The sequence below is a fragment of the Streptomyces sp. NPDC048197 genome (assembly GCF_043202395.1).
Classification (GTDB): Bacteria; Actinomycetota; Actinomycetes; order Streptomycetales; family Streptomycetaceae; genus Streptomyces; species Streptomyces siderophoricus.
Map to the genome: position 1 here is coordinate 318,705 of NZ_JBIDAJ010000003.1, position 57,202 is coordinate 375,906.

Below are 57,202 nucleotides of genomic sequence, written 5' to 3' on the forward strand. Positions count from 1 at the left end.
CGCGTGCACGACCTGGCCGTTTCCGACGTACATCCCGACGTGGCTGGCGTCCGAGCGGTAGATGACCAGGTCCCCGGGCCGGATCCGGCCGAGCGGCACCGGGCGCCCGGCGCCGCGCTGGGCCTGTGATGTACGGGGCAGCGAGACGCCGGCCCGGCGGTAGGCCCATTGGGTGAGTCCGGAGCAGTCGAAGGCGCCGGGGCCGGCGCTGCCCCAGGCGTACGGGGAGCCGACCGCGGCACGTACCGCGGCGACGGCCGCGGCGGCCCGCCCGGAGGCCGGTCCCGCCCCGGCCGGGCCGGGCACCGCCTCGGCACGGCCTTCGCTGCGGGCGGCCCGCTTCCAGGCCTCCCGGTCCGCCCGCGGCAGCGCGTTCAGCAGCCGCTGGGCGGTGGCCAGCTTGCGCTGGACGTCCTTCTTGTGGCGGGCGACCTGCGTGCGGCTCGCCTCCAGCTCGGCGAGCTTGGCGGCGGTCTCCCGGCGCTGCTGTTCCAGCGAGCGCTGCGCGGCCCGCAGTTCGTGCAGCCGGTCGGCCTGGTGCCGGCCGAGCCGGTCCAGCGCGGAGGCCTTCTCCAGGTAGCTGTCGGGGCGCTCGGAGAGCATCAGCTTCAGGGCCGGGTCCATGCCGCCGGCGCGGTACTGGGCGGCGGCCAGCGCACCGAGCCGGCCGCGCATCCGGTTGACCCGCTCCTGGGCGCGGGCGGTGCGGTCCTGGAGGTCGGCCACCTCGGCGCGCAGCTTCCTGGTCCGGGCGGCCGCGCCGTCGTACTTCTCGGTGGCCCGCTCCGCCTGCTCGTAGAGGGCGTCGACCCGGGTGGTGGCCGCGCTTCGGCCGGCGGCCGGACGGGCGGCGGGATCGGCGGAGGCCGGCGGTGCCGACAGCGCGGCGGCCGCGGTCGCCAGAGCGGCCGACAGAACGGTGACCCCGGCGAGGGTGGCCTGGCCGTGCTGCGGGATACGGCGGTGGGACGCCACGGGAGCCGCACTCCTTCCCCTGTGCAGCCCCTGCCGCCCGGGAGGGCGGTCGGTGACCGGATGCTGCGAGGGCAGACAGTAACGGCGCCGGTCCACACCGGCCAAAGACCCCATTTCGTACGCAAAAAGCCGCCCCGCCGGTGACTGTGCAGGTCACCGGCGGGGCGCCGGGTCAGCCATGGAGGCTGCAATTCGCCCGTTCGGGCGGCAGGTTGAGAGGTTTGTGAGGCTTTTCAGACCCGTACACCGGCACATTGGTCACACCGGTGAACAGCAGCCCCGTGCATGCTCAGACCCGCACACCGAACGCGAACGGCATGTTGTTGATCGACTCGTAGCGCACCGAGGCACCGGGCTTCGGGGCGTGCAGCACCGTGCCGTTGCCGGCGTAGAGGCCGATGTGGTGCAGGTCGCTGTAGAAGAGCACCAGGTCGCCGGGCTTGAGGGCGCTCTCCGAGCCGATCCGGGTACCGGCGTTGGCCTGCTGCTGCGAGGTGCGCGGCAGCGACTGGCCGGCCTGGGCGTAGGCCCAGGAGGTCAGACCGGAGCAGTCGAAGGAGGACGGGCCGGTGGCGCCCCAGACGTAGGGCGAACCGATCTTGGACTGGGCGGCGGCGAGGGCGGCCGCACCGCGCTGCGAAGCCGGCACGTCGTCACCGAGGTTGACCCGCTCGTTGCTGCGGTTGGCGCGGTCCTCCTTGGCCTGCATGGCCGCCCGCTCCTTGGCGGTCATGGAGTTGAGCAGCGCCTGCGCCTTGGCGAGCTTGCCCTTGATCTCGTCCTTCTTGTCGCCGAGCGCCTTACGGGTGTCGGCGAGGTCCTTGATCTTGGCGGCGGCCTCGGCGCGCTCCTGGGCGAGCCGGCGCTGCTTCTCCGCGATGACCTTGAGCTGCTCGGCCTGCTTGCCGCTCAACTGGTCGAGGGTGGCGGCCTTTTCGAGGTAGCTGTCCGGGTCACCGGAGAGGAACAGCTGGACCGAGGGGTCGATGGAGCCGCTGCGGTACTGGCCGGAGGCGACCGCGCCCACGCTCTTGCGGAGCTGGTTCAGCTCACCCTGACCACGGGCGACCTTGTCCTGGAGGTCGTCGACCTCCTTCTGGAGCTTGTCCTGCTGCTCCTTGACGCCGTCGTACTTCTCGGTGGCCTGCTCCGCCTCGTTGTAGAGCTTGTCGACCTCGGACTTGACGTCCTTCTTCGACTGGTGGGGGTCGGCCTGGGCGACCTGGGACGACAGGGCGACGGCCGCCGCGGCGGTGGCGGTGAGCACGGTGACGCGAGTACGGCTCGGCTGCTTGGGTCGACGGTGGGACGCCACGGGGGCGAGCTCCTTCTTCCTCCAGCCGCCTACCGGGTGGGGGGGTGAACCCCGGCTCCGCGGGAACGCTGCGGACTCGGCGGTACCTTCACTGTTCATCCCGGTTGGATGATCACCTTAATGAAGGCTCGGGCCCTGACCTTAGTAACCGAGCTGTGATCGCTTCAAATCCTCACGGGAAAAAACTGCGCCACCAGCCCCACTCTTTACCAACATCACACAGGCAGTAAGCGCCAATTGACGCTCAGATACGGAGCGGCGGCACAGGTCAAGCGCATTACTTCCGGCCGGAAAGCGCTGCCGGCCCGGTGTCACGTACGGGCAAGTCGCTTGAGCAGCAGGGCCGATGCGACCGGACGGGCGCCGGCCTTGGCCACACCGTCCGCCACTTCGCGGTCCGTGGAGACCACCACGACCGGCCGGCCGGGCGGTTCGGCCCGTACCAGCTGACGAATCAACTCATCGGCCGTTACGCCCGGTTTGCTGAAAAGGACCCGTACGCCCCGCGGTGGGGCGAGCAGCACCGGCGCCGCCAGCTCCGCACCGTCGAAGACACAGGTCATCTCCGCACCGGTCTGCGCCGCCAGCACCGCGAGCCCGCCCAGCAGCCGCAGCCGCTGCTTGTCGAGCGGCATGGTGGGATAGCCGGTTTTGGTGACGTTGTACCCGTCCACCACCAAATGCGCCTGAGGCAGCGCCAGAAGCTGGTCCAGCAACGCGGGGTCCATCTCGGACAGCGCACGCGTCGCGATGTCCTTCGGCGTCATCCGGCCCGGCGCGACCGCCTCGACGGTGTCGGCCGGGTGGACGCTGGCGGGCGGCAGCGCCAGCTCGCGGCGCAGCCCCTGGGCAGCGTCCAGCACCGTGTCTAGCAGCAGCCGCAGCCGCATGTCCTCGACGCTGCGCCCCTCGCGGGCGGCCCGCCGGCTGGTCTCCAGCGCGGCCTCGGCCTCGGCGATCCGGGCCTTGAGCCGGCGCACCTCACTGTCCGCCGCGGTCTTCTCCGTCGACGCCCGGTCCCGCGCGTCGACCAGCGCGGCCTCGGCCTTGCGGACCGCCGCCTCCCCGCGCTTGACGTCACTGAGCGCACTGCGCAGCTTGCGGCGCAGCGACTCGTTCTCCCGGCGGGCGGCCTCCAGGTCGCCCCGGATCCGCTCGGTCTCCGTACGCGCCTCACCGCGCGCCTGCGCCAGCTCCTCGCGCAGCCGGGCCAGCTCCTGCTCGGCCTCCGCGCCGGCCCGCTCGTCGCGCGCCCGCTGCGCCTCCTCACCGGCCGCCGCGACCAGCTTCACCCAGCCGTCCGGGCGCAGCACATACGCGGCCGCGGCGACGTCGAGCGGATCGGCGGCGGCCGGCGGGGTACCACTCTCCAGCGCCTCGGCCAGCTCCGGCTGGGCCTCGCGCAGCTTCCCGGCGATCCGCTGCCGGAAGACCGCGTCGCTCTCCAGCGCCGCGGCCATCGCGTTCCCGGCGAACTTCGCCCGACGGGTCGGGGTGAACCGGGCGTACTGCCGCAGCGGCGGCGGGAGTTCGGCGACGGTCAGCGCGCCGAACGACTCCGCGGTGAGCGCCACGACCCGGCGCCGTACGCCCTCGGGCAGCGGTCGGTCGAGCACCTCGTCCGCCGCACCCTCGGGTACGTCATGACGCTCGGCCCCCGGCTCCCCTTCTGGACGGTCCACCACGGCTGCATCGCTCCGATCTCAGGCGCTCGCGCCCGGCCGGTCCACCAATTCGATCTGGTCGACCGCGTTGCACCAGCGGCAGCGCACGGACTCGATGCTCTCACTGAGGACCTCGCGCTCCTCCACCTTGGGCTCGCCGGCCAGATCCAGGTGGACGTACTCCACCACCTTGGCCTGGCGGGTCACATCGAAACGGGTGAGGTTGCCGCACAGCGTGCAGCGCCACCGGGTTTCGGCCGTCGGCAGGGGAACAGCCATCGTGTCGTCCTCTTTCGTGCTCGTCGGTCGTGTGCTGCTGCGCCGTTCACGCGGTGCGCCGTCGGACTGCGGAAGTACGCAAAGTACTGCCTGCAACCCTACGGCCTGATGGGGGGCGGGTGCGGCCCTGCCCGGGAGCCGGGACGCGGCGAGGCGCTCTGTCCCGATTGCCCCGCATTACGCCATGATCACGGCATGACGGCGCCGGCTCCCCCACCCCGTTCTCCCCGTTCTCCCCGCTCTTCTCGTCCTTCCTTTCCTTCCCTCGCCCGGCTCTTCCTCCGTACGCCGCGCTCCGCCGGCCCGCTCCCCCGCCCGCCGCAGCCGGCCCGGGCCCTGGCCGCGGTGTTCTCCCGGCTGACGAACGTGCTGATCGCCCTGTGCTGCGCGGTCTTCGTGATCGGCCCCGCCTCGGGCCTGAACCGGACGTACGGCACCGGCGACGCACTGCTGCGGGCCCAGACCGCGTACTTCGAGCGGTGGGGCGTGGTCCCCGTGGAGCTGTGGAGCGGTTCCCTGCGGGCGCTGATCACCCCGCTCTCCGCGCTGTTCGTGCACGGCAGCTGGCTGCATCTGCTCGGCAACATGCTGTTTCTCTACGTCTTCGGCGGGATGGCCGAGGCGCGGATGGGCCGGCTGCCGTTCGCCGCCTTCTACCTCATCATCGGCTACCTGGCGCTGCTCGGCTACGCGGCCGCGCACGCCGCCTCGGCCCAGACGCTGGTGGGCGCCTCCGGCTCGATCGCCGGCATTCTCGGCGCCTTCCTGTACCTCTTCCCCCGGGCCCGGGTCACCAGCGTCTTCCCCTTCCTCTTCTTCCTCCCGCTGCGCTTCCCCGCCTGGGTCGTCCTGCTGTTCTGGTTCTTCCTCCAATGGCAGGCCGCCCAGGACGACCCCAACGGCCCCGGCGTCGCCTACCTCGCCCACGTCATCGGCTTCACCCTCGGCTTCCTCTACGCATGGCTGCGCTACCGGAGGGATAGTGTGGGGTCCACCAGCGGGAACGTCCGGGCGAATGAGGGAGAGAGCCAGCCGTGATCACGTCGATCGTGCTCATCAAGACCAGCGTGGACCAGATCCCGGAGATCGCCGAGAAGATCGCCGCGCTGGAAGGGGTCAGCGAGGTCTACTCCGTCACCGGCGCGCACGACCTGATCGCGATGGTCCGCGTCGCCAAGCACGACGACCTCGCGGACGTCATCCCCGGCCGCATCAGCAAGATCCCCGGCGTCGCCTCCACGGAGACGCACATCGCCTTCCGCACGTACTCGCAACACGACCTCGAAGCGGCCTTCGCGATCGGCCTCGACGCGTAGCGCTGCGCTTGGCCTCGGCCCCACGTACTTGGCTTTCCCGCCGCGGGGCGCTGCGCTTGGCCTCGGCCCCACGTACTTGGCTTTCCCGCCGCGGGCCGCTGCGCTTTGCGGCGCCTCCCACGTAGCCGTCTGTCCCGCCGCGGGGCGCTGCGCTTGGCCTCGGCCCCACGTACTTGGCTTTCCCGCCGCGGGTCGCTGCGCTTTGCGGCGCCTCCCACGTAGCCGTCTGTCCCGCCGCGGGGCTTGCTCGCCGTTGCACGCTTTGCGGCGCCGCCCACGTACTCGGCTGCAGCGCCGTGCTCGTTGCTCGCCTTTGCCGCTTTGCGGCGCCGCGTACGTGGCTGGCTGTCCCGCCGCGGGGCGTCTCGCCGTTGCGCCTGGCGGCGGGCGTGTGTTTGTCGGGTGCGGTGCCAGCCCTACAGACTTCGTCCTCCGGTCTGTCCCCTCCCGTGAGTGGGGGTTGGAAGGCCGGTGGGGGCGAGCGTCGTCGTTCCGGGTGCATGCCCGGTGGACACTCGCGTCGTGGGATGGGGTGGGGTGGGGTGGGTGTCGGGAATACCCTCCCCGCCCGTTGAGTTGAGGCCTGCAAGGGGCTCGCGCGACCCTTACGGGTTCTGTTCGACTGTCCCCTACGGGTACCAAGGACCCCTTGCATTCCCAACGCTCGCCCCCACCCACCGCATTCCCATCCCCCAACGGGAGGGGACGGGCCGGAGGTGCCGGTGTTTGGGACGTAAAGCGACAGCAGTCCCAAACACCGGCCCCGGAGGCTCGTCACCGCACCCAACACAAACCCAGCCCGCCGCAGGCGCAACGGCGAGAAGCAACAACGGCGGGACAGACGGGTACGTGCGGGGCGCCGCAAAGCGCAACGGCGAGGCGCACCGCGGCGGGACAGACAGCTACGTGGGAGGCGCCGCAAAGCGCAGCGACCCGCGGCGGGACAGCCAAGTACGTGGGGATCAGGCGTCAGCCGGCACGCAACGGCCGTTTTCCGTGCGGTAGTTCCAGCGGGCGCCGTCGGAGACGAGTTCCTTGACCGCGTGCAGGAAGCGGTCGACGTGTTCGTCGGGGGTGCCGGCGCCGAAGGAGACCCGGATGGCGTTGAGGGACCGTTCGCCGGGGGCGGCCTCGGGGGCGCCGCACTCGCCGGGGTCCTGCGGGTCGGTGCCCAGCAGGGTGCGGACGAGGGGGTGCGCGCAGAAGAGGCCGTCGCGGACGCCGATGCCGTACTCGGCGGAGAGCGCGGCCGCGAAATGGGAGCTGTTCCAGCCGTCCACCACGAAGGAGAGCACGCCGACGCGCGGGGCGTCGTCGCCGAAGAGGGACAGCACGCGCACCTCGGGGACCTCGGCCAGCCCGGCGCGGACCCGCGCGATCAGTTCCTGTTCGCGGGCGACGAGCGTGTCGAAGCCCGCCTCGGTGAGCGCCTTGCAGGCGGAGGCGATGGCGTAGGCGCCGATGACGTTGGGCGAGCCGGCCTCGTGCCGGGCGGCCGTGGTGTGCCACTCGACGTCGACGCCGCCGTCCGTACGGCGCGAGACGGTGCGGCTGGCGCCGCCGCCCGCCAGGTACGGGTCGGCGGCCTGGAGCCAGTCGGCGCGGCCGGCCAGGACACCGGCGCCGAACGGCGCGTACAGCTTGTGGCCGGAGAAGGCGACCCAGTCGACGTCCAGTTCGGCGAGGTCGACGGGGTGGTGCGGGGCGAGCTGCGCGGCGTCGAGGACGATCCGGGCGCCGTGCGCATGCGCCGCGGCGGCCAGTTCGCGGACCGGCCACAGCTCGCCGGTGACGTTGGAGGCGCCGGTGACGCAGACCAGGGCCGGGCCGCTCTTTGCCGAGTCCCCGGAAGCGGAGCAGGGCTCGCGGTCGGCGAGCGCGCGCTCCAGGGTCGCGACGGCCTGCTCCGGGGTGCGCGGGGCGTTGAGGTAGGTGACCGTCAGGTCGGCGCGCTGTTCCCACGGCAGCAGCGAGGCGTGGTGCTCGGTCTCGAAGACGAACACGCTGGTGTGCTGCGGGAGTACGGCGGCGAGCAGGTTCAGCGAGTCGGTGGTGGAGCGGGTGAGGACGACCTGGTCGTCGGTGCGGCAGCCGAGGAATTCGCCGATCGTGCGGCGGCTGTTCTCGAAGAGGTCGGTGGAGAGCTGCGAGAGGTATCCGGCACCGCGGTGCACGCTGCCGTAGTAGGGGGCGTAGGCGGCCACGTCGTCCCAGACCCGCTGCAGTGCCGGGGCGCTGGCGGCGTAGTCCAGCGCGGCGTAGTCGACCTCGCCGCCGGTCACGAGCGGAACGAGGACGTCCCGGCCGAGGACCGGCAGCGGGGCACAGACGGAACGGTCGGCGGCAACGGCGGAAACGGACATGGCGAACTCCCGTGAGGCGTAAGCGAATTCGCTGCGAGGAAGGGGCGCGTGCGGCGCTTTCGGGTATGCGGAAGCGCGCGGCGTGGGGCGCAGCGTGAAAGGAAAAGGGGTGCGGAAAAGGGGCCGTTGAGCCCTATCGCATTCGCTGATTCACGGAAGTTCTCCCTCGGGGACCAGGATCCCTGGCGAGGGATCCGCGCTTGCCGCAGACCTCGCTGCCTGCGGCCTGGTCATCACCCGGGGCACCCCGCCACGGAAGGAGGGTTGCCGGACAGCGGGCCGGGGCCTGTGTCGCTGTCACTCGTGACCTGCGCAGCATCATGCCACAAGAGCATTTGGCCGCAAGGGCTCAGTCCATATGACGGACTGAGCCCTGTGTCACACCCTGCGTCACCGGCCGCTCAGGCGTTGCTGGCGGCCACCCAGCGCTCCAGCGCCCGCTTGGCCGCGCCCGAGTCGATCGCGGCGGCGGCCTGCTCGATGCCGAGGCGGATGCGGTCGGTCAGCGGGGCGTCCGACGGCTCCAGCGCGACGAGCGCGGCCGCGGAGTTCAGCAGCACCGCGTCGCGGACCGGGCCGGTCTCGCCGTCCAGCAGCCGGCGGGCGACGTCCGCGTTGTACGAGGCGTCCGCGCCGCGCAGCGCCTCGACGGGGACCAGCGGGATGCCGACGTCGCGGGGGTCGAAGGACTCCTCGCGGACCGTGCCGTCCCGCACGATCCAGACCCGGGAGGTGGCCGTCGTGGTCAGTTCGTCGAGGCCGTCGTCGCCGCGGAAGACCAGGGCGGACGAACCGCGTTCGGCGAGCACGCCGGCCAGGATGGGCGCCATGCGGGCGTCCGCGACGCCGGTCGCCTGGGCCTTGACCCGGGCGGGGTTGGTCAGCGGGCCGAGCACGTTGAACGTGGTGCGGATGCCGAGCTGGCCGCGGGCGTTGGCGACGTGCCGGAGGGAGGGGTGGAACTTCACCGCGAAGCAGAAGGTGATGCCGGCCTCCTGGGCCACCTCGGTGACCCGCTGCGGGGTGAGGTCGAGGTTGACGCCGAGCTTCTCCAGGACGTCGGAGGCGCCGCTGGCGGAGGACGCGGCGCGGTTGCCGTGCTTGACGACCTTGGCGCCGGTGCCGGCCACGACGATCGAGGACATCGTGGAGATGTTGACGGTCTTGGCGCCGTCGCCGCCGGTGCCGACGATGTCGACGCTGGGGCCCGGGACCTCGATCAGTCGGGCGTGTGCGTACATCGTCCGGACCAGGCCGGAGATCTCCGCGACGGTCTCGCCCTTGGCGCGCAGGGCCACCGCGAAGCCGGCGATCTGGGCGTCGCTGGCCTCGCCCCGCATGATCTTGTCCATCGCCCAGGCGGTGTCGTCGGCGGTGAGGTCGCGGCCGTCGAGCAGGGCGTTCAGGATGCCCGGCCAGGTGTGGGCCGCCACGCTGTCGCCGCCTACCGGGGTCACAACGTTCATGGTCCACGCTCCTGGTCTGTGTCCTGCTTATGTCGTCACCCTATCGAGAGGGGCGATATGCCGGAGGGCCCCGTCCGGTGCTCGGAACGGGGCCCTCTGGGTGGCGTACTACCTACGGTGCGCTACGAGGCGCCCAAGGGATCAGTGGTGGCCGTGGCCGCTGGTGATCTCCTGGTACTCCTCGACCGTGGGCTTGGGGATGACGTTGTCCTCGCCGTAGTAGCTCTTGGAGAGCTTGGCGCGGAGCTTCTGCGACCGCTTGATCTTGCGGCGGACGCCGTTCTCGTCGACCTCCGGGCCCAGCTCCAGCGGCTCGGGCTGCTCGTGCTGCGTCAGGAAGTGCAGCTGCTCCTGGTCGAGCGGCTCGTGGACCTCGATGAACTCGCCGTGCGGCAGGCGCTTGATGATGCCGGACTCGCGGCCGTGCAGCACCTTGTCCTTGTCGCGCCGCTGCAGACCCAGGCAGATCCGCTTGGTGGCGATGAAGCCCAGCACCGGCCCGACGAAGAACGCGATCCGGACGAACCAGGTGATCGAGTTGATCGACAGGTGGAAGTGGGTCGCCCACAGGTCGTTGCCGCCGCCGATCAGCATCACGAAGTACGCGATCAGCCAGGCCACACCGAAGCCGGTGCGGGTGGGCACGTTGCGCGGGCGGTCCAGGATGTGGTGCTCGCGCTTGTCACCGCGGACCCAGGACTCGACGAACGGGTAGACCGCGATGGCGACCAGGACGAGCGGGAAGAGGAGGATCGGGATCAGCACACCGAAGTTGATGGTGTGGCCCCAGAAGTTCCACTCCCAGCCCGGCATGACACGGACCAGGCCCTCGGCGAAGCCCATGTACCAGTCCGGCTGCGCACCAGTGGAGACCTGGTCCGGCCGGTACGGCCCTATGGCCCACACGGGGTTGATGCTGGCGACCGCGGCGATCACCGAGATCACGCCGAAGACCAGGAAGAAGAAGCCTCCGGCCTTGGCCATGTAGACCGGCAGCAGCGGCATGCCGACGACGTTGGTGTTGGTCTTGCCGGCACCCGGGAACTGCGTGTGCTTGTGGTAGAAGACCAGGATCAGGTGCGCCACCAGCAGGCCGAGCATGATGCCCGGAAGCAGCAGCACGTGCACCGTGAAGAACCGCGGGATGATGTCGTGCCCGGGGAACTCGCCGCCGAAGATGAACATCTGCAGGTACGAACCGACCAGCGGCATCGCCAGGATGACGCCCTCGATGAACCGCACGCCGGTGCCGGAGAGCAGGTCGTCGGGGAGCGAGTAGCCGGTGAAGCCGGTGAACATGCCGAGCACCAGCAGCAGGAAGCCGAACAGCCAGTTGACCTCGCGCGGCTTGCGGAAGGCGCCGGTGAAGAACACCCGCATCATGTGGACCATCATCGCGGCCAGGAAGACCAGCGCCGCCCAGTGGTGGATCTGGCGGATGAGCAGGCCACCCCGGACGTCGAAGCTGATGTCCAGCGTCGACTCGAAGGCCTGGGTCATCCGGATCCCCTGCATGGGCACGTAGGAACCGTGGTAGGTCACCTCGGCCATGCTCGGGTGGAAGAACAGCGTCAGGTAGACACCGGTCAGGATGATGATGATGAAGCTGTAGAGCGCGACCTCACCCAGCATGAAGGACCAGTGGTCCGGGAAGATCTTGCGCATGTTGGACTTGGCGAGGCTGTAGATGCCCAGCCGGCCGTCCGCCCAGTCGGCGATCCGCTCGCCCCGCGGCGCCTGGCCGCGGCGCGTGGTGGTCGCGCTTGTCTCGTTACTCATCCGCGCTCCCAGAAGCTCGGGCCGACGGGCTCCTCGAAACCGCTGGCGGCCTCCAGGAAGCCGTCCTTCACCGTGATGTGCAGCTGCGGCAGGGCGTGTCCGGCCGGACCGAAGATCACCCGACCGCCGTCGGAGAGGTCGAACGTCGACTGGTGGCAGGGGCAGAGCACGTGGTGCGTCTGCTGCTCGTACAGGCTGATCGGGCAACCCACGTGGGTGCAGATCTTCGAGTAGGCCACGATGCCCTCGTGGGACCACGCGAGTTCCTGCTTGTCCTTGATGTTCTGCGGCTGGATCCGCACGAGCATCAGGGCGTCCTTGGCGATCTTCTCGTTGAAGTCCTCCTGGTCCTCCTCCAGGCCCTCGGGCTTGGCGAAGGTCAGGGAGCCGACCGCGATGTCCTCGGGACGCAGCGGGAGGTTGGTGGACTGGTTGACCAGGCGGACGCCCTTCTTCCAGTTCGTCGTGCGCAGCTTCGTGCCGGGCAGCGGCCCGAGGTCACGCAGCAGGACGACACCGGAGAGCGGCACCAGGGCCAGCGCACCGAACATCGTGTTGCGGATCAGCTTGCGGCGGCCGAATCCCGACTCCTCGGCGCCCACCTTGAAGTCCGCCAGGACCTTGGCCTTGACCTCGGGGCTGGCCTCGATCGGGTGGCGGTCGTCGGCGACCTCCACGTCCGACATCAGCGTGCGGGCCCAGTGGACCGCGCCGGCGCCGATGCAGAACAGGGCGGCACCCAGCGTCAGGCCGAGCGCGAAGTTCAGCGCGCTGATGTGGCCGATCGGCCAGATGTAGACGATCTTGTCGATCGGGATGGCCACGTAGGCGGCGATGAAGGCCACCGTGGCAATCATGGACACCAGGAAGAGCAGGGCGACGGTGCGCTCGGAGCGCTTGGCGGCCCGCTCGTCGATGTCCTGCTTGCGGTGCTCGTGGGCCGGCAGGCCCGGGTCGGCGAACGGGTCGCTCGCCGGCGTCACCGCGCCTTCGTGAGCCTCCCGCTCACCGGGCAGGTTTTCTTCTGGCACGTCTTCGTGTCGTCCAGTCTCGCTCATGACTTCTTGGCCTTCGTAGTCCGGGCTGCGACCCAGATGGCGACCGCGACCAGCGCGCCCAGGCCGAAGATGTAGCCGAAGAGACCCTCACTGACCGGACCGAGACCGCCGAGGTCGAGGCCACCGGGGCTCTCGGATTCATCGCCGTTGACGGCGCCGAGGTACGCGATGATGTCCTTCTTGTTCTGCTTGCTCAGCGAGCCGTCACCGAAGGAGGGCATGTTCTGCGGGCCGGTTTCCATGGCCTCGTAGATGTGCTTGGGGTCCACGCCCTCGAGCGTCGGTGCGAACTTGCCGTCGGTGAGGGCGCCGCCCTTACCGGTGAAGTTGTGGCACTGCGCGCAGTTGGTGCGGAACAGCTCGCCGCCCTTGGCGATGTCGGCGCCCTCGGAGTTGTACTGCGACTTCTCCGGGATGGTGGGGCCGGCACCCAGCGATGCGACGTAGGCCGCCAGCTGCTCGCGCTGGGCGTTGTTGTAGATCGGCTTCTTCCGCGGCACCTGGGCGCCGGGCTGCTGGGCCGGCATGCGGCCGGTGCCGACCTGGAAGTCGACGGCTGCGGCGCCGACACCGACCAGGCTCGGGCCGTCGGAGGTGCCCTGACCGCCGGTGCCGTGGCAGCTGGCACAGCCCACGGCGTAGAGCTTCTTGCCCTCCTTGATGGCAAGGGACTGGGCGGTGTCATCGGCCTGAGCCTTGTCCGCCGGCGCGAACGCGGCGTACAGCCCCCCGGTGACCGCCAGCGCGAAGAGTAGGACGACGAGCGCCGCCAGCGGATGGCGCCGTCGTGCGGAGAGCTTTTTCACGGATTACCCCGGTGTCAGGATCTTCTGCGTCGATGCTTTGGCTATGTCTGTCTGATCTGCGGGTCCGGTCGGACCGGTCAGCGGATCAGGTAGATCGTGGCGAAGAGGCCGATCCAGACGACATCGACGAAGTGCCAGTAGTAGGACACGACGATGGCCGCGGTGGCCTGCGTGTGGGTGAACCTCTTGGCCGCGTACGTCCTGCCCAGGACCAGCAGGAAGGCGATCAGACCGCCCGTCACATGCAGTCCGTGGAAGCCGGTGGTCAGGTAGAACACCGAGCCGTACGGGCCGGACGAGAGCGACAGGCCCTCGTGCTTGACCAGCTCGGTGTACTCGAAGACCTGACCGCCGATGAAGATGGCACCCATGATGAAGGTGACCACGAACCAGGCCCGGAGCTTCTTGACGTCGCCGCGCTCGGCCGCGAAAACGCCGAGCTGGCAGGTCAGTGAGCTGAGCACCAGGATCGTGGTGTTGGTCGCGGAGAACGGAAGGTTCAGCGCGCTGGCCGATTCCTTCCAATAAGCCTCTCCGGTCACGGATCGAAGGGTGAAGTACATCGCGAAGAGGGCCGCGAAGAACATCAGCTCGGAACTCAGCCAGATGATGGTTCCGACGCTGGTGAGGTTCGGCCGATTGACCGACGGGTGCGCGTGCCCGGTTTCTACTGTCGTTGCTGTCGCCACGACCGACATTATGTCGGTCGCTTATCCCGCCCTCACTCCGGGGGGTGCCGTTCGGTGTGTCAAGGACGTATGGCCTGCTCGTACGGCCCATTTCCGGCGTCGCCCGAAGGGGGGAAGGCCGGCCGCCGGTACGGTACTCCGGCTCGTGCGGGCCCGGCCCTGACGGGCCGTCGGGCAGATCTTCGGCCCTTTCGCCCCCTGCTGCCGGGGCCTTCCGCGGGAGTAGCATCCGGCCCATCAGCCCCACCCGATGCTGTGCCGCTACGAAGAGCGTGGAGGAACGATGCAGGCGACTGCCACGGTGCTGGTCTACAGCGACAACGCGGGCACCCGCGAGCAGGTCCGGCTGGCGGCCGGCCGGCGCCCGGCCGCCGATGCCCCCGAGATCGAGATCCTGGAGTGCGCCACCGCACCGGCGGTCCTCGAAGCCCTGGAGCAGGGCGGCATCGACGTCTGCGTGCTGGACGGCGAGACCGCGCCGGCGGGCGGCATGGGCGTCTGCCGGCAGATCAAGGACGAGATCTTCCGGTGCCCGCCGGTGCTGCTGCTGATCGGCCGCCCGCAGGACGCCTGGCTGGCCACCTGGAGCCGCGCGGACGCCGCGGTGACCCATCCGATCGACCCGGTGGCCTTCGCCGACGCCCTGGCCGGCCTGCTGCGCCGCAGGAACCTCGTACAGGCCTGAGGACGCGGGCCCGGAGGGCCGCTGGGCGCGCCGCATGGAGGCCGTCAGATCTTCGGGCGCAGCCGGGCGTCGGAGCTGGGGTCCTGCTGGCGCTCGGCGGCTCCTGTGGTGCTGGAGGCCTTGTTCTTGAGGGCGCTGCCGGCGCGCCATTCCTTCCAGGGCATGTTCCAGTCGCCGAAGCCGTTGTCGAACGGCGTCATGGTGTCGCCGCCGCTGTTGATGACCTTGACGATGTCGCCGACCCGCACGGTGTTGAAGAACCACTGGGCGTTGCCGGTGGACATGCCGGTGCAGCCGTGGCTGACGTTCGCCGCGCCCTGTGATCCGACGGACCAGGGCGCGGCGTGCACGTACTCCCCGCTCCAGGTCACCCGGGTGGCCCAGTAGACCGGCAGGTCGTAGGAGTCCGAGCTGCCGGCGGCGATGCCGACGGTGGAGCTGCGCATCCGGACGAAGCTCTCCTTGCCAAGGATGACCTTGACGCCGTTGCGGGTGGAGAAGCCGGGCTTGCCGGTGGTGACCGGGATGGTGTTGATGGACGTGCCGTTGCGCAGCACGGTCATCTGGTGTGCCGCCGCGTCGGTGATGGCTTCCAGGCGGTCGCCGGTGGTGAGCCTGACGGGCTTGGAGGGGCCGCCGTAGAGGCCCTTGGCGATCTTCAGGCCGGCGAGGTTGCTGTGCACCGAGATGGTGGCGTGGGCCGGCCAGTAGACCTTCGGGCGGAAGTGCAGCTTCTTGTCGTCGACCCAGTGCCAGGCGCCCTCGACGCGCGGCATGGAGTCGACCTTCAGGGCGCTTTCGACGATGGCGCGGGCCTTGGGGTCCTTGATGGGCCGGCTCAGCTCGGCGGTGACCGGCTGGCCGACGCCGTATTCGCCGCTCTCGGGGCCGAAGGTGGCGGTCAGCTGGCCGTCCGCGTCGGTGGTGTGCACCACCAGTGTCTTGCGGCCGGGCGTGCCGTCGTCCTCCTCGGTGCTGACCCGCACCGTGTAGCGGGTGCCGGCGGCCAGCGGCACGGTGGTGCGCCAGTGCCTGCCGTCGGCGCTCAGTTCGCCGCGTACGAAGCGTCCGGTGGAATCGGTGGCGGTGACGTCCGTGATGCGCGCGTCGTCATCCTTGACGGAGACCTCGATCGGTTTGTCGGGGTCGGCTTTCTGCTTTCCGTCCGGGGTGTTGGCGGTGATCTGGTCGCCCGCGTCGTAGGGATTGGCGGAGAGCGGTTCCGACGCCGAGCCCCCGCACGCGGCGGTGCTCACCGCGAGGGGCACGAGCAGGAGGCCGCAGCTCAGCACCGTCCGGGTTCGAGGTCTGTGACTCATGCCCCAAAAATATGAAGAATCACCTGCTCCAGCGCGCTGGAGGACTGCAAACGGGTCGTCCCCACTGCCCCGAACGGGGCGGGCCCGGACACCTTTTGAGGTGTCCGGGCCCGCGGTACGGCGTGTTGCCGTGCTTTCGGCGCCGAAAGCGCCTACTGCGTGCGGTTCTCGCCGCGGTAGTACTCGAAGACCCAGCCGAAGAGGCCGACCAGGATCACCGGGAGCGAGAAGTACAGCAGCCACCAGCCGAAGACGACGCCCAGGAAGGCGAGCGCACCACCGACGGCCAGGGACAGCGGCTGCCAGCTGTGCGGGCTGAAGAAGCCCAGCTCACCGGCGTCGTCGGAGACCTCCGCGTTCTCGTTGTCCTGCGCACCCGCGTCGACCCGCCGGGCCGTGAAGGCCAGGTAGTAGCCGACCATGATGCACAGGCCGAAGGCGAGGAACAGTGCGGTGGTACCCGCGGGCTCCTTCGACCAGACGCCATAGACGATCGCCATGGCCAGGACGAAGACGGAGAGCCAGATGAACATCTTGCCCTGGATCTTCACTTGCCCGCCTCCTTGCCACCGGCGATGGCCTTGTCCTCGTCAGTGCCGTGGCCGTTGTGCAGCGCGTCGAGGGCCGCGATCTCCGGGTGGTGCAGGTCGAACGCCGGGGATTCGGAACGAATGCGCGGCAGGGTGAGGAAGTTGTGCCGCGGCGGCGGGCAGGACGTCGCCCATTCGAGCGAACGGCCGTAGCCCCACGGGTCGTCGACCTCGACCTTCTTGCCGAACTTCGCCGTCTTCCAGACGTTGTAGAGGAACGGCAGGATCGACAGGCCCAGCACGAACGAGCTGATCGTCGAGATGGTGTTCAGCGCCGTGAAGCCGTCGGCCGCGAGGTAGTCCGCGTAGCGCCGCGGCATGCCCTCGGCGCCGAGCCAGTGCTGGACGAGGAACGTGCCGTGGAAGCCGATGAACAGCGTCCAGAACGTGATCTTGCCGAGCCGCTCGTCGAGCATCTTGCCGGTGAACTTCGGCCACCAGAAGTGGAAGCCGGAGAACATCGCGAAGACGACCGTTCCGAAGACGACGTAGTGGAAGTGCGCCACGACGAAGTACGAGTCGGAGATGTGGAAGTCCATCGGCGGCGAGGCCAGGATGACACCGGTCAGACCACCGAAGGTGAAGGTGATCAGGAAGCCGACCGCCCAGAGCATCGGCGTCTCGAAGGACAGCGAGCCCTTCCACATCGTGCCGATCCAGTTGAAGAACTTCACACCGGTCGGAACGGCGATGAGGAACGTCATGAAGGAGAAGAACGGCAGCAGCACGCCGCCGGTGACGTACATGTGGTGCGCCCACACCGTGACCGAAAGGCCGGCAATCGAAATCGTCGCCGCGATCAGACCGATGTAACCGAACATCGGCTTCCGGGAGAACACCGGAATGACCTCGGAAATGATGCCGAAGAACGGCAGCGCGATGATGTACACCTCTGGATGGCCGAAGAACCAGAAGAGGTGCTGCCAGAGCAATGCCCCGCCATTTGCGGCGTCGAATACATGGGCACCGAATTTACGGTCCGCCTCCAGGGCGAACAGCGCGGCGGCCAGGACCGGGAAGGCCAGCAGGACCAGCACACCGGTCAGCAGCACGTTCCAGGTGAAGATCGGCATCCGGAACATCGTCATGCCAGGCGCCCGCATGCAGATGATCGTGGTGATGAAGTTGACCGAACCGAGGATGGTGCCGAAGCCGGAGAAGGCCAGACCCATGATCCACATGTCGGCGCCGACACCCGGCGAGCGGACCGCGTCCGACAGCGGGGAGTAGGCGAACCAGCCGAAGTCGGCGGCACCCTGCGGGGTGAGGAAGCCGGCCACCGCGATCAGCGAGCCGAAGAGGTACAGCCAGTACGCGAACATGTTCAGCCGCGGGAACGCCACGTCGGGCGCGCCGATCTGCAGCGGCATGATCCAGTTCGCGAATCCGGCGAACAGCGGCGTCGCGAACATCAGCAGCATGATCGTGCCGTGCATCGTGAACGCCTGGTTGAACTGCTCGTTCGACATGATCTGCGTACCCGGGCGGGCCAGTTCGGCGCGCATGAGGAGCGCCATCAGGCCGCCGATGCAGAAGAACGCGAACGACGTGACCAGGTACATCGTGCCGATGGTCTTGTGGTCAGTGGTCGTCAGCCACTTCACGGCAGCGATACCGGGTTGCTTCTTGCGGACGGGCGGTGCAGCCGGAGCCGTATCGGCGGCGGCACCCTGAGGTTCGTTGAGGATGCTCACTGGTTCTTCGTCTCCGCATTCCTGGCGTGATCCGTCTGCTTGATGCCCGACGGCAGGTATCCGGTCTGGCCCTTCTTCGCCAGGTCCTTCAGGTGCGCCCGGTACCGCTCGGGGGACACGACCTTGACGTTGAAGAGCATCCGGGAGTGGTCGACGCCGCAGAGCTCGGCGCACTTGCCCATGAAGGTGCCCTCCTTGTTGGGGGTCACCTCGAAGACGTTGGTGTGGCCCGGGATGACGTCCTGCTTCATCAGGAACGGCACCACCCAGAAGGAGTGGATGACGTCACGAGAGGTCAGCACGAACTGGACCGTCTCGCCCTTCGGCAGCCACAGGGTCGGGCCCGGGTTGCCGGTCTGCGGGTTGCGCTCGCCCGGGGTGCCGGTGTCGTAGACACCGTCGGCACCGGCCGGCGCGGTCTTCTTCCACTTGTCCGGGATCGCGGAGAGCGCGCTGGAGTTGATGTTGGTGGTCGACTTGTTGCCGTCCACGTTCTCCAGGTAGTTGAACGCCCAGCTCCACTGGAAGCCCACCACGTTGACGACGTGGTCCGGCTTCTTGGAAGTCTTCAGGAGCGCGCTCTCATCACGCGCGGTGAAGTAGAACAGCACCGCGATGATGATGAAGGGGACGATGGTGTACAACGCCTCGATCGGCATGTTGTACCGGGTCTGCGCGGGGACCTCCACCTTGGTCCTGCTGCGGCGGTGGAAGATCACGCTCCAAATGATCAGGCCCCACACCAGCACGCCCGTTGCGAGGGCGGCGGCCCAGGAGCCCTGCCAAAGAGAGAGGATCCGCGGCGCCTCGTCGGTGACGGGCGTTGGCATGCCGAGGCGGGGGAAGTCCTTGTATGTGCAACCTGTAGCGGTCGCCAGGACCAGGCCCGCAGCAAGCACCTGCGGCAGCTTCCGCCGCATCGGGCGCCGCGACGAGCGGTCGGAGCCGTTGGGACTCACGTAGCGCCTTCCCGAGAGTCTCGCCCGCGCGGTCGGCTGCGGCCTTACTCGCTGGTCGGTCGCCGCCCTGCGTCGGGCAGGGGTTTGGATGTTTATGCGGACCAAACCCTACTGGACGCTATTTGGGGTCGCGCGGGGAGGGTGCCCAACGCGCCGCGAGCCACCCCTAAGGGGTGGCCGGGCCCGTCGCGGGCCGCCTCCGGCAGACCCGATTACCCGCTCCCACCTGGCATCTGACGGCCTGCCCGGCCCCGGCCCGCGGGCGGGTGGAACGGGCCACTCCGGTGGGCCCGCCGCCGACCTCCGCCCGGGGGGCTAACGTCGGGTACGTGCCCTACTTCGACGCCGCGTCCGCCGCTCCCCTCCATCCCGTCGCCCGTGAGGCGCTGCTCGCCTCGCTCGACGAGGGCTGGGCCGACCCGGCGCGGCTCTACCGCGAGGGCCGGCGCGGCCGGCTGCTGCTGGACGCCGCGCGGGAGGCCGCGGCCGAGGCCGTCGGCTGCCGCCCGGACGAACTGGTTTTCACCCCTTCGGGTACCCAGGCGGTGCACGCCGGGGTGGCCGGTGCGCTGGCCGGGCGGCGCCGGGCCGGCCGCCGGCTGCTGCACTCCGCCGTCGAGCACTCCTCCGTCCTGCACGCCGCCGAGGTCCATGCCGCGGCCGGCGGCACCGTCGCGGAGCTGGCCGTGGACCGTACGGGCCGGGTGGCCGCCGGGGACGTCGCGGCCGCGCTCACCCCGGACACCGCGCTGGTCGCGTTGCAGTCCGCCAACCACGAGGTGGGCACCGAGCAGCCGGTCGAGGAGGTGGCCGAGCTGTGTCAGGAGGCCGGGGTGCCGCTGCTGGTGGACGCGGCGCAGTCGCTGGCGTGGGGGCCGGTGCCCGGCGCCTGGTCGCTGCTGGCGGCCAGTGCCCACAAGTGGGGCGGCCCGCCCGGCGTCGGGCTCCTCGCCGTCCGTAAGGGCACCCGGTTCGCGCCCCAGGGGCCGCGGGACGAGCGGGAGGCCGGCCGGAGCGCCGGTTTCGAGAACATCCCGGCGGTGGTCGCGGCCGCGGCCGCGCTGCGCGCGCTGCGGTCCGGGCCGGCGGCCGACACCGAGGCGGCCCGGCTGCGGGAGCTGGTGGACCGGATCCGCACCCGGGTCCCGGAGCTGGTTCCGGACGTGGAGGTGGTCGGCGATCCGGTGCGCCGCCTCCCCCACCTCGTCACCTTCTCCTGTCTCTATGTCGACGGGGAGACCCTGCTGCACGAGCTCGACCGGGCCGGCTTTTCCGTCTCGTCCGGATCGTCCTGTACGTCCAGCACCCTGACGCCGAGCCATGTGCTGCGCGCGATGGGGGTGCTGTCCGAGGGCAACGTCCGGATCTCGCTGCCGTACGGCACGGCCGAGGCGGACGTGGAGCGGTTCCTGGAGGTGCTGCCCGGGGTCGTGCGGTCGGTGCGGGAGCGGCTGGGCGTGCGGGCGGCGGAGCCGGTGGCCGGAGCGGCGGACACCGCAGGGGCCGCGCCGGAGGAGCCCGCCGGGGCGATGGCGGAAGAGCCGGAAGGGGTCGTCGTCGATTCGCTCGGGCGGCGCTGTCCCATCCCGGTCATCGAGCTGGCGAAGGCCATCGGGCAGGTGCCGGTCGGCGGGACGGTGACGGTGCTCTCCGACGACGAGGCCGCCCGGCAGGACATCCCCGCCTGGTGCGGGATGCGCGACCAGGAGTACGTGGGAGAGCGGGCGGCCGAACACGGCGCCGCGTATGTGGTGCGGCGCCGCGCCTGACGTGCGGAAACGGGCCGGGCGCGGGAACCGCCCGGCCCGGCCGGTCAGGCGGCCAGGTGCTCCTGGACCTCGGCCGCGGCCTCGTGGCCGTACGCCTTGGTGAAGCGGTCCATGAAGTGGCTGCGGTGCAGCTCGTACTCCTGGGTGCCGACGGTCTCGATGACCAGGGTGGCGAGCATGCAGCCGATCTGGGCGGCGCGCTCCAGGCTGACGCCCCAGGCCAGGCCGGACAGGAAGCCGGCGCGGAAGGCGTCGCCGACGCCGGTGGGGTCGGCCTTGGTCTTCTCCTCGGGGACGCCGACCTCGATGGCGGGCTCGCCGACCCGCTCGATGCGGACGCCGTTGGAGCCGAGGGTGGTGATCCGGGTGCCGACCTTCGCCAGGATCTCGTCGGCGGTCCAGCCGGTCTTGGACTCGATCAGGCCCTTCTCGTACTCGTTGGAGAAGAGGTAGGCCGCGCCCTCCATGAGGTTGCGGATGCCCTCGCCGTCCATCCGGGCGATCTGCTGGGAGAAGTCCGCGGCGAACGGGATTCCGCGGCTGCGGCACTCCTCGGTGTGCCGGATCATCGCCTCCGGGTCGTCCGCGCCGATCAGGACCAGGTCCAGGCCGCCGACCCGCTCGGCGACGTGCTGCAGCTCGATCAGCCGGGCCTCGCTCATCGCACCGGTGTAGAAGGAGCCGATCTGGTTGTGGTCGGCGTCGGTGGTGCACACGAAGCGGGCGGTGTGCAGGACCTCGGAGATGCGCACGGAGCGGGTGTCCACGCCGTGGCGGTCGAGCCAGGCGCGGTACTCCTCGAAGTCGGTGCCCGCGGCGCCGACCAGGACCGGCCGGATGCCGAGCTGGCCCATGCCGAAGCAGATGTTGGGGGCGACGCCGCCCCGGCGGACATCGAGCTGGTCGACCAGGAAGGAGAGGGAGACCGTATGCAGCTGGTCGGCCACGAGCTGGTCGGCGAAGCGGCCGGGGAAGGTCATCAGGTGGTCGGTGGCGATGGAGCCGGTGACTGCGATACGCACGACGGGTCTGCTCCTGTTGGGACGGCGTGAGGGGCGGCGGACGGGGAAACGGTACCGGTCGGGAGGGTGCCCCGCCGGTCATCCGGAACAGCTGGCAGCCGGTGGCCGCGCAAACCCTCCCATAGTAGATCCGCCCGGCCGGGCCGCCGGCCGGGGGCGCCGGGGAACCGGATCCGGACCGGGTCCGTCCCATCGGCGTCCCCTCACAGAGGCGGGCAGCAGGCCAGAAGTTCAGCGGAGCTGAAGGAGCGATGCGGTGAACGCCGAGGACACCCCTGACACCACCGATCCCAAGGAGCGCACGCGCCGCACCCGGCTCGTGGTCGCCTCGATGGCCGCCGCGGTACTGGTGGCCGGGGGCGGCGCGGCGTACTGGGCCTCGTCCGCGTCCGACGGCGCCGGCTCCGGGCCGGGCTCCGGGCACGGCAATCCGCCGCCGCTGGCGCTCGACGGCTATTCGGGCGGCTCGATAGCGGCCGGGGAGCCCAACCCGCAGGGGGCGAAGTACCGGGCCGTGGCGAAGCTGCCGGGCGGGCCGGGGTCCGCTCCGGTGTACCGCCCGAAGGGCGAGGTCGCCCGGGAGACGGTGGAACGGCTGGCGAAGGCGCTGGATGTGGCCGGAAAGGTCAGGTCGGAGGGCAGCACCTGGAAGGTCGGTGAGGTCACGCCGGACTCCCGCGGGCCGATCCTCCAGGTGAACAAGAGCGGCTCGGGTTCCTGGACGTTCTCCAAGTACGGCACGCCGGGCGGTACGAACTGTGCGCTGCCCGCCTCACCCAAGGGCAGGACCGGCCAGGAGCGGCCCGGTGGCGGCGGGCCGTCGAGCCGGCCCGGCTGTCCCTCGTACCGCGGTGGCGGGGACCTCGCGACCCAGGACGACGGCAGCGGCGCGGGCGCGGTGTCGCCGGAGAAGGCGAAGCGGGCGGTGCGGCCGGTGCTGACGGCGCTCGGCCAGGGGGACGCCGCGGTCGACGCGAGCGGGCTGTCCGGCGCGGTGCGGATCGTCACCGCCAACCCGGTGCTCGGCGGGCTGCCGACGTACGGCTGGCAGAGCGATCTGCAGGTCGGCTCGGACGGTCAAGTGGTCGGCGGCAGCGGGCAGTTGGCGAAGCCGGTCAAGGGCGCGGTGTACCCCGTGCTGAATGCGGACAAGACGCTAGCGCGGCTGAACTCGGGTGACGGCCGCAAGCCCGCCCCCTGCCCCTCGACGCCCGGCCGCAAGGGCGGATCGGACGGCAAGGGCGACCAGATCGCGCCCTGCGAGCCGGCGCCGACCAAGGGCCAGCAGCCGGCCGAGGTGACCGGCGCGGTCTTCGGGCTCGCGGTGCAGTACGTGGACGGCGGCCAGGCGCTGGTGCCGTCGTGGCTGTTCAAGGTCCGCCAGCCGGGCACCGGCAACGGCCCGGACGCCACCACGACGACGGTGACGCATCCGGCCGTGGACCCGAAGTACCTGGCCCACAAGGAGCCCACCCCCAAGCCGCCGTCCGGCAAGCCGGGCGTGATGGCGCTGGAGTCGTACGACGTCGGGGACGGCGGCCGGAAGCTGACCGTGCACTTCTGGGGCGGGGTGTGCAGCGTCTACTCGGTGAGCGTGGAGGAGTCGGCCACGGCCGTGAAGACCAAGGTCACCGCCCGGGACAAGAAGCCGGGGCAGATCTGCGTGAAGATCGCCCGGGAGTTCACCAAGACCGTGGAGCTGCAGAAGCCGCTGGACGGCCGGAAGGTGATCGACGTCTCGACCGGTGAGTCCGTGCCGAAGCGGTGACGGCGACGGCCGGGCGGGTCTGCGCCCGGCAGCGCGCGAAGGCGGCGCCCCCGGCCAGGGGACGCCGCCTTCGCGCGCTCTTACCCGGTGCTCCTTAGCTGAAGGAGTCGCCGCAGGCGCAGGAGCCCGTGGCGTTCGGGTTGTCGATCGTGAAGCCCTGCTTCTCGATGGTGTCGACGAAGTCGATGGAGGCACCGCCGAGGTAGGGGGCGCTCATCCGGTCCGTGACGACCTTCACGCCGTCGAAGTCCTTCACGACGTCGCCGTCGAGCGAACGCTCGTCGAAGAAGAGCTGGTAGCGCAGACCGGAGCAGCCACCGGGCTGAACGGCCACCCGCAGCGCGAGGTCGTCCCGGCCCTCCTGCTCCAGCAGGCTCTTGACCTTCGACGCGGCCGCGTCGGACAGGATGATGCCGTCGCTGACGGTGGTCTTCTCGTCCTGCACGCTCATCTACATCTCTCCCGGGTTGTACGGACCGCTTGTCATCGGATGCCACAAGCTGCAACCGGCGACGCCCCGGAATTCATTCCGGCTTGGCGTTGTCTCTTTTCATGCTCGCACACCGGCCGCCGGGAACCGGTGGCCTACCGCACACGGCGGGGTGCTGATGCGTCACATCGACACTATGGCCATCGTCAAAGTGACGTGAAGCAGCTATGATAGATAGCGTCAAATAGACGAAAAGGCATGCACCCGCAAAAAGGCGCGTGCCTCAGAGTTGTCTGCAGAGAAGAGAGGGTGCGTGTCGTGACCACCGCCCAGCCCCTGGACGTCCAGCCGACCCCGCTCGCGCTGCTCCTCCTCGGCCGCGAGGCCGACCCGAAGAGCGAGCGCGGCGTGGAGTGCCCCGGTGATCTGCCGGCCCCGTCGGACCCCGACCTCGTCGAGCGCGCCCGCGCGGCCAAGGCGAAGCTCGGGGACAAGGTCTTCGTCCTCGGGCACCACTACCAGCGCGACGAGGTCATCGAGTTCGCCGATGTGACCGGCGACTCCTTCAAGCTCGCGCGGGACGCCGCCGCCCGGCCGGACGCCGAGTACATCGTCTTCTGCGGTGTGCACTTCATGGCCGAGTCGGCCGACATCCTCACCGGTGACGACCAGCAGGTCATCCTCCCCGACCTGGCCGCGGGCTGCTCGATGGCCGACATGGCGACCGCCGAGCAGGTCGCCGAGTGCTGGGACGTGCTCACCGAGGCCGGCATCGCCGAGCAGGTCGTACCGGTCTCATACATGAACTCCTCCGCCGACATCAAGGCCTTCACCGGCAAGCACGGCGGCACGATCTGCACCTCCTCCAACGCCAAGCGCGCCCTCGACTGGGCCTTCGAGCAGGGTGAGAAGGTCCTGTTCCTGCCCGACCAGCACCTGGGCCGGAACACCGCGGTCCGGGACATGGGCATGTCCTTGGACGACTGCGTGGTCTACAACCCGCACAAGCCGAACGGCGGCCTGACCGTCGAGCAGCTGCGGGACGCGAAGATGATCCTGTGGCGCGGCCACTGCTCGGTGCACGGCCGGTTCTCGCTGGACTCGGTCAACGACGTGCGCGAGCGCATCCCCGGCGTGAACGTCCTGGTCCATCCCGAGTGCAAGCACGAGGTCGTGGCGGCGGCGGACTACGTCGGCTCGACGGAGTACATCATCAAGGCGCTGGAGGCCGCCCCGCGCGGCTCGAAGTGGGCCATCGGTACGGAGCTGAACCTGGTCCGCCGCCTGGCGAACCGTTTCGCCTCCGAGGACAAGGAGATCGTCTTCCTCGACAAGACGGTCTGCTTCTGCTCGACGATGAACCGCATCGACCTCCCCCACCTGGTGTGGGCCCTGGAGTCGCTGGCGGCCGGCAAGGTCGTCAACCGCATCCAGGTCGACAAGGAGACCGAGAGCTTCGCGAAGCTGGCGCTGGAGCGGATGCTGGCGCTTCCGTAGGGGCGGCGGGCCGGGTTGCACGCCCGGCCCTCCTCGGCTACTCCAGGGACCACTTGACCTTGTCGGTGTCCTTGATCGCGGTGGCGCAGGGACCGGTCGTGATCTTGGTGTCGTTCACGTACGCGGTCCACTTCTTCCCGTTGGCGGCGTCCCCGTGGATGTTGTCGACGACGAAGTCCTTCGCGGTGGCGTCCCAGTGCGCCACCAGACCGAAGTGGTACTCGTCCTCGGCGTCGACCAGCGCGGTGAACGGCGTGGGGGCACCGCCGGCCGCCGCGCAGGGGTGCCCGTAGACGGGGTGCCCCGTCGTCCAGATGATCCCGAGGCTGGCGGTGAAGAGCCCGCCGGTGATCGCCACCCGTACGCCGGCGAGCGGTCCGGGGGCCGGGCTGGCCGTCGGGCTGGCCGTCGGGCTGGCCGCCGGGTGGGGCGCGGCGGGCACGGCGACGGCGCGGGGGGCGACCGCGGGGTCCACCAGCGCGAAGGCGAGCACACAGGCGAGCCCGGCGGCGGGCACGAGGGCGGCCTTGCCGGTCGGTGCGGAGAGCACGGGCTACCTGCCTTTCGCTTCTGACATCGCTTTGTCGTCTTTTCATACCAGCACTCACGGCTACCTTCCCATCACCCCCCGCATTCGGCGAGCCGGTCGCCCCGACTCACGGCGATCCGGACGACGTCCCGCAGCGCGAGCCGCAGCACCCTGGATTCCGCGGTGGGCTCGTCGAGCAGCAGCTCGGCCGCGGCGAGCATCTGCTCCTCGATGTCGTCGGCCAGCATCGACATCCGGCTCCCCGGATCGTCGGCCCGCAGGTAACAGAGCTGACCGCCCGGCCCCGTCCACGGCAACAACCGCCATGACGAACCCTCGAACATATGACCTACTTTCGCTGAGTTGGTCGGCTGATTACGGTGTGTATCGACATGGTTGCCGAGTGAGGCGAGCTCTCAACAGGGGCCTGACGTCTACCTGTTGAGCGTGGGACGAGTGAGAGACGAGACGCCATGAAGTTCACGCCGAAGGAACTGACCCCGTACCTGTCCGCCCGGCACTACTTCGGGTCGGAGCAGCGCCGGCACCGCGAGCTGGCGAGACTGTCGCTGGTGCAGCTGGCGGACATCGTGAACTTCAGCAAGAGCACGTTGGGGCGGGTGGAGGTCGCGGAGCTGATGCCACCGCCGGAGCTGCCGAGTGCGCTCGACGCGGCGTTCGGCACGGGGCAGCACTTCTACGGGCTCCATCAGCTGGCCAAGCGCGAGACGCATCCGGACTATTACCGCCAGCTGATGGACTACGAGGCACAGGCGGAGGTGATCGAGGCCTTCGCGACCCAGATCGTGCCGGGGCTGCTGCAGACCGAGGCGTACGCCCGCGCCCTTCTGAGTCAATCTCCCGGAGTGACACCGGAGCTCGTCGAGGAACGCCTGCAGGCTCGCCTCGGCCGCCAGGAACGGCTGCGGTCCGCTACGCCTCCCCTCCTCTGGGCGATCCTGGACGAAGGCCTCCTGTATCGGCCAATTGGTGGCCCGGACGTCATGCGCGGACAACTGGAGGCGTTGGCTTCGCTGGCCGATACGCCGACCACCAAGGTCCAGGTGCTCCCGTTCGAACACGGTGGATACGCGCTGATGGACGGCCCGACGGTGCTCATGAGGCTTCCGGGCGGCAAGGTGGTGGCGTATGACGAATACCGTGCCAGTGGTCGTCTCATGGAGGACCCGGCCGATGTGAACCGACGCTGGAGGGGTTACGACGAGGCTCGGGCGTACGCTCGGTCCCCGAGGGACTCTGCGGACATGATCCGTAAAGCGATGAAGGGATTCGAGCAATGTGCAGCAGCGCCGAACTGAGCAACGTCGCCTGGCGGAAGAGCAGTTACAGCAACGACGACGGAGCCGACTGCGTCGAGGTAGCCGACAACATCCCCGGCCTCGTCCCCGTGCGGGACAGCAAGAACCCCGGCGGCCCCGCCATATGCATCGGCGAGGCCGCGTGGGCCGCGTTCGTCGGGATGGTCAAGGACGGGCCGTCCCTGGGCGGTTAGTGGGACGGGACGGGTGAGAGGTCGATCGGCCGGCCGGGCTCCAGGCCGGCCAGCCGTACGTTCTCCTCGACCGTGGGGCCGACGGTGTCGAACTGGGACTGCTCCAGTTCGAAGGTGGGGCTGGCGTAGAGGCCCCGGGCGGCCAGCTTCGGGTCGGGGTGCGGGTTGCGGTAGAGCTGCTCGGAGCGGTCGCGGAGTTCCAGCATGGTGGGGATCGCGAGGGCCATCGCGCGCGGGGTGCCGTTGAACGCCGTGTGGAGGTAGCGCAGCAGCGCCGCGTAACGGGTGTTGAAGGCGACCGCCTGCTCGTGGACCGCGCTGGTCGTGGCGTACTTCCGGTAGTCGGCGATCTTGGAGTCGCCGTGGATGGGGTACGCGTCGTCCCAGGTGACGTCGATCAGGGGGCCGCTGGGTGGGTCGGCGGGGGTGTCGTGGGGGCCGTAACTGCGGCCGCTGTAGATCTCGTTGAAGCGGAAGTAGTGGGCGAGCTGGCGCTGTTCGCCGAAGATCAGGTCGTCGCTGTCCCAGATCGTGCCGTCGGTGCCCTCGCCCTGGTCGCTGATCACCCGGATGGCCAACCGGGCCGACTTCAGGTCGTGGACGGCGAAGACCTCGCCGCCGGAGTTGTAGAAGTCGTCCGGGCCGACCTGGCGGGTGGCGGGGCCGGTGAAGACCGCGGCCTCGCCCTGTTCCTTGACGAGGTGCTCCAGGCCCTGGCGGATGGCGTCGTAGAACTGGCCGATCGACGTCCAGCCGTCGCCCGGCTCGGGCTTGGGGGCCAGCTTGCGGGGCGTTTCGATGGCGAGGAACGTGCGGAGGGCCGCGGGTGAGAAGTGCTGGAGGCCGATGAGGGGCAGTCGGTCGCTGCTGAAGGGGAGCTTGGCGGGGTACTTGGCGACGAACCGGGAGTGGCCGACGTCCGGGGTGCCGCCGACCGCGTTGAGGAGGTTCGCGGCGAGCGTCATGTGGAGCATTTCCTCCAGCAGGACGCTGCGGATGGCGAAGTAGGCGGGGCGGTTGGTGCCGGAGTGGATCGAGTACATGCCGGTCATGTAGACCGGGATGGTGAGGTGTTCCACCTCCAGGGCCGCCTGGAGGTACGCGCGCAGGGTCTTCAGGTCCTTGGGGATGCCGAATCCCTGGGCGTCCAGGGCGAGGGCGGTGATCACGCGGTCACCTTCTCCTTCTCCGGGGTTTCCGGCTCCGGGGTTTCCGGCTCCGGGGTTTCCGGCCGTTCCGTGCTCGTCCCCTCCGGGGTGCGGACGTTCACCGGGCGGCGGGCGGCCGCGAGGTCGCGGTGGATCTGGGCGGCGCTGCGCAGGGCCAGCGCCAGCATCGTGAGCGTGGGGTTGCTGGTGCCGATCGACGGCATGCTGCCGCAGCCGATGGCGTAGAGGTTGGGGTGGTCGTGGGTGCGCTGGTCGGCGTTGACCACGGACGTCCTGGGGTCGGTGCCCATGATGTGGGTGCCGGCTCCGTGGCCGGCGCCGCTGTAGGCGAGGTCCAGGGTCTGCCCGTCGACCGAGTGGACGAAGTGGCCGAGGGGCGGGACACCGTCGTGCGGGGCGTGGTCGGTGTAGTCGGTGGCGCCGAGCCGCGCGAAGATCTTCTGGGCGACGAGGCGCGCGGCGAACAGGCCGGTGCGTACGTGGTCGTCGAGGTTGTAGGTGAGGATCGGCCGGGGGTTGCCCATCGCGTCGCGGTGGCGGGCGGGGTCGATGGTGACGCGGTTGCCGGGGTCGGCGGACTGCTCGACGGCGATCTGCAGTTGCAGCTGGCGGCCGATGGAGCTGCCGAGCAGCCGGCGCAGTTCGGGACCGAAGACGCCGTCGGGCCGGACGTTGCCGTCCTTGTCGCCGCCGATGCCGAGCGCGGTGGCGACGTTGCTCATGGGCGCGCCGGTGGCCCAGCCCCAGCCCCAGTTGCCGATCTCGATGCGGAACGGGGCGCGGGTGCGGCGCCCGGGGCCGCCGCGGAAGACCTCCCAGCCGGAGGTGTGGCCGGGGCCGCGGAACGGCCCGACCGGCCCGCCGGCCTCCGGGGCGAGCGCCCAGCTGAGGAGCGTGGGGTGGTCCATCAGGTTGCGGCCGACCTGTCCGCTGGTGTTGGCGAGGCCGGAGAAGAGCAGCAGCCGGGCGTTCTCGATGGCGTGCGCGGCGAGTACCACCACGTCCGCCTCGGCCAGATAGGAGCGGCTGACCGGGGAGGCGGGGTCGGTGTAGGTGCGGTATTCGACACCGGTCACGGTGCCGGCCGAGGTGGCCCGGACCCGGGTGACCACGCACCGGGTGGCCAGGGTGACGGACGGCGGCCAGGCGGCCTGGAGGCGCAGCGGATGGGATTTGGCCTGGACCGGGCAGATGGGGACGCAGCTGGCGTTCCCCACGCAGCGCTCGCCGTAGTTGGGCAGGCCGACGGCGCCCTCGATGCGGTACGGGGCCCGGTAGGCGGGGTTCGGGGTGGAGTTGCGGGCCTGGGGCAGGCCGAACGTCCGCAGGGTGTACGGGAGTTGGGCCACCGTGTCGTCGATGACCGCGTCCGCCAGGCGGGCGTCGCAGTACCGGTCGATATAGCTCTGCGGGATGTGGTGCATCGGGTACTCGTAGGCGGGGTCGGTGACCACGCCGAGTTCCTTCTGTTCCTGGGCGTGGCCGGCGACGCCGAGTTCCCGTTCGGCCTCGGCGTACCAGGGCTGGAGGTCCTCGGCGGTGAGCGGCCAGTCCAGGCCGTAGGAGTAGCTGCTGCGGGTGGCGAAGTCGTCGGGGAGCATCCGGGGGACGGCGCCGAGCCAGTGCATGGCGGCGCCGCCCAGCTCCCGCAAGTAGTCGGTGCCGTACGGGAGTTGGCCGTTCTGGACGAAGTAGCCGTGGGCGGTGAACTCGGGCTTGCCGGCTTGCGGGTTGCGCACCGGGGCGAGGTCGAGGACGTCCGGGGAGGGGGCGGCCTTGTTGGGGCGGTAGGCGGAGTTGGGGACCTTGGCCACGGCCGAGTAGAAGGTGGACAGCGAGTCCAGGTAGCCGGGCCAGGTCTCGGTGCCGCCGTTGCCGGCCTCCAGGACGAGGACCTGCCAGCCCTGAGCGCCCAGCCGCTTGGCGAGGGCGGAGCCGGCCCAGCCGCCGCCGACGATGATCGCGTCGTAGCGGCGGCGGGCGGCACCTTCCGCGGAGAGGGTCTCGGTCTCGGTCATGACGTGCCCTCCTCGGGGGCCGGGGCGCCGGGGACCTCAGGGGTGACCGCGACCTCAGAAGTGAGGGGGACGGCGGCGGTGGGGACGGCGGACGGGGGGACGTCGCGGCTGACGCGCCGGCCGGGGAGCAGGTGGGCGGGGATGTCCTGGGCGTCCGCGAGGCCGAGGTCCGCGCGGAGGCGGGCGGTGTCGGGCAGCTCGGGGGGTTTGACGGCCCAGGTACCGAAGCCCGGCGGTTTGGCGCCCGCCGGGTGGCCGTGGAAGGTGCGCCAGACCAGGCCCTCCACGTAGGCGCTCGGCGCGGGGACGAACTCGGTGTTGGCACTCTCGCGCCGCAGATCGGCGTGCGCGGCCGGGGCGAGACGCGGCCAGGCACCGGTGTACCAGAGGTAGATCAGGGCCCGGGCCACCTCGCGATGGGTGGGGGTGAGCACCTCGGGGCCGTGCCCTTCCGCGACGGCGCGTTTCCAGGCGGCCCAGAACGCGGCGAAGCGGTCCTCGCCGACCTGGCGGCGGGCGGTGTCGAGGTAGAGGCGGGCGGTGCCGGTGGCGTGCAGGTCGAACGCGGCGAAGCCGGTGAGTGGGACGCAATGGGTGACGAAGTCGGTGAGTTCGTCGGCGAGTTGGGCGGGGAGGCGGTGGCCTGCGAGTTCTTCGGACGAATCGCGCAGCCCGTCGCCGGGGAGTTCGTGCGGCTCGTGGTCGGGAAGTTCGTGCGGCTCGCCGTCGGCGGGCGATGCGGGGACGGTCATCGTTCTCCTCCCGGAGCGGCATATGCGGCATATACCGGTGGCCATGCTTCTCAACTGCGGTCCACGCATGCCGACATGCGGGGATAAACCACTGAAAGGCGTATGACGGAAGGTCAGTTGGGGACCGGGAGCCACCGGCGTGCGGGTGGGGCGCGCTGCGCAGGCGGCTACGAAGGAGCCCCCGCAGCCGGCATGCGGCTGCGGGGGCTCGTTCGGGAGGGCGGGGTGGCTACACGGCCGCGTGCTCCGGGGTGGGCTCGGTCTCCCTGGTCGGGGTGCCGGCCTTGGCGGCGCGCTTGGCGGCCTTCTTCTTCGTGCGGCGTTCCTTGCGGAGTTCGATCATCGCGTAGAGCGTCGGGACGAGGAGGAGGGTGAGCAGGGTGGAGCTGATCAGGCCGCCGATCACGACCACGGCCAGCGGCTGGGAGATGAAGCCGCCGTCGCCGGTGATGGACGCGGCCATCGGCAGCAGCGCCATGATCGTGGCCAGGGCGGTCATCAGGATCGGGCGGAGCCGGTGCCGGCCGCCCTCGACGACCGCTTCGACGACGCCGTAGCCCTGGGCCCGGTACTGGTTGATCAGGTCGATCAGCACGATGGCGTTGGTGACCACGATGCCGATCAGCATCAGCATGCCGATCATCGCCGGGACGCCCAGCGGGGTGCCGGTGGCGAGGAGCAGGCCGACCGCGCCGGTGGCCGCGAAGGGGATCGAGACCAGCAGGATCAGCGGCTGGATCAGCGACCGGAAGGTGCCGACCAGCAGCATGAAGACGATCGCGATGGCGGCCAGCATGGCCAGGCCGAGCGAGGAGAACGCGTCGGACTGGTCCTGGGAGACGCCGCCGATGGTGGCGGTGGCGCCCTCCGGCAGCTTCAGGCCGTTGATCTTGGTCTGCAGCTCGGCGCTGACCGCGCCGGTGTTGTCGCCGGTCGGCTTGGCGGTGATGGTCGCCGAGCGGGCCCCGTCGATCCGGGTCATCTGGACCGGGCCGGGCACGGTCTTGACCGTGGCGAGGGTGCCGAGCGGCACCGGGCCGCCCGGGGTGGGGATGGCCAGCTTCTTCAACTGGGCCTCGGTGGTGGCCGGGTGGGCCGCCTTGATGACGATGTCCCGCTCGGTGTTGTCCAGGACGGCCGTGCCGGTGGTGGTGCCGCGGACCGCCTGGGCGACGGCGCCGCCCAGCGTGGTCTGGTTGTAACCGGCCGCGGCGGCCTTGGCGTTGGGCGTGACGGAGATCCGCGGCACGCTCTGCGCGAGGTCGCTCTGGACGTCGGTGACGTGGTCGAGTCCGGCGACGGCCGTGCGGACCTGCTCGCTGGCCCGCTTCAGCACGTCGGCGTCGCCGGCCTTGACGACCACGCTGAGGTCCTGGTTGCCGAAGCCGCCGCCCGCGGTGATCGTGGTGTCGCCGATGGCCGGGCCGAGCTTGTCGAGCTCCGTGCGCAGGTGGTCGGTGACCTTGCCGGAGTCGGCCTTGTCCTTCAGCTTGACCTGGTAGGACGCCTGGTTGGCGCCGGTGCCGCCGCCGAACGCCGCCATGAAGCCGGAGGAGCCGACGGTGACCTGGTAGTCGGCGATGTCGTCGTCGGCCGCGAGCAGCTTCTCGACCTTCTTCGCCTGGGTGTCGGACGCGCCGAGGCTGGTGCCGGGCTTGAGCTCCTGCTTGACGGTCAGGGTGTCCTGGTCGCCCTGGTCGAAGAAGTTGGTCTTCAGCAGGGGGCCCATGGCGAACGTGCCGATGAGGACGACGACCGCGATGACCAGGCTGGTGAGCCGGCGGCGGGTGGCGAAGCGCAGGACCGGGACGTAGAGCCGCTGCAGGGCGCTGCGGGTCTCCTTCTCCTCGGCCTGGCGGCGCAGTTCGTCCGCCGTGGTGCCCTCGGGGATCTGCGGGGCGCGCAGGAACCAGTACGACAGGACCGGCACGACCGTGAGGGAGACGATCAGCGAGGAGAGCAGGGCGACGGTGACGGTCAGCGAGAACGAGCCGAACAGCGCGCCGACCATGCCGCCGACCACACCGATCGGGAGGAACACCGCGACGGTGGTGAGGGTCGAGGAGGTGATCGCGCCGGAGACCTCCTTGACGGCGGAGAGGATGGCCTCGCGGCGCTCCTCGCCGTAGCCCAGGTGCCGCTTGATGTTCTCCAGGACGACGATGGAGTCGTCGACGACCCGGCCGATCGCGATGGTGAGCGCGCCGAGGGTGAGCATGTTCAGGGACAGGTCACCGGTCCACAGCACGATCAGGGTGATGACGACCGAGAGCGGGATGGAGACCGCGGTGACCAGCGTCGAGCGCAGGCTGAGCAGGAAGACCAGGATGACGATGACGGCCATGGCCAGGCCGAGCATGCCCTCGGTGGTCAGCGACTCGATGGACTTGGAGACCGCCGGGCCCTGGTCGGAGACGACCGTGACGGAGGTGCCCTCGCCGAGGTCCTGATGGATCTTCGGGAGCTTGTCCTTGACCGCGTCGGAGATCGCGACCGCGCTGCCGTCCTGGTCCATCGTCACCATGACGGCGAGGCTGGGCTTGCCGTTGGTGCGGGTCAGGGAGGTCGGCGCGGCCGGCTCCTCCTTGACGGTGGCGACGTCGCCGAGCCGGACCGCCTTGCCCGCGGACGGGCCGCCCGCGGCCCCACCGGCCCCCGCGGCCGGCGGGACGGTCAGGTCCTTGATCTGCGCGACGGAGGTGAAGCCGGCGCCGACCTGGACGGTCCTGCTCTGGCCGTGCTCGGCGAACGAACCGGCCGGCACGGACGTGCCGCCGGCCTCCAGCGCCTGCCCGAGCGCCTGCGCGGTCAGGCCGGCGGCGGCGAGCTTCTTGTCGTCGGGGGTGACCGCGACGATCCGGTCCTGGACGCCGCTGACGGTGACCTGGCTGACCCCGTCGATGTTCTTCAGGTCCGGGACGACGCCGCGGTTGAGCTGGTCGGCGAGGGTCTGCTGGTCCTTCGTGGAAGAGGAGACGGCGAGGACGACGGTGGGGATGTCGTCCGTCGAGCCGGCCACGACCTGCGGGTCGACGTCCTTGGGCAGCTTGGCCCGGGCCCGGTTGACGGCCTGCTGGACGTCGGCGACCAGGCGCTTGGAATCGTTGCCGTAGTCGAACTGGGCCATGATGACGCCCGAGCCCTCGCTGGACGTCGAGGTGACGCTCTTGATGCCGTCGACCGCCTGGACGCCGTCCTCCAGCGGCTCGATCACCTGCTTCTCGACGACATCGGGCGAGGCGCCCTGGTACGGCGCGAGCACGGAGACCATCGGGAGTTCGATGGAGGGCAGGAGCTGCTGCTTGAGCTGGGGTATCGCGATGGCGCCGAAGGCGATCGCGACGATCGACATCAGCGCTATCAGGCCCCGTTGTACGAGGCTGAGCCGGGACAGCCAGGACATGGGTGGGGTCTCTCTCTTCTGTTCTGAAGGCGGGACGGTCGGCCGGGCCGGGGCAGGCGGGCGCCCTTCGCCGGGGCCGACGGCGGGGGCCCGTTGCGGGCCCACTTACACCTTCGGCCATGACCAGGCCGGTTTTCCTCGCTCGCAGGTCGGTTTCCGTCCCGGGGCCCGTACCGCGTTCGGAGTACGGGCCGCTCCACCTCTACTGCACCCGTGGGCGTACGAGGCCCGATTCGTAGGCGATGACGACCAACTGTGCGCGGTCGCGCGCCCCGAGCTTGGCCATCGCCCGGTTGACGTGCGTCTTGACGGTGAGCGGGCTGACCGCGAGCTGTTCGCCGATCTCGTCGTTGGACAGTCCGCCGGCCACCAGGACGAGCACCTCGCGCTCCCGGCCGGTCAGCATCGTCAGCCGCTCGGCGCCCGGGCCGTCGGGCCCGCCGTCGCCCGGACCGCTGCCCTGGGCCAGGAACTTGGCGATCAGGCCCTTGGTCGCGGCGGGCGACAGCAGCGCCTCACCGCCCGCCGCGATCCGGATCGCGCCGAGCATCTCGTCCGGTTCGGCGCCCTTGCCGAGGAAGCCGCTGGCGCCGTTGCGCAGCGACTGGACCACGTAGTCGTCGACCTCGAAGGTGGTCAGGATGACCACCCGGACGTCGGTGAGGTCCGGGTCCTCGCTGATCATGCGGGTGGCGGCCAGTCCGTCCACGCCGGGCATCCGGATGTCCATCAGGACGACGTCGGGCCGCTCGGCCTTGGTCAGTTCGTAGGCCTGTGCGCCGTCGGAGGCCTCCCCCACCACCCGCATGTCCGGCTCGGAATCGACCAGCACGCGGAACGCGCTGCGCAGCAGCGCCTGGTCGTCGGCGAGCAGCACCTTGATCGTCATGTCGTCTCCCCCGTACGGACGGTCTGCAGTGGAAGGGTGGCCCGCACCTGGAAGCCGCCGGCCGCGCGCGGGCCGGTCACGATCGTGCCGCCCAGCGCGTAGACCCGCTCGCGCATCCCGATCAGGCCGTGGCCGCCGCCGTGGTCCTCCGGCCCGTCGGTGCCCCCGGCCGGCGGGCCGGACCGGTCGGCGGGCCGCCGGCCCGGCACTTGGGCCGTGCCCGCGCCGTCGTCGAGGACGGTCACGGTCAGCGCGGAGGCGTGGTACGCGATCCGGATGGTGGCCCGGGCGCCCTCCCCGGCGTGCTTGTGGACGTTGGTCAGCGCCTCCTGGACCACGCGGTAGGCGGTGAGGTCGACGGAGGCGGGCAGCGGGCCGGGGGCCTCGGGCACCTCCAGCTCCACCGGGAGCCCGGCGCGGACGAAGCCGTCGACGAGCTGGTCGAGCACGCCGAGGCCGGGCGCGGGCTCGGTCGGCGCCTTCGGGTCGTCGGACTGCCGCAACAGGCCGACCGTGGCGCGGAGTTCCTCCAGCGCCGAACGGGACGCCTCGCGGACGTGGGCGAGGGCCTGCTTGGCCTGGTCGGGGCGGTTGTCCATGACGTGTGAGGCAACCCCGGCCTGGACGTTGACCAGGGCGATGTGGTGGGCGACGACGTCGTGCAGCTCCCGGGCGATGCGCAGCCGCTCCTCGGCGACCCGGCGGCGGGCCTCCTCCTCGCGGGTGCGCTCGGCGCGTTCGGCCCGTTCCCGGATGGCGTCGACGAAGGCGCGGCGGCTGCGGACCGCGTCGCCCGCGGCGGCGGCCATACCGGTCCAGGCGAAGATGCCGAGGTTCTCCTGGGCGTACCAGGGGCGGGGGCCGTAGAGCATCGCGGAGGCGGTCAGGACGACGACGGTGAGGGCGCCGATCCGCCAGGTGGTGGGGCGGTCGGTGCGGGAGGCGACGGTGTAGAGGGCGATCACCGCGGCGACCGCCACCGGGGCGCGCGGACTGCTCGCGTCGGCGACCAGCTCGACGAGGGTGAGCGCGCCCGTGGCCGCCAGGACCGAACGCGGCAGCCGGCGGCGCCACACGAGCGGGGCGCAGGCCAGCGCGGCCAGCAGCACGGTGGTGACGGTCAGCTCGTGCGGGACGATGCGCGGTCCGTGGACCCGGTGCGGGTCGGCCACCGCCCCGAAGAGGATGCAGCCGAAGACGGCCACCGCCAGGACCGCGTCGAACGCGAGCGGATGCGCCCGGCACCAGGCGAAGCGGCCGGCGCGGGCGGCGTCCGGGCGGGGGTCGAGGAGACTCACAACAGCAAACGGTAGCGCCCCGGTCCGCGGGGGACCGGGGCGCCGGGTGCCGGTGCACTGGAAAGGGGCGGCCGGTGGCGGCCGGCCGCACGGGCGCGGACGGCCGGTGGCCGTCCGCGGCGGACTCAGCCCGGGATCAGGCCGTCGTCGCTGAGCATCTCCCGGACCTCGGCGAGCGTGGCGTCGGGGGACGGCAGGATCAGTTCGGACGGTTCGAGGGCGTCGTCGGGGAGCGGGGTGCCCATACGGCGCACCGCGTCCAGGAGAGCGCCGAGCGTGCGCCGGAAGCCGGCCTCGTCGCCGCTCTCCATCTCTTCGAGCAGTTCGTCGTCCAGCTTGTTGAGCTCGATGAAGTGGGCATCGTCCAGCTTCACCTGGCCCTCCCCCATGATCCGTACGATCACGACGGTCTCCCTTGGTCCGCTCCGACGGTCTCGCGATCCCTGCGAGGCTAACCGCCGCCGCTCGTCACTGCTTGTCGAAACGCGGCTGGTCCTGCTGCGGGGCGGGCCGGCCCTGGCCGCCCTGACCGCTCTCGATGGCCTGCTGGCCGGCCGACGAACCGCCCGCGAGCTCGGCCTTCATCCGCTGCAGCTCCAGCTCGACGTCGCTGCCGCCGGAGAGCCGGTCCAGCTCTGCGGTGATGTCGTCCTTGGCCATGCCGGACGGGTCGTCCAGCGCGCCGGACGCCATCAGCTCGTCGATCGCGCCGGCCCGGGCCTGCAGCTGCGCGGTCTTGTCCTCCGCGCGCTGGATGGCCAGACCGACGTCGCCCATCTCCTCGGAGATGCCGGAGAACGCCTCGCCGATCCGGGTCTGCGCCTGGGCCGCCGTGTACGTCGCCTTGATCGTCTCCTTCTTCGTGCGGAAGGCGTCGACCTTGGCCTGCAGCCGCTGCGCGGCGAGCGTGAGCTTCTCCTCCTCACCCTGCAGCGTCTGGTGCTGCGTCTCCAGGTCCGTGACCTGCTGCTGCAGCGCGCTGCGCCGGGTCAGCGCCTCGCGGGCCAGATCCTCACGGCCGAGCGCCAGCGCCTTGCGGCCCTGGTCCTCCAGCTTCGCGGACTGGCCCTGGAGCTGGTTGAGCTGCAGCTCCAGGCGCTTGCGGGAGGTCGCCACGTCGGCGACGCCGCGGCGTACCTTCTGCAGCAGCTCCAGCTGCTTCTGGTACGAGTAGTCGAGGGTCTCGCGCGGGTCTTCGGCCCGGTCCAGGGCCTTGTTGGCCTTCGCGCGGAAGATCATCCCCATCCGCTTCATGACACCATCGCTCATGGGCCTCGCGCGCCCCCTTCTGACCGACTTGCATCGGGCTTAGGCTCCAGCACATCTACAGACCCCACAGTACGGGCCCTGGTTCCATTACCGCACTGTTCGCGCCCGGATGCGCTCCTCCTCCAGGACGATCGGGACGGCCTTTTCTCCCGCGCAAGGAGTAGGGAAGGGGTTGCGGGGCGTTGCCGGACGGGGGTGGGCGCCGCCTTCCGGGCGGTGCCGTTGCCGGATCGTGCCCGTCGGCCCCTGGTCCCGGGGCGGCGACCACGTACTCTTGGGTGTTGTGTTCCGAAGCCGTTCGAAGGATGAGCAGGCCGCGACCGCCAAGGTGACCGCGGACCAGCCCCAGCAGCCCCGCGACCCGCAGGCCCCCAAGGGCCGCCCGACGCCCAAGCGCAGCGACTCCCAGTCGCAGCGCCGGGCCCGTGCGCACACCCCCACCAACCGCAAGGACGCGGCAAAGGCCCAGCGTGAGGCCCGCCGTGCCGATATGGCCCGGCAGCGCGAGGCGCTGGCCAACGGCGACGAGCGGTACCTCCCGGTGCGGGACAAGGGACCGGTGCGCCGGTTCGCCCGCGACTACGTCGACTCGCGCTGGTGCGTCGCGGAGTTCTTCCTGCCGATGGCCGTGGTGATCCTGGTGCTGACCATGATCCGGGTGCCGTCGATCCAGAGCATCGCGCTGCTGCTGTGGCTCGTGATCATCGTGCTGATCGTGCTGGACTCGATCCTGATCTGGTTCCGCCTGAGCAAGCGGCTGCAGGAGAAGTTCCCGAACGAGAACCTCAAGGGCGTGAAGGCCTACGCGGTCATGCGCACGCTCCAGATGCGGCGGCTGCGGCTGCCGAAGCCGCAGGTCAAGCGGGGCCAGCGGCCGTAACTCCGAAATTTCCGGATACGACGAAGGGCCGGGTCCGCCGGGCGGCGGGTCCGGCCCTTCGTGCTGTCCGGTCGAGCTCTCCGGGCGGGCTGCTCAGTCTTCGTCGGCCGCCTTGAGGCTCATCGGGGCCGGGTAGATCTCCTGGCCGTCCTCGAAGAGGCGGACCTGCTCGACGCCGCCTTCGAGGAGGGCCTTCCACTCCTCGCCGATCCACGATTCCGCGTCGCCCTGCGTCGTGAACTCCTCCGGCTCCACGGCGGGTACCGCCTCCGTACCGTCCGCCTTCTCGAACCGCCACGTCCACGCCATGTCCGCCTCCTGGTCCCACCGGGTACGTGAAGTCGTGCTTCCGTGCTGATCGAGAGCCTAACGGCCGTGTCGAGTCCGCCCCCGCCGCGCTCACCGCGAGCGGACGCGAGAAACTCGCGGTGTGGATGTGACTCTCCTCGGCACCGGGGCCCCGCTGGGGCTGCCGCGGCCCGGCTGCCCGTGTGCCGCCTGTGCGACCGCCGTCGGCGACGAGGCGCGGGCGGCGACCGCGCTGCTGGTCGACGGCGCGCTGCTGATCGATCTGACGCCGGGTCCGGCCTTCGCGGCCGCCCGCGCCGGACAGTCGCTGGCGGGCGTACGGCAGGTGCTGCTGTCGCATCCGCACGAGGGGCCGGCGATGGAGGTGCCGGCCGGGCTGCCGACCCCGGGCCGGGTCGCGGACGGCCGGGAACTGGCGCTGCTCGACGGGCACCGGATCCGGGCCCTCGCGGTGGACATCCCGGGCACCGCGTACGAGATCTCCGGGCCCGCCGGTGAGCGGCTGCTGTATCTGCCGCCGGGCGCGGCACCGGCCGGGCTGGTGGACGGGAACGGGGTCGCCGGCGGCGGTTACGACGGCGCGGGCGGGAACGGCCCGTACGACCTGGTGCTGCTCGACGTCCTGGGGCGGCCGGACGCGCTGGCGCGGCTGCGGGCGAGCGGGGCGGTGGACGCGGCGACGGACGTGGTGGCGGTGCACCTCGACCACGACGTGCCGCCGGGGCCCGAACTGCACCGCAGGCTGGCGGCGGTGGGCGCGCGGGCGGTGCCGGACGGCAGTTCGCTGGTGGTCGGCGAGTACCACGCGGTGCCGGACCTGCCGCGCCGGACGCTGGTGCTCGGCGGGGCGCGCAGCGGGAAGTCGGTGGAGGCGGAGCGGCGGCTGGCGGCGTTCCCGGACGTGCTGTACGTCGCCACCGGCGGCAGCCGGGACGGCGACGCGGACTGGGCGGCGCGGGTCTCGCTGCACCGGGAGCGGCGGCCCAGCAGCTGGCGGACCGTCGAGACCTGCGATCTGGTGCCGCTGCTGGCCGAGGACGGGGCCGGCGGGGCTTTCGGCACGGACCGGCCGGGCGGCGTCCCGCCGCTGCTCATCGACTGTCTGGCGCTGTGGCTGACGCACGTCATGGACGAGGTCGGCGCGTGGGACGACGCGACCTGGGAGGGCGGCGGCCGGAAGGCGCTGCGGGAGCGGACCGACGCGCTGGTGGCGGCGGTACGGGCGACCCAGCGGCCGGTGGTGGCGGTCAGCAACGAGGTCGGTTCGGGGGTGGTGCCGGCGACGCCGGCGGGCCGCCGGTTCCGGGACGAACTGGGGCGGCTGAACGCGTCGTTCGGCGCGGAGTGCGAGCAGGTGCTGCTGGTCGTCGCGGGTCAGGCGCTTGCGCTGCGCGGATGACGCGGGCCCGGCCGCGCCCGTGTCCGCTTGCCCGGGGGCGCGCCGCCGGGTGCTCTTGAACCGTGACCGGATACGGGCTGACCGAGTGTGTCGACGCGGCCGTGCGCGCCTATCTGGCGGAGCGCCCGGAGGCCACCGTGGTGGCGCTGGACGAGGGGCTCGGCACCGGCTTCTGGCGGCTGGACAACGGGCGGCTGCACTGGCTGTCGGTGCTGCCGGAGGAGGCCGCCGCGGTGCGCCGGATGCTGCTGCCGGACACCGCCCGGCGGCACACCCTCGCCCGGGAGCCGGCCGGCCGGGAGTGGCCGGCCGCGGTGCCCGGGACGCCCCGCGGGGTGGTGGTGATCGCGGCCGGGGTGCTGCGGCGGCTGCCGCTGCCGGCCGGGCGGGCGCTGCTGGCGGTGTGCGCGGCGCGGTTCCCCGGCGGTGCGCTGGTCTTCGACGCGCTGCCGCGGCGCGCGGCCGCCCTGGTCGCGGGCCGTCCGGGTCTCGTACCGGGGCAGGTCCGCCGGCCGGCGCCGGGGCGGCATCGGCCGCCGGTACCGCGGGCGTTGCGGCCGCGGGTGTACGAGGTCCGCTTCGCGGCCGGGCCCGCTTCCGTACCGGAGGGCGAGCGGCCGCGGCGGGGCGGGAGCGGGGCCGGCGACGGCGGCCGCAACCCCGCCGCACGCCGAACGCATTGCCGGTAATCTGCGGCCAATGAGCGCCCTGAACCTCGATGACTTCGCCCATCTGATCGAGCGCCCCGATGGCGGGGTGCGCCGTGACGCCGAGGAGCGGCGGGCGCGGCTGGCCGTACCGCCGGGCGCGCTCGGCCGCCTCGACGAGCTCGGCGAGTGGCTGGCCGGCGCGCAGGCGCAGGTGCCGGTGCGGCCGATCCGGCAGGTCCGGCTGGTGCTGTTCGCCGGCGATCACGGGGTGGCGGAGCTGGGCGTCTCGGCCCGGCCGGCCGGCGGGACGAAGGACCTGGTCCGGGCGGTGCTGGAGGGCGCGAGCCCGGCCGCGGTGCTGGCCCGGGGCGCCGGGGCGCAGCTGCGCGTGGTGGACATGGCGGTGGACTGCGACGCCGGGGAGCTGCCCGAGGAGGTCACCCGCCACCGGGTGCGGCGCGGCAGCGGCCGGATCGACGTCGAGGACGCGCTGACCGCCGAGGAGGCCGAGGCGGCGTTCCGGGCCGGGATGGCGGTCGCGGACGAGGAGGCGGATGCCGGTACGGACCTGGTGGTGCTGGGTGATCTGAGCGTCGGCGGCACGACCGCGGCGAGCACCCTGGTCGCCGCGCTGTGCGGCACGGACGCCTCGGTGGTCACCGGGCGCGGCGGGGCACGGATCGACGACCTGGCGTGGATGCGCAAGTGCGCGGCGATCCGGGACGCGCTGCGGCGGGCCCGGCCGGTGCTCGGCGACCAGCTGGAGCTGCTGGCCACGGTCGGCGGCGCGGACCTGACCGCGATCACCGGGTTCCTGCTGCAGAGCGCGGTGCGCCGGACGCCGGTGATCCTGGACGGGGTGGTCTCGGCGGCCTGTGCGCTGGTGGCGCAGCGGGTGGCGTTCCGGGCGCCGGACTGGTGGCTGGCGGGTCAGGCCAGCGGCGAGCCGGCGCAGGCCAAGGCACTGGACCGGATCGCACTCAACCCTCTGCTCGACCACGGCGTCACTGCTGGCGAGGGGACGGGGGCGCTGCTGGCCCTGCCACTGGTGCAGGCGGCCGCATCCCTGGCGGCAGAACTTCCCGTACACGACTGAGGTGCGCGCCGCCCCGGCCGGGGCGGCGCTCCTTCCCGCCCGTACCGGACCACCGGCGGCGCCCCATAAGATCTCGGCTTTACACGTTTTTTATGGGAGACATCGCTTGAGTCCGGACGAAGACCGCCGCGAGCAGCGCGGCGGCACCTGGTCGCAGCGCGGTGCCGCGTTCGGCATCTGGTACCTGCGCACGGTCACGTTCCTCAATCTGCTGAGCGCGGTGTGGGTGTCGTTCGGCACCGACATCCGCCGGCACAACGTCGAGGAGTACTTCACCCCGTACCTGCTGACCGCGGGGTTCGCCTCGGGGGCCTTCTCGCTGTTCCTGTCGGTGACGCTGCGGCGCCGCAAGCGGGCCGCGTGGATCCTGAACCTGGTCCTCTCCGGGCTGCTGGTGGGGCTGTTCGGCTTCGCGCTGGCGGCGGCGCCGGAGTTCCGCGGGCATCCGCAGAACTGGGTGTCGCTGGTGGTGACGGCGGTGTTCGCGGTCGCGCTGGTGGCCGGCCGGCGGGAGTTCTACGCCAAGGGCGACCGGTCGAACCCGAAGCTGGCGGCGGCGGTCGCGGTCGGCGGGCTGCTGGTCACCTCGCTGCTGGCGGCGCTGCTGGTGACCGTCACCAACACCGCCCAGGACGCGTCCTCGACGTTCGTCATGCGCTGGCGCTACGGCCTGATGCGCCTGGTGTCGCTGGCCGCCGACGACCACCGCTTCCCCGGGATCGACACCCCGAACTGGGTCAACGTCACCATCAACGTGCTGAGCACGCTGCTGCTGGTGGCCGTGCTGTGGGCGGCGTTCCGGTCGGTCCGCAGCACCGAGCGGCTCACCGAGGACGACGAGGAGCGGCTGCGCGCCCTGCTGGACCGGCACGGCGACCGGGACTCGCTGGGCTACTTCGCGCTGCGCCGGGACAAGAGCGTGCTGTTCTCGCCCAGCGGCAAGGCGGCGGTCACCTACCGGGTGGTGGGCGGGGTGTCGCTGGCCTCCGGCGATCCGCTGGGCGACCCCGAGGCGTGGCCCGGGGCGATCGAGGTGTGGCTGGCCGAGGCCCGGGCGCACGGCTGGGCGCCGGCCGTCGTGGGCGCGAGCGAGGAGGGCGGCACGATCTACGCCCGGCACGGCCTGGACGCGCTGGAGCTGGGCGACGAGGCGATCGTGGAGACCGCGGAGTTCACCCTCGGCGGCCGCGCGATGCGCACCGTGCGGCAGGCGTACAACCGCATCGAGCGGGCCGGCTACACCGTCCGCATCCGGCGGCACGAGGACATTCCCGCCGAGGAGATGACGCGGCTGCTGGAGCTGGCCGACGACTGGCGGGACGGGGAGACCGAGCGGGGCTTCTCGATGGCGCTGGGCCGGCTCGGCGATCCGGCGGACGGCCGCTGCGTGATGCTGGAGTGCTCCGACGAGCAGGGTGACCTGCGGGCGCTGCTGAGCTTCGTGCCGTGGGGGGCGAAGGGCCTGTCGCTGGATCTGATGCGGCGGGACCGCGCGTCGGAGAACGGGCTGATGGAGTTCATGGTGCTGGAGCTGATCCAGCGCGCGAAAGAGGTGGAGATCACTCAGCTCTCGCTGAACTTCGCGATGTTCCGTTCCGTCTTCGAACGCGGCTCGCGGCTCGGCGCGGGCCCGGTGCTGCGCCTGTGGCGCTCGCTGCTGAGCTTCTTCTCCCGGTGGTGGCAGATCGAATCGCTCTATCGCGCCAACGCGAAATACCGGCCCATCTGGGAGCCGCGGTTCATGCTCTTCGAGAAGAGCACCGATCTGCTGCGGATCGGCCTGGCCGCCGCCCGGGCGGAAGGCTTCCTGGAAGCACCTGGTCTGCCGAAGTGGCTGAACCGCAAGCACCTGGAGAACGTGAGATGAGTGTGGCCCGTGCGGGGCGGCGGGACATAGCCGTTCTGCGCCGGGCGGCGCGGGCCGAGTGGGGGCCGCTGCTGCGGACGGTGCGGTCGGAACTGGTCTCCGCGAGGCTGCGGGCGATCCCGGTGACGCTCGCCGCGGTCTGCCTGACGCTGGTCTTCCAGTTCGTGCAGAACCAGGCGTGGGGCTACCACGCCATCCAGGACATCGGCTCGGTCCAGGCGTACGAGCACCTGTGGATCGCGCTGCTGCGCACCCCGCTGTCGCTGTTCGTACCGGCGCTGGACCTTCCGGTGTGGGGCGCGCTGGCGCAGATCCTGGTGGTCTTCGGCATCGCGGAGACCTGCCTGGGTTGGCGGAAGACCCTGCTGGTCGCCTACGTGGCCACGCTCGCCGGGACGATGTACGCCCGGATCGGGATCTGGATCGGACCGCAGAGCCCGCTGGGCCTGCCCGACTCGGACAAGTACGTCATCGACACCGGCCCGTCGGCGGCCGTGGTGGGCCTGGCGGTGTTCGTGTGCTGGCGCTACCGGGCGTGGTTCACCGGTTCGCTGGTGGTGCTCTCGATGGTCTTCGAGGTGCTGTTCATCAAGAACAACCTGGCCGGCAAGGAGCACCTCGCGGCGATCCTCGGGGTGCTGGTGGTGTGCGGGCTGTGGGAGGCCTGGCGGCCGGTCAAGCCGCGGGACGCACAACGCGTCAGCGGCTGGGGGCGCCGCCGATGAGGTGCTCCACCTTGCGGCGCAGGCCCGACCAGCGGCGGTCGTGGCGGTAGGCGCGGACCCTCGCCCGGGCCCGCGCCCGCGGCCGGTTGCGGTAGAGGCGCCTGGCCCACGGTGAGTTGGGCCGGGCCAGCCGGATCGCGCCGAACAGCGCGACGAACGGCACGAACACCCCGATGACCGCCATCCGCGCCTTCCCCTTCACCAGCGCGAGCAGCGCGAAGAGGAAGTTCACCGCGACCGTCTGGACGACGGTGAGGCGGTCGGTGGTCTCGTCCGGGGTGAGTTCGTTGACGCCGAACGGCAGGAAGCCGCCGAGGACCAGCGCGACCAGGGCGACGGTGAGGATGACGGCCTCGACGCTCTTGGTGCCCTCCTCCGTCCAGTACACGTCGTCCAGGTGCAGGATCAGCGCGAACTCGTCCAGCACGAGGCCCACGCCGATCCCGAAGAGCACCGCGGCGACGCCGGCGCCGAAGCCGCGCCGGCCGCCGGCGATCGCGATGAATCCGCCGGCGACCATCAGCACCACGCCGGGCACCACGTGGTGGACGTGCAGCCCGCCGGGCGAGATGTCGTGGAACGGTCCCTTCCCGGCCCGGATCAGCCGGGTGACGGCCCGGGTGACGAGGAAGGTCAGCACGAAGGAGGCCAGGGCGAGCAGCAGCGGCAGCTTCCCCGGCTCGACGATGTTGCGGTACCACCAGTGACCCATGGGCACCATTAGGCCCTCTCGTGAGGGCCGGGGGTGGCAGGCGGGCGCGGCGGACGCCCGGATAGCCTGCCGCGATGACCGAGACCCCCGCTCCCCCGGCCCGCGCGCACGCGCTGCGCTTCGCGTTCGGCACGCTGACCGTGCTGCCGGTGCGGGTGCACCGCTGGGACCGGGCGGCGGCCCGCGGCGGGATGCTCTGCGCGCCCCTGGCCGGCCTGGTCGTCGGGGGCTGCGCGGCGGCGCTCGGCGGGGCGCTGCTGCTGCTCGGCGGCGGTCCGCTGCTGGCCGCGGTCGGCACCGCGGCGGTGCCCGCCGTCCTCACCCGCGGACTGCATCTGGACGGGCTCGCCGACACCGCCGACGGACTGGGCAGCGGCAAGCCCGCCGAGGACGCGCTGCGCATCATGAAGCAGTCCGACATCGGCCCGTTCGGCGTCCTCACGCTGCTGTTCACCCTGCTGGCCCAGGTGGCGGCGCTGGCCGGGTTGTACGCGGCGGGCTGGGCGTACGGCGCGCTGGGGGCGGCGGTGGCCGCGGTCACCGGCCGGTGCGCGCTGACCCTGGCCTCCCGTACGGGGGTGCCGGCGGCCCGTCCGGACGGGCTGGGCGCGGCGGTCGCGGGGACGGTGCCGGTGCGTGCGGCGCTGCTGTGCGCCGCCCTGGTGGTCGCGGGCTGTGCGGCGGCGGGCGCGGTGTGGGGCCCGTACGGCGCGGTGCACGCGGGGCTGGCGGCGGTGCTCGGGCTGGCGGCCGGCGAACTGCTGCTGGGGCACTGCCGGCGGCGGTTCGGCGGGGTGACGGGGGATGTGTTCGGTGCGCTCGCGGAGGGTGCCGGGCTGACCGCGCTGCTGGCGCTGACCCTCGGCTGATCCGGCGATTCCACCATTTCCGCCAATTCCCTTGTATCGTCCATGAGTTGGCCGAGATCGGTACGGCCCGCCGCGCAACGGTCCGCACCGGTACGGCAGCGGGCCGGGCCTCGCGGCGCCGCCGAGCGTAGGCTCGGCCGCAGCAGCGCGCCAAGGCGCGACAACGGATTCCCGGACGGAACAGGACTCTCATCACCGTGACTGCACTGACCCTCAGTACTTCTTCCGCCGCAACGGTGCGTGCGGATGCCGTCGTCGTCGGCGTGGCCAAGGGCGCCAAGGGCGTCGTCGTGGCCCCCGGCGCCGAGGCCGTGGACAAGGCGTTCGGCGGCAAGCTCGCCGGTGTGCTGGAGACCCTCGGCGCAAGTGGTGCCGAGGGCGAGGTGACCAAGCTGCCCGCGGCGGACGGTCTCAAGACGCCGGTCGTGCTGGCGGTCGGCCTGGGCGACGCGCCCGCCAAGGGCGACGACTACGACCACGAGGCGCTGCGGCGCGCCGCGGGCAGTGCCGCCCGGGCGCTGGCCGGCAGCAAGAAGGCCGGCTTCGCGCTGCCGGTCGAGGACGCCGAGGCCGCCGCGGCGGTGGGCGAGGGCGCGCTGCTCGGCGCGTACGCCTTCACCGCGTTCCGCAGCAACGGCGCCGGCAACGGCAAGAACGGCAAGAAGAACGACGGCAAGCCGCTGGCAGAGGTCGCGATCCTCGGCGGCAAGCCGCGCGACAAGGAGTTCAAGGCCGCCACCGAGCGCGCGCAGGCGCTGGCCGCGGAGATCAACCGCGCCCGCGACCTGATCAACACCCCCTCCAACGCCCTCGACCCGAAGTCCTTCGCGGCCGAGGCGCAGGCCGCGGCCAAGGAGTTCGGCCTCAAGGTCGAGGTGCTGGACGAGAAGGCGCTCAAGAAGGGCGGCTACGGCGGTCTGCTCGGCGTCGGCCAGGGCTCGGAGGCCCCGCCGCGGCTGGTGCGGATCGCGCACACCCACCCCAAGGCGAACAAGACCCTGGCGCTGGTCGGCAAGGGCATCACCTACGACTCGGGCGGCATCTCGCTCAAGCCGGCCGGCCACAACGAGACCATGAAGTGCGACATGAGCGGCGCCGCCGCGGTGTTCGCCGCCGTCGTGACCGCGGCCCGGCTGGGCCTCCCGGTCAACGTCACCGGCTGGCTGGCGCTCGCCGAGAACATGCCGTCCGGCTCCGCCACCCGCCCGGGTGACGTGCTGACCATGTACAGCGGCAAGACCGTCGAGGTGCTCAACACGGACGCCGAGGGCCGGCTGGTCCTGGCCGACGCGCTGGCCCGGGCCTCGGAGGAGGAGCCGGACGCGATCGTGGACGTCGCCACGCTGACCGGCGCGATGGTGCTGGCGCTCGGCCACCGGCACTTCGGGATCATGGCCAACGACGAGGCCTTCCGTACCTCGATCCACGAGATCGCGGAGGAGGTCGGCGAGCAGTCCTGGCCGATGCCGATGCCCGAGCACCTCCGCAAGGGCATGGACTCGCCGGTCGCCGACATCGCCAACATGGGTGAGCGGATGGGCGGCGGTCTGGTCGCCGGGCTCTTCCTGAAGGAGTTCATCGGCGAGGGCATCCCGTGGGCCCACCTGGACATCGCCGGCCCGGCCTTCCACGAGGGCTCGCCCTGGGGCTACACCCCCAAGGGCGGTACCGGCTCCGCGGTCCGCACCCTGGTGCGGCTGGCCGAGCGCACCGCCGCGGGCGACCTCGGCTGACGCCGGCCCGTCTGGTCCGCTTTGTCCGTACGGCCCCGAGCTCACAGCCCGGGGCCGTCGGTGTGCGTACGGGGGCATGTTCGCCCTCAACGAAATCCGTACGTGCATACGCACCGGTAACCCCGTCGAGGCGGCGACTCAGCCGTCCAGAGCCCGGCCCGCCGTCCCGGCTTCGTTGAACAAGTGCGAAGATGGGTTCTCGGCAGGACAGGGCCCCCCTTACCCAGGGCCGAAATTAAAGCGGCCGAACAACAGCCGCGGTCCGGTCATCGCAGACCGGTCCGGCGCATCCATGCATGGAGGACGTGACGTGGCGAACGACGCCAGCACCGTTTTCGACCTAGTGATCCTCGGAGGCGGTAGCGGTGGTTACGCCGCTGCCCTGCGCGGGGCGCAGCTGGGCCTGGACGTCGCCCTGATCGAGAAGGGCAAGGTCGGCGGTACCTGCCTGCACAACGGCTGCATCCCCACGAAGGCACTGCTGCACGCCGGTGAGATCGCCGACCAGGCTCGCGAGAGCGAGCAGTTCGGTGTCAAGGCCACTTTCGAGGGCATTGACATGGCGGCGGTCCACAAGTACAAGGACGACGTCATCTCGGGCCTGTACAAGGGCCTGCAGGGTCTGATCGCCTCCCGCAAGGTGACGTACATCGAGGGTGAGGGCCGCCTGTCCTCGCCGACCTCCGTGGACGTGAACGGCCAGCGCGTCCAGGGCCGCCACGTCCTGCTGGCGACCGGCTCCGTGCCGAAGTCCCTGCCGGGCCTGGAGATCGACGGCGACCGCATCATCTCCTCGGACCACGCGCTCAAGCTGGACCGCGTGCCGAAGTCCGCGATCGTCCTGGGCGGCGGCGTGATCGGCGTCGAGTTCGCCTCGGCGTGGAAGTCCTTCGGCACCGACGTCACCATCGTCGAGGGCCTCAAGCACCTCGTCCCGGTCGAGGACGAGAACAGCTCCAAGCTGCTGGAGCGGGCCTTCCGCAAGCGGGGCATCAAGTTCAACCTCGGAACCTTCTTCGACAAGGCCGAGTACACCACCGACGGCGTCAAGGTCACCCTCGCCGACGGCAAGACCTTCGAGGCCGAGGTGCTCCTGGTCGCGATCGGCCGCGGGCCGGTCTCGGCGGGCCTGGGCTACGAGGAGCAGGGCGTCGCGACGGACCGCGGCTACGTCCTCGTCGACGAGTACATGCAGACCAACGTGCCGACCATCTCGGCCGTCGGTGACCTCGTCCCCACCCTCCAGCTCGCGCACGTCGGCTTCGCCGAGGGCATGCTGGTGGCAGAGCGGCTGGCCGGTCTGAACGTCGTCCCGATCGACTACGACGGCGTGCCGCGGGTGACGTACTGCCACCCCGAGGTCGCTTCGGTGGGCATCACCGAGGCCAAGGCCAAGGAGCTGTACGGCGCCGACAAGGTCGTCGCCCTGAAGTACAACCTCGCGGGCAACGGCAAGAGCAAGATTCTCAAGACCGCGGGCGAGATCAAGCTCGTCCAGGTCAAGGACGGTGCCGTGGTCGGCGTCCACATGGTCGGTGACCGTATGGGCGAGCAGGTCGGCGAGGCCCAGCTGGTCTACAACTGGGAGGCCCTGCCGGCCGAGGTTGCGCAGCTGGTGCACGCGCACCCGACGCAGAACGAGGCGCTCGGCGAGGCCCACCTGGCCCTGGCCGGCAAGCCCCTCCACTCCCACGACTGACCCGAGTCCGGGCGCGACGACCACATCCTGCAATTCGTAAGGAGCAACCGAAACCATGGCGGTTTCCGTATCCCTTCCGGCGCTCGGCGAGAGCGTCACCGAGGGCACCGTCACTCGCTGGCTGAAGGCCGAGGGTGAGCGCGTAGAGGCCGACGAGCCTCTGCTGGAGGTGTCGACCGACAAGGTCGACACCGAGATCCCGGCCCCGGCCGCCGGCATCCTGACCTCCATCAAGGTGGCCGAGGACGAGACCGTTGAGGTCGGCGCCGAGCTGGCCGTCATCGACGACGGCACCGGTGCGCCGGCCGCTGCCCCGGCCCCGGCCGCCGCCGAGGCCCCCGCCCCGGCCGCGCAGCCCGAGCCCGCCGCGGCTCCGGCCCCGGCCGCCGCCCCCGCGGGCGGTGCCGAGGGCACCGACGTCGTCCTCCCCGCGCTCGGTGAGAGCGTCACCGAGGGCACCGTCACCCGCTGGCTGAAGGAGGTCGGCGAGGAGGTCTCGGCCGACGAGCCGCTGCTGGAGGTCTCCACCGACAAGGTCGACACCGAGATCCCGGCGCCGGCCTCCGGCACCCTGCTGGAGATCGTGGTCGGCGAGGACGAGACCGCCGAGGTCGGCGCCAAGCTCGCCGTCATCGGTGCCAAGGGCGCGGCCCCCGCCGCCCCCGCGGCTCCGGCCGCCCCGGCGCCCGCCGCCGAGCCCACCCCGGCTCCGGCGCCCGCTCCGGCCGCCCCGGCGCCGGCCGCTGCCGCCCCGGCGGCGCCCGCCGCCCCGGCCGCCCCCGCGGCTCCGGCCCCGGCCCCCGCGCCGGCTCCGGCCGCCCCGGCCCCGGTCACCCCGGCCCCGGCCGCCGGTGAGGGCGAGGGCGCCTACGTCACCCCGCTGGTGCGCAAGCTCGCCGCGGAGAGCGGCGTGGACCTCGCCACGGTCAAGGGCACCGGTGTCGGTGGCCGGATCCGCAAGCAGGACGTCATCGCCGCCGCCGAGGCCGCCAAGCAGGCCGCGCCGGCCGCTGCCGCCGCGCCGGCCGCCGCGCCGTCGAAGGCCCCGGCGCTGGAGGTCTCGCCGCTGCGCGGTCAGACCGTCAAGATGCCGCGGATGCGCAAGGTCATCGGCGACAACATGATGAAGGCCCTGCACGGCCAGGCGCAGCTGACCACCGTGGTCGAGGTGGACATCACCGCGATCATGCGGATGCGCAACAAGGCCAAGGACGCCTTCGCGCAGCGTGAGGGCGTCAAGCTCTCCCCGATGCCGTTCTTCGTCAAGGCCGCCGTCCAGGCGCTGAAGGCCCACCCGGTCGTCAACGCCCGGATCAACGAGGACGAGGGCACCATCACCTACTTCGACACCGAGAACATCGGTATCGCGGTGGACGCGGAGAAGGGCCTGATGACCCCGGTCATCAAGGGTGCGGGCGACCTCAACATCGCCGGTATCGCCCGTAAGACCGCGGAGCTGGCGGGCAAGGTCCGGGCGAACAAGATCACCCCAGACGAGCTCTCCGGTGCGACCTTCACGATCTCCAACACCGGGTCGCGCGGCGCGCTGTTCGACACCGTGATCGTGCCCCCGAACCAGGTCGGCATCCTGGGCATCGGCGCGACCGTCAAGCGTCCGGTGGTCATCAACCACCCGGACCTCGGCGAGACCATCGCGGTGCGCGACATGACCTACCTCGCGCTCTCCTACGACCACCGTCTGGTGGACGGCGCCGACGCCGCCCGCTACCTGACCACGGTCAAGCAGATCCTGGAGGCCGCCGAGTTCGAGACCGAGATCGGTCTCTGAGCCCGGCAGTCGCCCGGTAGGCGGGTAGCAGCAGGGGCCGGCACCGGTTCGTACGGCATCCGTACGGACCGGAGCCGGCCCTTCTGCATGCCGCCGTCCGGCCGCCGTCCCGGATAATGGCCCCCTCGCCACCCGCCGCGTCACCACCCGCTCTGAAGGAGCACCTCATGACCCCGCCCGTCGTCCATTCGCTGCGCGAGCAGATCCGCGAGCACATCCTCGAGGGGATCGTCAGCGGCCGCTGGCAGCCGGGCGAGCGGATCGTCGAGCGGCGGATCGCGGTGGAGCTGGAGGTCAGCCAGACGCCCGTACGGGAGGCGCTGCGCGAGCTGGAGTCGCTGCGGCTGATCGAGTCGGCCCCCAACAAGGGCGTACGGGTCCGGAACCTGACCGCGGCCGACCTCAAGGAGAGCTACCCGGTGCGGGCCGGGCTGGAGCAGGTCGCCGCGGAGCTGGCCGCCGGGCGGCTGGCGGAGGACACCGCCGCGCTGGAGCGGGAGGTGGCGGCGCTGCGCGAGGCGGACCTGGCGGGCGACGGGGAGGCGCAGGTGCGGCACACCGTGGCGTTCCACCGGGAGATCGTGCGGGCCGCCGGGAACGCCGTGCTGCTGCACACCTGGGAGTCGCTGGGCATCGAGGTCTGGACGGCGCTGTCGATCCGCTGGTTCAGCCCGGAACAGCGCTCGCACGCGCAGGACCACCAGGAGATCGTGGACGCGTTCCGGCGGCGCGACCCGAAGATCGGCATGCTGCTCAAGACACACGTGCTGAGCTGCGCTCCGAGGGTCTGAGCGGGTGCGCCGGGCGGGCCCGCGGAGCCCCGGCGCGGCATAGCGGAGGGCCCCTCCGGGGCTGGCACCGAGTGCCCGAAATTGCGGCACCCCGTGCCGACCTGCGGTTTTTCGTTCGCCGAGCGTTGATCGATCATCGATCAGGGGCGTATCGTCTTCCGACGGGGCGCGACACCCTGCCTGCCGAAACTGCCGAACTCGCATCCGGGTGCCGTCGAGATCCCGCCGCGGCCCACGGGCGCGGCCCGGTCCTCGACGGCACCCCCGAGCTTCCCTCCCGTCCGGAAAGGGGCCACCCATGCCCGACCCCGTGCGCCTGCCGTACAGCCAGCTCGACCAGCTCCCGGACCGCGACCCCGAGGAGACGGCCGAGTGGCGCGAGTCGCTCGACGCCGTCACCAAGGCGGCGGGCCCGCATCGCGCCGCCTACCTGATGCGCCGCACCCTGGAGCAGTCGGGGCTCGCGCTCCCCCAGCTCCTGGAGAGCGACTACCTCAACACCATCCCCACCGCCGCCGAGCCCGCCGTGCCGGGCGACGAGGCGATGGAAGCCCGGATCGCCGCCTGGAACCGCTGGAACGCGGCCGCGATGGTCTCCCGCGGCGCCAAGTACGGCGTCGGCGGCCACATCGCGACCTTCGCCTCCGCGGCCTGGCTCTACGAGACCGGCTTCAACCACTTCTTCCGCGGCAAGGAGGACTCCTCCACCGGCGGATCCGGCGACCAGCTCTACATCCAGGGCCACGCCGCGCCCGGCATCTACGCCCGCGCCTTCCTCGACGGCCGCCTCACCGAGGAACACCTCGACCACTTCCGCCGCGAGGCCGGCGGCAAGGGCCTGCCGTCCTACCCGCACCCGCGGCGGCTGCCCTGGCTGTGGGAGTTCCCCACCGTGTCGATGGGCCTCGGCCCGCTCTCGGCCATCTACCAGGCGCGCTTCAACCGCTACCTGACCAACCGCGGCATCAAGGACGTCTCCGACTCACACGTCTGGGCGTTCCTGGGCGACGGCGAGATGGACGAGCCGGAGTCGACCGCCGCGCTCGCGCTCGCCTCCCGTGAGGGCCTGGACAACCTCACCTTCGTCATCAACTGCAACCTGCAGCGCCTGGACGGCCCGGTCCGCGCCAACTTCAAGATCGTTCAGGAGCTGGAGGCCCAGTTCCGCGGCGCCGGCTGGAACGTCGTCAAGACGCTGTGGGGCACCGCCTGGGACGAGCTCTTCCGGCTCGACACCACCGGCGCGCTGGCCCGCCGGCTGCGCGAGGTACCGGACGCCCAGTTCCAGACCTACGCGACCCGCGACGCGGCCTACATCCGCGACCACTTCTTCGGCGCCGAGCCCGCCCTCGTCGAGATGGCCGGGCTGCTCTCCGACGACAAGATCCTGGAGTGCTTCCACCTCTCGCGCGGCGGCCACGAGTCGCGCAAGGTCTACGCGGCGTACAAGGCCGCCGTGGAGCACAAGGGCGCCCCGACCGTGATCCTCGCGCAGACGGTCAAGGGCTTCACCCTCGGCAAGGGTTTCGAGTCCAAGAACGCCAACCACCAGATGAAGAAGCTGACGGTGGACGAGTTCAAGGTCATGCGCGACCTGCTCGAACTCCCCATCTCCGACAGCGACTTCGCCGACGGCCAGGTCCCCTACGGCCACCCGGGCGCCGACTCCCCCGAGGTCCGCTACCTCCAGGAGCGCCGCGCGGCCCTCGGCGGCCCGGCCCCGGCCCGCCGCTCCCACCCGCTCGCGCCGCTGCCGGCCCCGGCCGACAAGGCCTTCGCCGCCTTCGACAAGGGCTCCGGCAACCAGTCCGTGGCCACCACCATGGCCTTCGTCCGGCTGGTCAAGGACCTCATCCGCGACAAGCAGACCGGCAAGCGCTGGGTGCCGATCGTGCCCGACGAGGCACGCACCTTCGGCATGGAGTCGCTCTTCCCGTCCCTCGGGATCTACTCCCCCAAGGGCCAGACGTACGAGCCGGTCGACCGCGACCAGCTGATGTACTACAAGGAAGCCAAGGACGGCCAGATCCTCAACGAGGGCATCACCGAGGCCGGTTCGATGGCGGACTTCATCGCCGCCGCCACCGCGTACGCCACGCACGGCGAGACGATGATCCCCTTCTACATCTTCTACTCGATGTTCGGCTGGCAGCGCACCGCCGACCAGATGTGGCAGCTCGGCGACCAGCTCGGCAAGGGCTTCCTGGTCGGCGCCACGGCCGGCCGCACCACGCTGACCGGTGAGGGCCTGCAGCACGCGGACGGCCACTCGCCGATGATCGCGTCGACCAACCCGGCGGCGCTGTCGTACGACCCGGCGTTCGCGTACGAGGTCGCGGCGATCGTCAAGGACGGCCTGCGCCGCATGTACGGCGAGACCGCCCCCGGCGAGGACCCGAACGTCTTCTACTACCTCACGGTCTACAACGAGCCGATGCCCCAGCCGGCCAAGCCCGCGGGCGTCGACGAGGGCATCGTCCGCGGCCTGTACCGCTTCAACACCGCGGCCACGGCGGGCGTCACGGTGCCCGCCGACGCCCCGGGGATCCAGCTGCTGGCCTCCGGCACCGCGATCCACTGGGCGCTGGCGGCCCAGCAGTTGCTCGCCCAGGAGTGGGGCGTGGCCGCAGACGTGTGGTCCGCGACCTCCTGGACGGAGCTGCGGCGCGACGCGCTGGCGGCCGACGAGGCCACCCTGCGCGGCGAGCAGCGCACGCCGTACGTCCGCGAGGCGCTCAGCGGCGTGGAGACGCCGGTCCTGGCCGTCAGCGACTACATGCGCCAGGTCCCGGACCAGATCGCGCAGTGGGTCGAGCAGGACTGGTCCTCCCTCGGCGCGGACGGCTTCGGCCTGTCCGACACCCGCGAGGCGGCCCGCCGCCACTTCGGCGTCGACGCCGAGTCGCTGGTCGTCGCGGCCCTGGCCCAGCTCGCCCGCCGCGGTGACGTCCCGGCCTCCGCGGTCAAGGAGGCCCGCGAGCGCTACGGCTTCTGAGCCGCCCCTCCCCCAGGGGCACCCATACTCCCGTGCGGAGGTCACCCACCCGCGCCCGGAACCTCCGCACGGGAACCCACGGCCCGGCCGGTCACGCCCTGACCACGGCCGGGCCTTCTTTCTGCCCGTCGGAGCGGACCGTCCGCCCCGGCGTTGTCAGTGCTCCCCGGCATCATGAAGGCATGCGTGCTGCCCGGCTGATCAAGATGGTGCTGCTGCTCCAGTCGCGCCCGGCGATGACCGGCGCCGAGCTGGCGCGGGAGCTGGAGGTCTCCGAGCGCACGGTCGCGCGGGACGTGCTCTCCCTCTCCGAGGCCGGGGTGCCCGTCTACGCCGACCGCGGCCGGGCCGGCGGGTACCGCCTGATCGGCGGCTACCGCACCCGCCTCACGGGTCTCGGCCGCAGCGAGGCGGAGGCGCTCTTCCTCTCCGGAGTGCCCTTTGCGCTGCGGGAGATGGGGCTCGCCGACGCCGCCTCCGCCGCCCGGCTGAAGGTCTCCGCCGCCCTGCTGCCGGAGCTGCGGGACGCCGCCGCGGGCGCCGCCCAGCGCTTCCACCTCGACGCCCCCGCCTGGTACAAGGAGCCCGAAACACCCGGTCTGCTGCCCGTGATCGCCGAGGCCGTGTGGTCCGACCGCCGGATCGCGGCCCGCTACCTCCGGAAGGCGGAGGGCGCCGAACGCACCGAGGTGCGGCGGGAGTTGGAGCCGTACGGCCTCGTGCTGAAGGCGGGGGTGTGGTATCTGGCGGCGCGGGCGCAGGGGGACTTCCGGGTGTACCGGATCGACCGGTTCACCGCCGTCGACGTGCTCGACGACGGGCCCGGCGCCTTCACCCGGGACGCGTCGTTCGACCTGCCGGCGTTTTGGGCCGAGCGGGCCGCGGAGTTCGCCCGCTCGATCCTCCGTACCGAAGTGGTGCTCCGGCTCTCCGAGCACGGCATACGGGTCCTGCCGCATGTCACCGAGGCCGCCGCGGCCCGCGAGGCGATCGACGCCGCCCGGGCCGCCGGCGGGCCGGACGCGCAGGGCCGGCTGACGGTCACCCTCCGCGTGGAGTCCGACGAGGTCGCGTACTCCCAGCTGCTGGCCCTCGGCCCCGAGGGCGAGGTCCTCGCCCCCGCCGCACTGCGTGACCGCTTCGCGGCGGCCGCCCGGCGCACGGCCGCGCTGTACGGGAGTGAGCGGGGCGCCTAGCGGTAGTCCGCCGCGGTCGCGTCCTTACCGCCGAAGACCACGTCCTCGAAGTAGCCGAAGCAGTCGGGGCGGGAGCCGTCCGTGTCGGTGAAGTCGTACTCCTTCGCCAACTGGCCGCTGGAGAGCGACCGGCCGGACCAGCGCGCCTTGTCGGGGTCGGCGGCCAGCGCCCGTACGGCCCGGCCGATCAGGGCCGGTGACTCGGCGAT

50 protein-coding genes and 1 riboswitch (2 of these 51 only partly in view) are annotated in these 57,202 nt (G+C 71.4%); of the genes, 21 read left to right on the forward strand and 29 right to left on the reverse strand.

Annotated features, from left to right (window positions below; genetic code table 11):
- The 4 genes from ACGF4C_RS06705 to ACGF4C_RS06720 form a co-directional block, all read right to left on the reverse strand.
- Positions 1-975, reverse strand: the 5' portion of a protein-coding gene (locus ACGF4C_RS06705; RefSeq protein ID WP_393563824.1) for an NlpC/P60 family protein. Its footprint begins 72 nt before the window's first position; only the first 975 of its 1,047 coding nucleotides appear in the window; it begins with the start codon at positions 973-975; its stop codon lies beyond the left edge, outside the window.
- Positions 976-1,264: 289 nt separating this feature from the next.
- On the reverse strand, positions 1,265-2,290 hold the full coding sequence (locus ACGF4C_RS06710) for an NlpC/P60 family protein (protein WP_362142547.1): 1,026 nt from the start codon (positions 2,288-2,290) through the stop codon (positions 1,265-1,267).
- A 311-nt stretch (positions 2,291-2,601) separates the two neighbouring features.
- Complete coding sequence (locus tag ACGF4C_RS06715; RefSeq protein WP_201801959.1) at positions 2,602-3,975, reverse strand: NYN domain-containing protein; 1,374 nt, start codon at positions 3,973-3,975, stop codon at positions 2,602-2,604.
- Between the two features lie 18 nt (positions 3,976-3,993).
- Positions 3,994-4,233 carry a hypothetical protein gene (locus ACGF4C_RS06720; protein ID WP_030415459.1) on the reverse strand — a complete coding sequence of 80 codons (240 nt, stop codon included), beginning with the start codon at positions 4,231-4,233 and terminating at the stop codon, positions 3,994-3,996.
- 357 nt (positions 4,234-4,590) lie between these two features.
- On the opposite strand from ACGF4C_RS06720, the gene ACGF4C_RS06725 reads away from it, so the two are divergent.
- Together ACGF4C_RS06725 and ACGF4C_RS06730 are read left to right on the forward strand one after the other, a co-directional pair.
- Positions 4,591-5,271, forward strand: coding sequence for a rhomboid family intramembrane serine protease (locus tag ACGF4C_RS06725; protein WP_393563946.1), 681 nt, complete (start codon positions 4,591-4,593; stop codon positions 5,269-5,271).
- On the forward strand, positions 5,268-5,549 hold the full coding sequence (locus ACGF4C_RS06730; protein ID WP_030415457.1) for an Lrp/AsnC family transcriptional regulator: 282 nt from the start codon (positions 5,268-5,270) through the stop codon (positions 5,547-5,549). Before ACGF4C_RS06725 ends, ACGF4C_RS06730 begins: the two co-directional genes overlap by 4 nt.
- A gap of 962 nt (positions 5,550-6,511) precedes the next feature.
- On the opposite strand, the gene ACGF4C_RS06735 is transcribed toward ACGF4C_RS06730, so the two are convergent.
- From ACGF4C_RS06735 to ACGF4C_RS06760, 6 genes are all read right to left on the reverse strand, one after another.
- Positions 6,512-7,912: an aminotransferase class V-fold PLP-dependent enzyme gene (locus ACGF4C_RS06735; protein ID WP_393563827.1), complete on the reverse strand. Its 1,401-nt coding sequence runs from the start codon at positions 7,910-7,912 to the stop codon at positions 6,512-6,514.
- Between the two features lie 191 nt (positions 7,913-8,103).
- A riboswitch (SAM riboswitch) is annotated at positions 8,104-8,221 on the reverse strand.
- Between the two features lie 92 nt (positions 8,222-8,313).
- Entirely contained in the window at positions 8,314-9,378 is a 1,065-nt protein-coding gene (gene trpD / locus ACGF4C_RS06740; protein ID WP_393563829.1) for an anthranilate phosphoribosyltransferase, read from the reverse strand.
- 141 nt (positions 9,379-9,519) lie between these two features.
- Positions 9,520-11,157 carry a ubiquinol-cytochrome c reductase cytochrome b subunit gene (locus ACGF4C_RS06745; protein ID WP_351537448.1) on the reverse strand — a complete coding sequence of 546 codons (1,638 nt, stop codon included), beginning with the start codon at positions 11,155-11,157 and terminating at the stop codon, positions 9,520-9,522.
- Positions 11,154-12,215 carry a ubiquinol-cytochrome c reductase iron-sulfur subunit gene (locus ACGF4C_RS06750; protein ID WP_030415453.1) on the reverse strand — a complete coding sequence of 354 codons (1,062 nt, stop codon included), beginning with the start codon at positions 12,213-12,215 and terminating at the stop codon, positions 11,154-11,156. Before ACGF4C_RS06750 ends, ACGF4C_RS06745 begins: the two co-directional genes overlap by 4 nt.
- Complete coding sequence (locus ACGF4C_RS06755; protein ID WP_030812820.1) at positions 12,212-13,021, reverse strand: c-type cytochrome; 810 nt, start codon at positions 13,019-13,021, stop codon at positions 12,212-12,214. The genes ACGF4C_RS06750 and ACGF4C_RS06755 overlap by 4 nt, the downstream gene beginning before the upstream one ends.
- Before the next feature lie 77 nt (positions 13,022-13,098).
- On the reverse strand, positions 13,099-13,719 hold the full coding sequence (locus ACGF4C_RS06760) for a heme-copper oxidase subunit III (RefSeq protein ID WP_006606088.1): 621 nt from the start codon (positions 13,717-13,719) through the stop codon (positions 13,099-13,101).
- 274 nt (positions 13,720-13,993) lie between these two features.
- Between ACGF4C_RS06760 and ACGF4C_RS06765 the strand changes: the two genes are divergently transcribed.
- Complete coding sequence (locus ACGF4C_RS06765; RefSeq protein WP_030812816.1) at positions 13,994-14,395, forward strand: hypothetical protein; 402 nt, start codon at positions 13,994-13,996, stop codon at positions 14,393-14,395.
- A 44-nt stretch (positions 14,396-14,439) separates the two neighbouring features.
- Here ACGF4C_RS06765 and ACGF4C_RS06770 read toward each other — a convergent pair whose 3' ends face one another.
- The 4 genes from ACGF4C_RS06770 to coxB form a co-directional block, all read right to left on the reverse strand.
- Positions 14,440-15,714, reverse strand: a complete 1,275-nt coding sequence (locus tag ACGF4C_RS06770) for an Ig-like domain-containing protein (RefSeq protein ID WP_393563833.1) — start codon at positions 15,712-15,714, stop codon at positions 14,440-14,442.
- Positions 15,715-15,866: 152 nt separating this feature from the next.
- Positions 15,867-16,265 (reverse strand): cytochrome c oxidase subunit 4, encoded by a 399-nt coding sequence (locus ACGF4C_RS06775; RefSeq protein WP_030083935.1) that lies wholly within the window; start codon positions 16,263-16,265, stop codon positions 15,867-15,869.
- On the reverse strand, positions 16,262-17,998 hold the full coding sequence (ctaD, locus tag ACGF4C_RS06780) for a cytochrome c oxidase subunit I (RefSeq protein ID WP_265363060.1): 1,737 nt from the start codon (positions 17,996-17,998) through the stop codon (positions 16,262-16,264). The genes ACGF4C_RS06775 and ctaD overlap by 4 nt, the downstream gene beginning before the upstream one ends.
- On the reverse strand, positions 17,995-18,957 hold the full coding sequence (gene coxB, locus ACGF4C_RS06785) for a cytochrome c oxidase subunit II (RefSeq protein WP_030415449.1): 963 nt from the start codon (positions 18,955-18,957) through the stop codon (positions 17,995-17,997). Before coxB ends, ctaD begins: the two co-directional genes overlap by 4 nt.
- A 329-nt stretch (positions 18,958-19,286) precedes the next feature.
- On the opposite strand from coxB, the gene ACGF4C_RS06790 reads away from it, so the two are divergent.
- Positions 19,287-20,726, forward strand: a complete 1,440-nt coding sequence (locus ACGF4C_RS06790; protein WP_393563836.1) for a cysteine desulfurase/sulfurtransferase TusA family protein — start codon at positions 19,287-19,289, stop codon at positions 20,724-20,726.
- Between the two features lie 44 nt (positions 20,727-20,770).
- On the opposite strand, the gene ACGF4C_RS06795 is transcribed toward ACGF4C_RS06790, so the two are convergent.
- A complete protein-coding gene (locus ACGF4C_RS06795; RefSeq protein WP_393563837.1) occupies positions 20,771-21,748 on the reverse strand; it encodes a carbohydrate kinase family protein in 978 nt (325 codons plus the stop codon).
- A 256-nt stretch (positions 21,749-22,004) separates the two neighbouring features.
- Here ACGF4C_RS06795 and ACGF4C_RS06800 point away from each other — a divergent pair, with 256 nt between their 5' ends.
- Positions 22,005-23,516 (forward strand): hypothetical protein, encoded by a 1,512-nt coding sequence (locus ACGF4C_RS06800; protein WP_393563839.1) that lies wholly within the window; start codon positions 22,005-22,007, stop codon positions 23,514-23,516.
- A 94-nt stretch (positions 23,517-23,610) separates the two neighbouring features.
- Here the strand turns inward: ACGF4C_RS06800 and erpA are convergent, their stop codons facing one another.
- Positions 23,611-23,967: an iron-sulfur cluster insertion protein ErpA gene (gene erpA / locus ACGF4C_RS06805; RefSeq protein WP_030070025.1), complete on the reverse strand. Its 357-nt coding sequence runs from the start codon at positions 23,965-23,967 to the stop codon at positions 23,611-23,613.
- Positions 23,968-24,255: 288 nt separating this feature from the next.
- Here erpA and nadA point away from each other — a divergent pair, with 288 nt between their 5' ends.
- The gene (nadA, locus tag ACGF4C_RS06810) at positions 24,256-25,443 is read left to right on the forward strand and encodes a quinolinate synthase NadA (protein ID WP_030415445.1); all 1,188 of its coding nucleotides are present in this window, start codon (positions 24,256-24,258) and stop codon (positions 25,441-25,443) included.
- A 37-nt stretch (positions 25,444-25,480) separates the two neighbouring features.
- On the opposite strand, the gene ACGF4C_RS06815 is transcribed toward nadA, so the two are convergent.
- Positions 25,481-25,993, reverse strand: coding sequence for a hypothetical protein (locus tag ACGF4C_RS06815; RefSeq protein ID WP_393563842.1), 513 nt, complete (start codon positions 25,991-25,993; stop codon positions 25,481-25,483).
- 71 nt (positions 25,994-26,064) lie between these two features.
- Positions 26,065-26,316 carry a hypothetical protein gene (locus tag ACGF4C_RS06820; RefSeq protein ID WP_393563843.1) on the reverse strand — a complete coding sequence of 84 codons (252 nt, stop codon included), beginning with the start codon at positions 26,314-26,316 and terminating at the stop codon, positions 26,065-26,067.
- A 129-nt stretch (positions 26,317-26,445) separates the two neighbouring features.
- Here ACGF4C_RS06820 and ACGF4C_RS06825 point away from each other — a divergent pair, with 129 nt between their 5' ends.
- Together ACGF4C_RS06825 and ACGF4C_RS06830 are read left to right on the forward strand one after the other, a co-directional pair.
- On the forward strand, positions 26,446-27,291 hold the full coding sequence (locus tag ACGF4C_RS06825; RefSeq protein WP_393563845.1) for a Scr1 family TA system antitoxin-like transcriptional regulator: 846 nt from the start codon (positions 26,446-26,448) through the stop codon (positions 27,289-27,291).
- Positions 27,270-27,485 carry a DUF397 domain-containing protein gene (locus ACGF4C_RS06830; RefSeq protein WP_393563847.1) on the forward strand — a complete coding sequence of 72 codons (216 nt, stop codon included), beginning with the start codon at positions 27,270-27,272 and terminating at the stop codon, positions 27,483-27,485. The genes ACGF4C_RS06825 and ACGF4C_RS06830 overlap by 22 nt, the downstream gene beginning before the upstream one ends.
- Here ACGF4C_RS06830 and ACGF4C_RS06835 read toward each other — a convergent pair.
- From ACGF4C_RS06835 to ACGF4C_RS06870, 8 genes are all read right to left on the reverse strand, one after another.
- Complete coding sequence (locus tag ACGF4C_RS06835; RefSeq protein WP_393563849.1) at positions 27,482-28,654, reverse strand: ferritin-like protein; 1,173 nt, start codon at positions 28,652-28,654, stop codon at positions 27,482-27,484. The genes ACGF4C_RS06830 and ACGF4C_RS06835 overlap by 4 nt on opposite strands.
- Positions 28,651-30,672 carry a GMC family oxidoreductase gene (locus ACGF4C_RS06840; RefSeq protein ID WP_393563850.1) on the reverse strand — a complete coding sequence of 674 codons (2,022 nt, stop codon included), beginning with the start codon at positions 30,670-30,672 and terminating at the stop codon, positions 28,651-28,653. Before ACGF4C_RS06840 ends, ACGF4C_RS06835 begins: the two co-directional genes overlap by 4 nt.
- Complete coding sequence (locus tag ACGF4C_RS06845) at positions 30,669-31,424, reverse strand: hypothetical protein (RefSeq protein WP_393563852.1); 756 nt, start codon at positions 31,422-31,424, stop codon at positions 30,669-30,671. Before ACGF4C_RS06845 ends, ACGF4C_RS06840 begins: the two co-directional genes overlap by 4 nt.
- Positions 31,425-31,653: 229 nt before the next feature.
- Positions 31,654-34,827, reverse strand: coding sequence for an efflux RND transporter permease subunit (locus ACGF4C_RS06850; RefSeq protein ID WP_393563853.1), 3,174 nt, complete (start codon positions 34,825-34,827; stop codon positions 31,654-31,656).
- Between the two features lie 202 nt (positions 34,828-35,029).
- Complete coding sequence (locus tag ACGF4C_RS06855) at positions 35,030-35,716, reverse strand: response regulator transcription factor (RefSeq protein WP_362142583.1); 687 nt, start codon at positions 35,714-35,716, stop codon at positions 35,030-35,032.
- Positions 35,713-37,014, reverse strand: a complete 1,302-nt coding sequence (locus ACGF4C_RS06860) for a sensor histidine kinase (RefSeq protein WP_393563855.1) — start codon at positions 37,012-37,014, stop codon at positions 35,713-35,715. Before ACGF4C_RS06860 ends, ACGF4C_RS06855 begins: the two co-directional genes overlap by 4 nt.
- 125 nt (positions 37,015-37,139) lie before the next feature.
- Positions 37,140-37,418, reverse strand: a complete 279-nt coding sequence (locus ACGF4C_RS06865) for a hypothetical protein (RefSeq protein ID WP_030415434.1) — start codon at positions 37,416-37,418, stop codon at positions 37,140-37,142.
- Between the two features lie 64 nt (positions 37,419-37,482).
- Positions 37,483-38,283, reverse strand: a complete 801-nt coding sequence (locus ACGF4C_RS06870) for a PspA/IM30 family protein (RefSeq protein ID WP_307810944.1) — start codon at positions 38,281-38,283, stop codon at positions 37,483-37,485.
- Positions 38,284-38,566: 283 nt separating this feature from the next.
- Between ACGF4C_RS06870 and ACGF4C_RS06875 the strand changes: the two genes are divergently transcribed.
- On the forward strand, positions 38,567-39,163 hold the full coding sequence (locus ACGF4C_RS06875; protein WP_310728016.1) for a DUF3043 domain-containing protein: 597 nt from the start codon (positions 38,567-38,569) through the stop codon (positions 39,161-39,163).
- 93 nt (positions 39,164-39,256) lie between these two features.
- On the opposite strand, the gene ACGF4C_RS06880 is transcribed toward ACGF4C_RS06875, so the two are convergent.
- Positions 39,257-39,472, reverse strand: coding sequence for a hypothetical protein (locus tag ACGF4C_RS06880; protein WP_393563857.1), 216 nt, complete (start codon positions 39,470-39,472; stop codon positions 39,257-39,259).
- 121 nt (positions 39,473-39,593) lie between these two features.
- Between ACGF4C_RS06880 and ACGF4C_RS06885 the strand changes: the two genes are divergently transcribed.
- The 5 genes from ACGF4C_RS06885 to ACGF4C_RS06905 all read left to right on the forward strand — a co-directional run bounded on the left by ACGF4C_RS06885 (position 39,594) and on the right by ACGF4C_RS06905 (position 45,209).
- The gene (locus ACGF4C_RS06885) at positions 39,594-40,871 is read left to right on the forward strand and encodes a bifunctional adenosylcobinamide kinase/adenosylcobinamide-phosphate guanylyltransferase (RefSeq protein ID WP_393563859.1); all 1,278 of its coding nucleotides are present in this window, start codon (positions 39,594-39,596) and stop codon (positions 40,869-40,871) included.
- A gap of 62 nt (positions 40,872-40,933) precedes the next feature.
- The gene (locus tag ACGF4C_RS06890) at positions 40,934-41,560 is read left to right on the forward strand and encodes a hypothetical protein (RefSeq protein WP_393563860.1); all 627 of its coding nucleotides are present in this window, start codon (positions 40,934-40,936) and stop codon (positions 41,558-41,560) included.
- A 10-nt stretch (positions 41,561-41,570) separates the two neighbouring features.
- A complete protein-coding gene (gene cobT, locus ACGF4C_RS06895) occupies positions 41,571-42,617 on the forward strand; it encodes a nicotinate-nucleotide--dimethylbenzimidazole phosphoribosyltransferase (protein ID WP_393563861.1) in 1,047 nt (348 codons plus the stop codon).
- 106 nt (positions 42,618-42,723) lie between these two features.
- Entirely contained in the window at positions 42,724-44,484 is a 1,761-nt protein-coding gene (locus ACGF4C_RS06900) for a phosphatidylglycerol lysyltransferase domain-containing protein (protein WP_393563863.1), read from the forward strand.
- Positions 44,481-45,209, forward strand: a complete 729-nt coding sequence (locus tag ACGF4C_RS06905) for a hypothetical protein (protein ID WP_393563864.1) — start codon at positions 44,481-44,483, stop codon at positions 45,207-45,209. The genes ACGF4C_RS06900 and ACGF4C_RS06905 overlap by 4 nt, the downstream gene beginning before the upstream one ends.
- Here ACGF4C_RS06905 and ACGF4C_RS06910 read toward each other — a convergent pair.
- Positions 45,184-45,921 (reverse strand): hypothetical protein, encoded by a 738-nt coding sequence (locus ACGF4C_RS06910; RefSeq protein ID WP_030805315.1) that lies wholly within the window; start codon positions 45,919-45,921, stop codon positions 45,184-45,186. The two genes, ACGF4C_RS06905 and ACGF4C_RS06910, sit on opposite strands and share 26 nt — an antisense overlap.
- 74 nt (positions 45,922-45,995) lie before the next feature.
- Here ACGF4C_RS06910 and ACGF4C_RS06915 point away from each other — a divergent pair, with 74 nt between their 5' ends.
- From ACGF4C_RS06915 to ACGF4C_RS06945, 7 genes are all read left to right on the forward strand, one after another.
- Entirely contained in the window at positions 45,996-46,790 is a 795-nt protein-coding gene (locus ACGF4C_RS06915; protein WP_393563866.1) for an adenosylcobinamide-GDP ribazoletransferase, read from the forward strand.
- A 197-nt stretch (positions 46,791-46,987) separates the two neighbouring features.
- Positions 46,988-48,523, forward strand: a complete 1,536-nt coding sequence (locus ACGF4C_RS06920; RefSeq protein WP_393563868.1) for a leucyl aminopeptidase — start codon at positions 46,988-46,990, stop codon at positions 48,521-48,523.
- A gap of 310 nt (positions 48,524-48,833) precedes the next feature.
- Positions 48,834-50,222 (forward strand): dihydrolipoyl dehydrogenase, encoded by a 1,389-nt coding sequence (gene lpdA / locus ACGF4C_RS06925; RefSeq protein WP_362142606.1) that lies wholly within the window; start codon positions 48,834-48,836, stop codon positions 50,220-50,222.
- Positions 50,223-50,277: 55 nt separating this feature from the next.
- The gene (gene sucB / locus ACGF4C_RS06930) at positions 50,278-52,011 is read left to right on the forward strand and encodes a 2-oxoglutarate dehydrogenase, E2 component, dihydrolipoamide succinyltransferase (RefSeq protein ID WP_393563871.1); all 1,734 of its coding nucleotides are present in this window, start codon (positions 50,278-50,280) and stop codon (positions 52,009-52,011) included.
- A gap of 167 nt (positions 52,012-52,178) precedes the next feature.
- Positions 52,179-52,802 (forward strand): GntR family transcriptional regulator, encoded by a 624-nt coding sequence (locus tag ACGF4C_RS06935; protein WP_393563873.1) that lies wholly within the window; start codon positions 52,179-52,181, stop codon positions 52,800-52,802.
- A gap of 298 nt (positions 52,803-53,100) precedes the next feature.
- On the forward strand, positions 53,101-55,797 hold the full coding sequence (gene aceE, locus ACGF4C_RS06940; protein WP_393563875.1) for a pyruvate dehydrogenase (acetyl-transferring), homodimeric type: 2,697 nt from the start codon (positions 53,101-53,103) through the stop codon (positions 55,795-55,797).
- A gap of 182 nt (positions 55,798-55,979) precedes the next feature.
- A complete protein-coding gene (locus ACGF4C_RS06945; RefSeq protein WP_393563877.1) occupies positions 55,980-56,993 on the forward strand; it encodes a helix-turn-helix transcriptional regulator in 1,014 nt (337 codons plus the stop codon).
- On the opposite strand, the gene ACGF4C_RS06950 is transcribed toward ACGF4C_RS06945, so the two are convergent.
- Positions 56,990-57,202, reverse strand: the end of a protein-coding gene (locus ACGF4C_RS06950) for an SDR family oxidoreductase (RefSeq protein ID WP_393563947.1). 702 nt of this gene lie beyond the right edge of the window; the window shows 213 of its 915 coding nt (coding positions 703-915); its start codon lies off the right edge, out of view; the stop codon is at positions 56,990-56,992. The two genes, ACGF4C_RS06945 and ACGF4C_RS06950, sit on opposite strands and share 4 nt — an antisense overlap.

Coding starts and splice junctions, on each gene's coding strand:
- ACGF4C_RS06720 (WP_030415459.1), bottom strand. CDS start 4,233: ATGGCTGTTCCCCTGCCGACGGCCGAAACCCGGTGGCGCTGCACGCTG.
- ACGF4C_RS06735 (WP_393563827.1), bottom strand. CDS start 7,912: ATGTCCGTTTCCGCCGTTGCCGCCGACCGTTCCGTCTGTGCCCCGCTG.
- trpD (WP_393563829.1), bottom strand. CDS start 9,378: ATGAACGTTGTGACCCCGGTAGGCGGCGACAGCGTGGCGGCCCACACC.
- ACGF4C_RS06745 (WP_351537448.1), bottom strand. CDS start 11,157: ATGAGTAACGAGACAAGCGCGACCACCACGCGCCGCGGCCAGGCGCCG.
- ACGF4C_RS06750 (WP_030415453.1), bottom strand. CDS start 12,215: ATGAGCGAGACTGGACGACACGAAGACGTGCCAGAAGAAAACCTGCCC.
- ACGF4C_RS06760 (WP_006606088.1), bottom strand. CDS start 13,719: ATGTCGGTCGTGGCGACAGCAACGACAGTAGAAACCGGGCACGCGCAC.
- ACGF4C_RS06765 (WP_030812816.1), top strand. CDS start 13,994: ATGCAGGCGACTGCCACGGTGCTGGTCTACAGCGACAACGCGGGCACC.
- ACGF4C_RS06770 (WP_393563833.1), bottom strand. CDS start 15,714: ATGAGTCACAGACCTCGAACCCGGACGGTGCTGAGCTGCGGCCTCCTG.
- erpA (WP_030070025.1), bottom strand. CDS start 23,967: ATGAGCGTGCAGGACGAGAAGACCACCGTCAGCGACGGCATCATCCTG.
- ACGF4C_RS06820 (WP_393563843.1), bottom strand. CDS start 26,316: ATGTTCGAGGGTTCGTCATGGCGGTTGTTGCCGTGGACGGGGCCGGGC.
- ACGF4C_RS06825 (WP_393563845.1), top strand. CDS start 26,446: ATGAAGTTCACGCCGAAGGAACTGACCCCGTACCTGTCCGCCCGGCAC.
- ACGF4C_RS06830 (WP_393563847.1), top strand. CDS start 27,270: ATGTGCAGCAGCGCCGAACTGAGCAACGTCGCCTGGCGGAAGAGCAGT.
- ACGF4C_RS06840 (WP_393563850.1), bottom strand. CDS start 30,672: ATGACCGAGACCGAGACCCTCTCCGCGGAAGGTGCCGCCCGCCGCCGC.
- ACGF4C_RS06845 (WP_393563852.1), bottom strand. CDS start 31,424: ATGACCGTCCCCGCATCGCCCGCCGACGGCGAGCCGCACGAACTTCCC.
- ACGF4C_RS06850 (WP_393563853.1), bottom strand. CDS start 34,827: ATGTCCTGGCTGTCCCGGCTCAGCCTCGTACAACGGGGCCTGATAGCG.
- ACGF4C_RS06855 (WP_362142583.1), bottom strand. CDS start 35,716: ATGACGATCAAGGTGCTGCTCGCCGACGACCAGGCGCTGCTGCGCAGC.
- ACGF4C_RS06870 (WP_307810944.1), bottom strand. CDS start 38,283: ATGAGCGATGGTGTCATGAAGCGGATGGGGATGATCTTCCGCGCGAAG.
- ACGF4C_RS06880 (WP_393563857.1), bottom strand. CDS start 39,472: ATGGCGTGGACGTGGCGGTTCGAGAAGGCGGACGGTACGGAGGCGGTA.
- cobT (WP_393563861.1), top strand. CDS start 41,571: ATGAGCGCCCTGAACCTCGATGACTTCGCCCATCTGATCGAGCGCCCC.
- ACGF4C_RS06905 (WP_393563864.1), top strand. CDS start 44,481: ATGAGTGTGGCCCGTGCGGGGCGGCGGGACATAGCCGTTCTGCGCCGG.
- ACGF4C_RS06910 (WP_030805315.1), bottom strand. CDS start 45,921: ATGGGTCACTGGTGGTACCGCAACATCGTCGAGCCGGGGAAGCTGCCG.
- ACGF4C_RS06915 (WP_393563866.1), top strand. CDS start 45,996: ATGACCGAGACCCCCGCTCCCCCGGCCCGCGCGCACGCGCTGCGCTTC.
- sucB (WP_393563871.1), top strand. CDS start 50,278: ATGGCGGTTTCCGTATCCCTTCCGGCGCTCGGCGAGAGCGTCACCGAG.
- ACGF4C_RS06935 (WP_393563873.1), top strand. CDS start 52,179: ATGACCCCGCCCGTCGTCCATTCGCTGCGCGAGCAGATCCGCGAGCAC.
- aceE (WP_393563875.1), top strand. CDS start 53,101: ATGCCCGACCCCGTGCGCCTGCCGTACAGCCAGCTCGACCAGCTCCCG.
- ACGF4C_RS06945 (WP_393563877.1), top strand. CDS start 55,980: ATGCGTGCTGCCCGGCTGATCAAGATGGTGCTGCTGCTCCAGTCGCGC.